At 66.7% G+C, this 53877-nt stretch carries 64 protein-coding genes and 1 tRNA gene (1 of these 65 only partly in view); 7 read left to right on the top strand and 58 right to left on the bottom strand.

What is annotated here, in order from left to right; genetic code table 11:
* The 5 genes from AUL35_RS16785 to yajC all read right to left on the bottom strand — a co-directional run.
* On the bottom strand, positions 1-627 hold the 5' end (the start) of the coding sequence (locus AUL35_RS16785) for a DUF4153 domain-containing protein (protein WP_156418045.1). The gene continues 894 nt to the left of window position 1, outside the view; the window shows 627 of its 1521 coding nt (coding positions 1-627); the start codon lies at positions 625-627; its stop codon lies off the left edge, out of view.
* A gap of 257 nt (positions 628-884) precedes the next feature.
* Positions 885-1727, bottom strand: coding sequence for a phytoene/squalene synthase family protein (locus tag AUL35_RS16780; RefSeq protein ID WP_062016795.1), 843 nt, complete (start codon positions 1725-1727; stop codon positions 885-887).
* Positions 1728-1731: 4 nt separating this feature from the next.
* Entirely contained in the window at positions 1732-2121 is a 390-nt protein-coding gene (locus AUL35_RS16775) for an Mth938-like domain-containing protein (RefSeq protein ID WP_062016794.1), read from the bottom strand.
* Between the two features lie 8 nt (positions 2122-2129).
* A complete protein-coding gene (secD, locus tag AUL35_RS16770; RefSeq protein WP_062016792.1) occupies positions 2130-4703 on the bottom strand; it encodes a protein translocase subunit SecD in 2574 nt (857 codons plus the stop codon).
* 129 nt (positions 4704-4832) lie between these two features.
* Complete coding sequence (yajC, locus tag AUL35_RS16765) at positions 4833-5174, bottom strand: preprotein translocase subunit YajC (RefSeq protein WP_062016790.1); 342 nt, start codon at positions 5172-5174, stop codon at positions 4833-4835.
* A gap of 135 nt (positions 5175-5309) precedes the next feature.
* Here yajC and AUL35_RS16760 point away from each other — a divergent pair, with 135 nt between their 5' ends.
* The gene (locus AUL35_RS16760) at positions 5310-6176 is read left to right on the top strand and encodes an ATP-binding protein (protein ID WP_192847113.1); all 867 of its coding nucleotides are present in this window, start codon (positions 5310-5312) and stop codon (positions 6174-6176) included.
* Between the two features lie 62 nt (positions 6177-6238).
* Here AUL35_RS16760 and AUL35_RS16755 read toward each other — a convergent pair whose 3' ends face one another.
* The 11 genes from AUL35_RS16755 to AUL35_RS16705 all read right to left on the bottom strand — a co-directional run bounded on the left by AUL35_RS16755 (position 6239) and on the right by AUL35_RS16705 (position 18041).
* Positions 6239-7486 carry a M23 family metallopeptidase gene (locus AUL35_RS16755; RefSeq protein WP_244493804.1) on the bottom strand — a complete coding sequence of 416 codons (1248 nt, stop codon included), beginning with the start codon at positions 7484-7486 and terminating at the stop codon, positions 6239-6241.
* A gap of 151 nt (positions 7487-7637) precedes the next feature.
* A complete protein-coding gene (locus AUL35_RS16750; protein ID WP_062016785.1) occupies positions 7638-8288 on the bottom strand; it encodes a protein-L-isoaspartate(D-aspartate) O-methyltransferase in 651 nt (216 codons plus the stop codon).
* Positions 8289-8297: 9 nt separating this feature from the next.
* Positions 8298-9053, bottom strand: a complete 756-nt coding sequence (gene surE, locus AUL35_RS16745; RefSeq protein ID WP_062016783.1) for a 5'/3'-nucleotidase SurE — start codon at positions 9051-9053, stop codon at positions 8298-8300.
* Positions 9053-10330 (bottom strand): serine--tRNA ligase, encoded by a 1278-nt coding sequence (gene serS / locus AUL35_RS16740; protein ID WP_062016781.1) that lies wholly within the window; start codon positions 10328-10330, stop codon positions 9053-9055. Before serS ends, surE begins: the two co-directional genes overlap by 1 nt.
* Positions 10331-10373: 43 nt before the next feature.
* Positions 10374-11186 carry a twin-arginine translocase subunit TatC gene (gene tatC, locus AUL35_RS16735; protein WP_062016779.1) on the bottom strand — a complete coding sequence of 271 codons (813 nt, stop codon included), beginning with the start codon at positions 11184-11186 and terminating at the stop codon, positions 10374-10376.
* Positions 11183-11647, bottom strand: a complete 465-nt coding sequence (gene tatB / locus AUL35_RS16730) for a Sec-independent protein translocase protein TatB (protein ID WP_082666387.1) — start codon at positions 11645-11647, stop codon at positions 11183-11185. The genes tatC and tatB overlap by 4 nt, the downstream gene beginning before the upstream one ends.
* 49 nt (positions 11648-11696) lie before the next feature.
* Positions 11697-11927: a twin-arginine translocase TatA/TatE family subunit gene (locus AUL35_RS16725; RefSeq protein WP_062016777.1), complete on the bottom strand. Its 231-nt coding sequence runs from the start codon at positions 11925-11927 to the stop codon at positions 11697-11699.
* 282 nt (positions 11928-12209) lie between these two features.
* On the bottom strand, positions 12210-13238 hold the full coding sequence (gene nagZ, locus AUL35_RS16720; RefSeq protein WP_062016775.1) for a beta-N-acetylhexosaminidase: 1029 nt from the start codon (positions 13236-13238) through the stop codon (positions 12210-12212).
* 89 nt (positions 13239-13327) lie between these two features.
* On the bottom strand, positions 13328-14794 hold the full coding sequence (locus AUL35_RS16715; RefSeq protein WP_156418043.1) for an SPOR domain-containing protein: 1467 nt from the start codon (positions 14792-14794) through the stop codon (positions 13328-13330).
* Positions 14795-15001: 207 nt separating this feature from the next.
* Positions 15002-16753 carry an arginine--tRNA ligase gene (gene argS, locus AUL35_RS16710; RefSeq protein ID WP_062016771.1) on the bottom strand — a complete coding sequence of 584 codons (1752 nt, stop codon included), beginning with the start codon at positions 16751-16753 and terminating at the stop codon, positions 15002-15004.
* 76 nt (positions 16754-16829) lie between these two features.
* Positions 16830-18041 carry a deoxyguanosinetriphosphate triphosphohydrolase gene (locus AUL35_RS16705; RefSeq protein ID WP_062016769.1) on the bottom strand — a complete coding sequence of 404 codons (1212 nt, stop codon included), beginning with the start codon at positions 18039-18041 and terminating at the stop codon, positions 16830-16832.
* A gap of 147 nt (positions 18042-18188) precedes the next feature.
* Here AUL35_RS16705 and AUL35_RS16700 point away from each other — a divergent pair, with 147 nt between their 5' ends.
* A complete protein-coding gene (locus AUL35_RS16700; protein ID WP_062016767.1) occupies positions 18189-18530 on the top strand; it encodes an iron-sulfur cluster assembly accessory protein in 342 nt (113 codons plus the stop codon).
* A 22-nt stretch (positions 18531-18552) separates the two neighbouring features.
* Positions 18553-19335, top strand: a complete 783-nt coding sequence (xth, locus tag AUL35_RS16695) for an exodeoxyribonuclease III (protein WP_062016765.1) — start codon at positions 18553-18555, stop codon at positions 19333-19335.
* Positions 19336-19358: 23 nt separating this feature from the next.
* Here xth and AUL35_RS16690 read toward each other — a convergent pair whose 3' ends face one another.
* From AUL35_RS16690 to AUL35_RS16660, 7 genes are all read right to left on the bottom strand, one after another.
* On the bottom strand, positions 19359-20141 hold the full coding sequence (locus AUL35_RS16690) for a tetratricopeptide repeat protein (protein ID WP_374754500.1): 783 nt from the start codon (positions 20139-20141) through the stop codon (positions 19359-19361).
* 391 nt (positions 20142-20532) lie between these two features.
* Positions 20533-21873: a long-chain fatty acid transporter gene (locus AUL35_RS16685; protein ID WP_062016763.1), complete on the bottom strand. Its 1341-nt coding sequence runs from the start codon at positions 21871-21873 to the stop codon at positions 20533-20535.
* 305 nt (positions 21874-22178) lie between these two features.
* Positions 22179-24956, bottom strand: coding sequence for a valine--tRNA ligase (locus AUL35_RS16680; RefSeq protein WP_062016761.1), 2778 nt, complete (start codon positions 24954-24956; stop codon positions 22179-22181).
* 102 nt (positions 24957-25058) lie between these two features.
* Complete coding sequence (locus AUL35_RS16675) at positions 25059-25880, bottom strand: PopZ family protein (RefSeq protein ID WP_062016759.1); 822 nt, start codon at positions 25878-25880, stop codon at positions 25059-25061.
* Between the two features lie 170 nt (positions 25881-26050).
* Complete coding sequence (locus tag AUL35_RS16670) at positions 26051-27472, bottom strand: TolC family outer membrane protein (protein ID WP_062016757.1); 1422 nt, start codon at positions 27470-27472, stop codon at positions 26051-26053.
* 228 nt (positions 27473-27700) lie between these two features.
* Positions 27701-28354 (bottom strand): protein-L-isoaspartate O-methyltransferase, encoded by a 654-nt coding sequence (locus AUL35_RS16665; protein WP_062016832.1) that lies wholly within the window; start codon positions 28352-28354, stop codon positions 27701-27703.
* Between the two features lie 158 nt (positions 28355-28512).
* Positions 28513-28597: transfer RNA gene (locus AUL35_RS16660), tRNA-Leu, on the bottom strand.
* A 152-nt stretch (positions 28598-28749) separates the two neighbouring features.
* Between AUL35_RS16660 and lipB the strand changes: the two genes are divergently transcribed.
* From lipB to AUL35_RS16640, 4 genes are all read left to right on the top strand, one after another.
* On the top strand, positions 28750-29493 hold the full coding sequence (gene lipB, locus AUL35_RS16655; RefSeq protein WP_062016755.1) for a lipoyl(octanoyl) transferase LipB: 744 nt from the start codon (positions 28750-28752) through the stop codon (positions 29491-29493).
* Entirely contained in the window at positions 29490-29954 is a 465-nt protein-coding gene (locus AUL35_RS16650; protein ID WP_062016754.1) for a YaiI/YqxD family protein, read from the top strand. Before lipB ends, AUL35_RS16650 begins: the two co-directional genes overlap by 4 nt.
* Before the next feature lie 73 nt (positions 29955-30027).
* Positions 30028-30852: a cytochrome b/b6 domain-containing protein gene (locus AUL35_RS16645; protein WP_062016752.1), complete on the top strand. Its 825-nt coding sequence runs from the start codon at positions 30028-30030 to the stop codon at positions 30850-30852.
* On the top strand, positions 30849-31628 hold the full coding sequence (locus AUL35_RS16640; RefSeq protein ID WP_062016750.1) for a molybdopterin-binding protein: 780 nt from the start codon (positions 30849-30851) through the stop codon (positions 31626-31628). The genes AUL35_RS16645 and AUL35_RS16640 overlap by 4 nt, the downstream gene beginning before the upstream one ends.
* Positions 31629-31631: 3 nt before the next feature.
* Here the strand turns inward: AUL35_RS16640 and AUL35_RS16635 are convergent, their stop codons facing one another.
* The 35 genes from AUL35_RS16635 to rpsJ all read right to left on the bottom strand — a co-directional run bounded on the left by AUL35_RS16635 (position 31632) and on the right by rpsJ (position 53710).
* The gene (locus tag AUL35_RS16635) at positions 31632-32354 is read right to left on the bottom strand and encodes an ATP12 family chaperone protein (RefSeq protein WP_062016748.1); all 723 of its coding nucleotides are present in this window, start codon (positions 32352-32354) and stop codon (positions 31632-31634) included.
* Positions 32355-32364: 10 nt separating this feature from the next.
* The gene (locus tag AUL35_RS16630) at positions 32365-33060 is read right to left on the bottom strand and encodes an HAD-IA family hydrolase (protein ID WP_062016746.1); all 696 of its coding nucleotides are present in this window, start codon (positions 33058-33060) and stop codon (positions 32365-32367) included.
* Positions 33061-33065: 5 nt separating this feature from the next.
* The gene (locus tag AUL35_RS16625) at positions 33066-34058 is read right to left on the bottom strand and encodes an RluA family pseudouridine synthase (protein WP_062016744.1); all 993 of its coding nucleotides are present in this window, start codon (positions 34056-34058) and stop codon (positions 33066-33068) included.
* 70 nt (positions 34059-34128) lie between these two features.
* Positions 34129-34506: a fluoride efflux transporter CrcB gene (crcB, locus tag AUL35_RS16620; protein WP_062016830.1), complete on the bottom strand. Its 378-nt coding sequence runs from the start codon at positions 34504-34506 to the stop codon at positions 34129-34131.
* A 33-nt stretch (positions 34507-34539) separates the two neighbouring features.
* Positions 34540-35886, bottom strand: coding sequence for a replication-associated recombination protein A (locus AUL35_RS16615; RefSeq protein ID WP_062016742.1), 1347 nt, complete (start codon positions 35884-35886; stop codon positions 34540-34542).
* 17 nt (positions 35887-35903) lie between these two features.
* Complete coding sequence (locus tag AUL35_RS16610) at positions 35904-37337, bottom strand: DegQ family serine endoprotease (RefSeq protein WP_062016740.1); 1434 nt, start codon at positions 37335-37337, stop codon at positions 35904-35906.
* A 121-nt stretch (positions 37338-37458) separates the two neighbouring features.
* Positions 37459-37626 (bottom strand): hypothetical protein, encoded by a 168-nt coding sequence (locus AUL35_RS22225; protein WP_156418042.1) that lies wholly within the window; start codon positions 37624-37626, stop codon positions 37459-37461.
* Positions 37627-37961: 335 nt separating this feature from the next.
* Entirely contained in the window at positions 37962-38975 is a 1014-nt protein-coding gene (locus AUL35_RS16605) for an NAD-dependent epimerase/dehydratase family protein (RefSeq protein WP_062016738.1), read from the bottom strand.
* 92 nt (positions 38976-39067) lie between these two features.
* Positions 39068-39493: a 50S ribosomal protein L17 gene (rplQ, locus tag AUL35_RS16600; RefSeq protein WP_062016735.1), complete on the bottom strand. Its 426-nt coding sequence runs from the start codon at positions 39491-39493 to the stop codon at positions 39068-39070.
* 148 nt (positions 39494-39641) lie between these two features.
* Complete coding sequence (locus AUL35_RS16595) at positions 39642-40661, bottom strand: DNA-directed RNA polymerase subunit alpha (RefSeq protein ID WP_062016733.1); 1020 nt, start codon at positions 40659-40661, stop codon at positions 39642-39644.
* Positions 40662-40803: 142 nt separating this feature from the next.
* Positions 40804-41193 (bottom strand): 30S ribosomal protein S11, encoded by a 390-nt coding sequence (gene rpsK, locus AUL35_RS16590; protein WP_039192607.1) that lies wholly within the window; start codon positions 41191-41193, stop codon positions 40804-40806.
* Positions 41194-41297: 104 nt separating this feature from the next.
* The gene (gene rpsM / locus AUL35_RS16585) at positions 41298-41666 is read right to left on the bottom strand and encodes a 30S ribosomal protein S13 (protein WP_062016731.1); all 369 of its coding nucleotides are present in this window, start codon (positions 41664-41666) and stop codon (positions 41298-41300) included.
* 202 nt (positions 41667-41868) lie between these two features.
* Positions 41869-42462 carry an adenylate kinase gene (locus AUL35_RS16580; RefSeq protein WP_062016729.1) on the bottom strand — a complete coding sequence of 198 codons (594 nt, stop codon included), beginning with the start codon at positions 42460-42462 and terminating at the stop codon, positions 41869-41871.
* Positions 42459-43802, bottom strand: a complete 1344-nt coding sequence (gene secY / locus AUL35_RS16575) for a preprotein translocase subunit SecY (RefSeq protein WP_062016727.1) — start codon at positions 43800-43802, stop codon at positions 42459-42461. The genes AUL35_RS16580 and secY overlap by 4 nt, the downstream gene beginning before the upstream one ends.
* Before the next feature lie 237 nt (positions 43803-44039).
* Positions 44040-44519 carry a 50S ribosomal protein L15 gene (rplO, locus tag AUL35_RS16570; RefSeq protein ID WP_062016726.1) on the bottom strand — a complete coding sequence of 160 codons (480 nt, stop codon included), beginning with the start codon at positions 44517-44519 and terminating at the stop codon, positions 44040-44042.
* A gap of 16 nt (positions 44520-44535) precedes the next feature.
* A complete protein-coding gene (rpmD, locus tag AUL35_RS16565) occupies positions 44536-44739 on the bottom strand; it encodes a 50S ribosomal protein L30 (protein ID WP_062016724.1) in 204 nt (67 codons plus the stop codon).
* A gap of 76 nt (positions 44740-44815) precedes the next feature.
* Positions 44816-45367 carry a 30S ribosomal protein S5 gene (gene rpsE, locus AUL35_RS16560; RefSeq protein ID WP_062016722.1) on the bottom strand — a complete coding sequence of 184 codons (552 nt, stop codon included), beginning with the start codon at positions 45365-45367 and terminating at the stop codon, positions 44816-44818.
* A gap of 160 nt (positions 45368-45527) precedes the next feature.
* A complete protein-coding gene (rplR, locus tag AUL35_RS16555) occupies positions 45528-45890 on the bottom strand; it encodes a 50S ribosomal protein L18 (protein WP_062016720.1) in 363 nt (120 codons plus the stop codon).
* 11 nt (positions 45891-45901) lie between these two features.
* Positions 45902-46435 carry a 50S ribosomal protein L6 gene (gene rplF, locus AUL35_RS16550; RefSeq protein WP_062016718.1) on the bottom strand — a complete coding sequence of 178 codons (534 nt, stop codon included), beginning with the start codon at positions 46433-46435 and terminating at the stop codon, positions 45902-45904.
* A 39-nt stretch (positions 46436-46474) separates the two neighbouring features.
* The gene (gene rpsH, locus AUL35_RS16545; protein WP_062016716.1) at positions 46475-46873 is read right to left on the bottom strand and encodes a 30S ribosomal protein S8; all 399 of its coding nucleotides are present in this window, start codon (positions 46871-46873) and stop codon (positions 46475-46477) included.
* A gap of 12 nt (positions 46874-46885) precedes the next feature.
* Positions 46886-47191: a 30S ribosomal protein S14 gene (rpsN, locus tag AUL35_RS16540; RefSeq protein ID WP_062016715.1), complete on the bottom strand. Its 306-nt coding sequence runs from the start codon at positions 47189-47191 to the stop codon at positions 46886-46888.
* Between the two features lie 21 nt (positions 47192-47212).
* A complete protein-coding gene (gene rplE / locus AUL35_RS16535) occupies positions 47213-47773 on the bottom strand; it encodes a 50S ribosomal protein L5 (protein ID WP_062016713.1) in 561 nt (186 codons plus the stop codon).
* A complete protein-coding gene (gene rplX, locus AUL35_RS16530) occupies positions 47766-48089 on the bottom strand; it encodes a 50S ribosomal protein L24 (RefSeq protein ID WP_062016711.1) in 324 nt (107 codons plus the stop codon). Before rplX ends, rplE begins: the two co-directional genes overlap by 8 nt.
* Positions 48090-48101: 12 nt before the next feature.
* Positions 48102-48470, bottom strand: coding sequence for a 50S ribosomal protein L14 (gene rplN / locus AUL35_RS16525; RefSeq protein WP_055885514.1), 369 nt, complete (start codon positions 48468-48470; stop codon positions 48102-48104).
* Positions 48471-48538: 68 nt separating this feature from the next.
* Positions 48539-48784 carry a 30S ribosomal protein S17 gene (gene rpsQ / locus AUL35_RS16520; protein WP_062016709.1) on the bottom strand — a complete coding sequence of 82 codons (246 nt, stop codon included), beginning with the start codon at positions 48782-48784 and terminating at the stop codon, positions 48539-48541.
* A 15-nt stretch (positions 48785-48799) separates the two neighbouring features.
* Entirely contained in the window at positions 48800-49000 is a 201-nt protein-coding gene (gene rpmC, locus AUL35_RS16515; RefSeq protein WP_062016707.1) for a 50S ribosomal protein L29, read from the bottom strand.
* Between the two features lie 12 nt (positions 49001-49012).
* Positions 49013-49426 (bottom strand): 50S ribosomal protein L16, encoded by a 414-nt coding sequence (gene rplP, locus AUL35_RS16510; protein ID WP_062016705.1) that lies wholly within the window; start codon positions 49424-49426, stop codon positions 49013-49015.
* Between the two features lie 25 nt (positions 49427-49451).
* A complete protein-coding gene (gene rpsC / locus AUL35_RS16505) occupies positions 49452-50174 on the bottom strand; it encodes a 30S ribosomal protein S3 (RefSeq protein WP_062016703.1) in 723 nt (240 codons plus the stop codon).
* Positions 50174-50560: a 50S ribosomal protein L22 gene (rplV, locus tag AUL35_RS16500; RefSeq protein WP_062016701.1), complete on the bottom strand. Its 387-nt coding sequence runs from the start codon at positions 50558-50560 to the stop codon at positions 50174-50176. The genes rpsC and rplV overlap by 1 nt, the downstream gene beginning before the upstream one ends.
* A gap of 2 nt (positions 50561-50562) precedes the next feature.
* A complete protein-coding gene (gene rpsS / locus AUL35_RS16495) occupies positions 50563-50841 on the bottom strand; it encodes a 30S ribosomal protein S19 (protein ID WP_061936381.1) in 279 nt (92 codons plus the stop codon).
* A gap of 11 nt (positions 50842-50852) precedes the next feature.
* A complete protein-coding gene (rplB, locus tag AUL35_RS16490) occupies positions 50853-51689 on the bottom strand; it encodes a 50S ribosomal protein L2 (RefSeq protein ID WP_062016699.1) in 837 nt (278 codons plus the stop codon).
* A gap of 26 nt (positions 51690-51715) precedes the next feature.
* Complete coding sequence (locus AUL35_RS16485) at positions 51716-52009, bottom strand: 50S ribosomal protein L23 (RefSeq protein ID WP_062016697.1); 294 nt, start codon at positions 52007-52009, stop codon at positions 51716-51718.
* Complete coding sequence (rplD, locus tag AUL35_RS16480; protein WP_062016695.1) at positions 52006-52626, bottom strand: 50S ribosomal protein L4; 621 nt, start codon at positions 52624-52626, stop codon at positions 52006-52008. Before rplD ends, AUL35_RS16485 begins: the two co-directional genes overlap by 4 nt.
* On the bottom strand, positions 52626-53336 hold the full coding sequence (gene rplC, locus AUL35_RS16475; RefSeq protein ID WP_062016693.1) for a 50S ribosomal protein L3: 711 nt from the start codon (positions 53334-53336) through the stop codon (positions 52626-52628). The genes rplD and rplC overlap by 1 nt, the downstream gene beginning before the upstream one ends.
* A 65-nt stretch (positions 53337-53401) precedes the next feature.
* Positions 53402-53710, bottom strand: a complete 309-nt coding sequence (gene rpsJ, locus AUL35_RS16470; protein WP_006205468.1) for a 30S ribosomal protein S10 — start codon at positions 53708-53710, stop codon at positions 53402-53404.
* Between the last annotated feature and the right edge of the window lie 167 nt (positions 53711-53877).

Raw genomic sequence — 53877 nt, 5'->3', positions numbered from 1 at the left:
GCGCCTGAACAGGCGCGCTGGCGCGGCCTCCTGCGCTGCGAAGGGGTCGATCGCGATCCGCATCAGGAGAACGGCCAGCAGATAGGCCGAGACGATCCAGCCGATCTGGCCCTTCGGGACATCTCCCGTCAAAGCGATGCGCGCGGCATAAAGGTGAATGACCGCTGCGGCCGCCAGCACGAGGGGCGCGAGCACCCAGTCCGCCAGGGGCCGCGTGGTCCGCACGAAGCGTTCCTGCGGATCGAAGGCGATTTCGGGGCCGCTGGTCGGAGGGACACGCCCGAGCGCGACGAGTGGCCCGACCAGCGAGATCGCCGCTACCCAGACTGCCGATTCGATCCGCTGGAAGCGTGGCACGTCCAGAAGGTATTCGAGCATCTGGAGGATGGCGTAGACACCGACCGAGAAGACGACCACAGCCAGGAAGGCGAGGACGATCCCGGCGGTCGTCCAGAGGACGAAGCCCCAGAAGTCGGCCGCGCTTCCCCGACCCGCCATGCCGACGACCGGTACGGCGCCGACGCAGGTCGCGATCAGGATCGGCCCGTAGAGTTCGAAGGGCTCGGCGAGCCAGAGCGCGCTTCCCGCCATCGCGGCGAGGCCTGCGGACGTGAGAATCCGAAGCACGGCGCTCGCGAGCCGCCCCTCCGTCAGAAGATGTCCGGCAAGGGAAGCGGCCGCAGCCCCGCTCAAGGCTACGAGGAGCCGCGCGGTTGATAAAGCATCACCCGTCAGGTCGAGTTGCTCAGCGACGGCGAGCGTTCCGAACAGAACGACAAGCGCTGTGGTGACCGGAAAGCGGGAGGTTGCCCGGCGGACCAGGTCGACAACGGCAGCGGCGAGCGCCCTCACTCGTCCCGCACGCACGCTGCGCGCCGTTGCGATCAACCGCGCATGCTCCGCCAGTAGAACCAGAGGCGATCGAGCGGGCCGACGGGCTGCGGCGAATCGCGGTCCAGCTTGGCGAGATGCCGGGATGTCAGAAGGGCCGGCAGGAAGGCCGGGCGGAACTGACGTGGCGCGGCACGAAGATGGGTTCGCGCCTTCTCAAGGTGATCCGCGGCCAGCGCGGCCATCGCGGCTTCCGCTCGCTTCGCCCCTTCGCCGCCCGCCAGCCAGTCGGCGGCATCCGTTCCGACCGAGGCGAGGAGATCGACCGGCACGAAAACCTGGTTGCGTCGGCGATGGATCGTGGCAAGGCGCAGGACACCGACCGCGAGCTGCGCGACCCCGGCATGTCCCGCGGCCTCCGTGATACGGTGCGCCTCGGCACGGTCGAGGACCATCGAGGCGAGGACGATCAGCGTCGAAGCCGTCTGCCCCGCATAGGCCTCGAAATCGGTCACCGACGGCATCGGGTCGTCGTAGAGATCGAAGATGCGGGCCTCGAGAAAGCGATCGAAGGCGTCGGTCGGCAGATCATGCCGCCGAATCGTCTCGACGAGGGCCGCCGCGACGGGCGAGCCCTGCCCCGGTTCTTCGGAACCAGGGTCGGCCTCGATCCGGTCACGCCACCACTGCAACCGGATCTCACCCGGCAGCGGCTGGCTGACGTGATCGCGAACGCGAGCCGTCTCGAGGTTGAACGCATAAAGGGCGTTCAGCGCGTCGCGCCGGTCCGCCGGAGCGAAGCCGACCGAGACGGCGCGTTCGGGATCGCCCTCGGCCAGAAGCCGCTCGCATTCCGCAAAGCCGTCGAGCCCTGCACTTCGTCCCGCATCGCTCATCGGGTCAATCCACCGCGATCAGAGCGGCGCCGACGGGCCGGCCCTCGGCCAGCATGATGTTGTAGGTGCGCACCGCGGCCCCGGTCGACATCGGATCGACCGAGATGCCGGCAGCGCGGAAGCGATCGGTGAGCGCGGGAGGAAGGCGCCGAATGTCCCGTCCCGTCCCGTAGAGGAAGAAGCGAATGTCGTCGCGTTCCTCGAAGACCTTCAGAAGGCGCTCCCCGCCGAACGGCGCCTCGGGCGTTGCGTCCCATCCGTAGATGCCGGACGGGAGGCACAGCAGCGAGCCCCGATGCGACATGTCGGCGAAACGGAAGCCACCCGAACCGTAGGCATCGACCGGAGCGCGACGCGGATAGTGCGCGTCGCGGATGACCTGCTCGTCGGCCATCGCCCGGCTCAGGCCTTGCCGGCGGTGGCACCACCGGACGGGCTCGGCTTGGCCGTCTCGTCGGTCGCACCGCCCTTGATGCTATCCGGCCGCAGGCGGAAGTAGATGAGGATCGGCGCGGCGATGAAGATCGACGAATAGACGCCGACCAGAACGCCGACCAGCATCGGCGCGACGAAGACGCGGATCACGTCGCCGCCGAAGCCGTAGAGGGCCACCAGCGCGAGCACAAGAGTGACGGCCGTCAGCATCGTGCGGGACAGCGTCTCGTTCAGCGACAGATCGATGATGTCGGCGATCGGCATCTTCTTGTACTTGCGCAGATTCTCGCGGATGCGGTCGAACACCACCACCGTGTCGTTCAGCGAGTAGCCGACGATCGTCAGCAGCGCGGCGATGGTCGATAGGTTGAACTCGAGCTGCGACACGACGAGGAAGCCCATCGCCATGGCGACATCGTGAGCCGTTGCGAGCAGCGCGCCGACGGCGAAGTGCCACTCGAACCGCACCCAGACGTAGACCGCTATGGCGAGCATCGCCGCGCCGACGCCGAAGATGGCGGCCCAGGCGAGTTCACCCGACACGGTCGGTCCGACGACCTCGACGCGTTGGAAGTCGTAGTCCTGCGCGAGGGCGCCGCGAACCGCATTGACGCTTGCCTGCGGGTTCGCCGCATCCTGCGGCTGAACCGCGAAGCGGATCAGGACGTCGCGGGGGGTGCCGAACTCCTGAACCTGAATGTCGCCATCCACGATCGGGGACAGGTCTTCCCGGATCTTGGCGACGTCTGCGGCATCGCCCTTGGCACGCAGCTCGAGGACCGTTCCGCCCGTGAAGTCGATGCCGAAGTTGAGGCCGCCGACAAAGACGCTGGCGATCGCCAGGACCGATAGGCTGAGCGTCGTGGCGAAGGCCCATTTGCGGATCGCCATGAAGCGGACGTTCGTGCCGTGCGGAATGAAGTTATAGCCGCGCGGCACTTCCTTCGGACGGCGGCGGCGCACCCAGAAGGCCACCATCCAGCGCGTCAACGTCAGCGCCGTGAAGATCGTCGTGAAGATGCCGAGCGCCAGCGTCACGGCGAAGCCACGCACCGGACCGGAGCCGAGGAAGAACAGAACGGCCGCCGCGATCAGCGTCGTGATGTTGGCGTCCATGATCGTGCCGAGCGCCTTGTGGAAGCCGGCGTCGATCGACTGGACGACGGATCGTCCCTGTCGCCGTTCCTCCAGGATGCGTTCGTAGATGAGGACGTTCGAATCGACCGCCATGCCCATGGTGAGCACGATGCCGGCGATGCCCGGCAGCGTCAGCGTCGAGCCCAGCACCGAGAGAACCGCCACCAGGAGAATGACGTTCACGATCAGCGCGATGTTGGCGATGACGCCGAGAAAGCCGTAGGCGATCAGCATGAAGGCGATCACGAAGACGCCACCGATGATGCCGGCGTTCTGCCCGGCCGCGACGGAGTCGGCGCCAAGGCCCGGACCGACGGTCCGCTCCTCGATGATGTCGAGCGTCGCAGGCAGGGCGCCCGCGCGCAGCAGAACCGCCAGGTCGTTCGCGGTCTGCACCGTGAAGTTGCCGGAGATCTGAGCCTGTCCGCCAAGGATCGGCTCGCGGATGTTGGGCGCCGACAGGACCTTGTCGTCGAGGACGATGGCGAAGGGGCGGTTGACGTTGTCACGCGTCACCTCGCCGAAGCGCTGGGCGCCGCGCGAGTCGAAGCGGATGTTCACCACCGGCTGGTTGGTCTGCTGGTCGAAGCCAGCCTGCGCGTCCGTCAGGTTGTCGCCCGCGATCATGACCTGCCGCTGCACGAGGATCGGCGCCGGCGGGTTGTCGGTGGTCTGAAGCAGTTCCGAGCCGGCCGGCGCGGGCTGCTGCCCGGCAGCGACGGCCTGGGCGGAGTTGTTGACGTCGACCAGGCGGAAGGTCAGGCGCGCCGTCTGATTCAAGAGGTTCTTGAGACGAGCGGGATCCTGCAGGCCGGGCACCTGAACCATGATCCGGTCGAGACCCTGCCGCTGGATCACCGGCTCGGTCGTGCCGAGTTCGTCGACGCGCCGCCGCACGACCTCGATCGACTGCGAGACGGCGGTCGACAGGCGGTAGTTCACGCCGGCATCCGTCAACGTCAGGCGGAACGTGTTGGGCTGGATTTCGGCCAGCTCGGTCTCGGTGACCGAGCCGCCGGCCAGAAGACTCGTCGAGATCGGCGAGGTCAGGCCCTGAAGCGCGGTGCGCGCGGCTTCCGCCTGCGTCGGGTCGCGCAAGGTGAACTGGATGCCGCCGTTCTGCTCGGTGACGCTGTTGAAGCCGACATTGGCGTTGCGCAGGCTGACCTGAACGTCGTCGCGCAGGCTCTGGAGGCGGTCGTTGACGAGCGACGCGCGGTCGACTTCCAGGAGGACGTAGGAGCCGCCCTGGAGATCGAGACCCAGCGTCATCGGCCTGTCCGGCATGAAGCGGGGCAGGCTGGCGCGCTGACTATCGGTCAGGACGTTGGGCAGCGCGAAGAGGATACCCGCCAGAACGGCCAGCCAGATGAGAATGGTCTTCCAGCGCGCGAAGTAGAGCATCGGTATCCTGAACGTCGAACAGGACCCCTGACGCAAGGGCGCCGGAGTCCTTTTTGGAACGCCTTTCGGCGAAGAGCGGCCCTGCCCGGCTGTCGTGCCGGACGCGGGCCAGTTGCGCGCCGCTTGCGGCTATTTCGTGTTGGCCGCCGTGGGCTCGCCCTTCACGCGCACGTCGGCGACCATGCTCTGCAGGACACGAATCTTGGTCTGCTCGGAAATCTGGACCTCGAGTTCGCCGTTGTCCATCACCTTGGTGACCTTCGCCACGATGCCGCCGCCGGTGATGATCGTATCGCCGCGCCGGATGTTCTTGAGCATCTCGTCACGTCGCTTGGCGGCGGCGCGCTGCGGTCGGATGATCAGGAAGTACATGATCGCGAACACGGCCACGAAGGGCAGGACGCTGATCAGAATGCTCTCCGGCCCTCCCGCAGCGGTGGCGGTCTGTGCGAAAGCCGGTGTGACGAACATTCCAATTTCCTCGCGAAACGACAGAAGGCGCTGAAAAAGGCCCTGTCCAAGTCGCGCGGAATATACGAACGGTCGGCCTGAATGCAACACAAGTCAGGCCGGATCGCCTCACGATCGGGCGATGCGGGTCGGCTCATGAACGCGGATATCCTCACGACACTCGAACGCATCGCGGATGCGCTGGAACGCCTGGCACCGCCCGCTGCGGCCCCGCTCGACCTTTCGGTCGCGGACTGCTTCGTCTTCGCCCCGCCGGCCGGGCTGACCCCGGTCCCGCGAGTCAACCGCGTGCCGGTGACGCTGCTGAAGGGCATCGACCGCGCGCGTGACATCCTGCTCGAGAACACACGTCGCTTCTCACAGGGACTGCCCGCCAACAACGCCCTCCTGTGGGGGGCGCGGGGCATGGGCAAGTCGTCGCTGGTCAAGGCCGCCCAGCATACGGTGAACTGCGAAGGCGACGGCACGCGGCCGCCGCTCAAGCTGATCGAGATCCATCGCGAGGACATCGATTCGCTGCCCGAACTCATGTCGGCGCTGAGGGCGGCGCCTTTTCCGATCCTTCTCTTCTGCGACGACCTCTCCTTCGACCACGACGATACGTCCTACAAGTCGCTGAAGGCCGCGCTCGACGGCGGCGTCGAGGGACGACCCGACAACGTCCTCTTCTATGCGACCTCGAACCGGCGGCATCTCCTGCCCCGCGACATGATGGAGAACGAGCGCTCCACCGCGATCAATCCGGGAGAGGCCGTGGAGGAGAAGGTCTCGCTCTCGGACCGGTTCGGCCTCTGGCTCGGTTTCCACAAATGCTCGCAGGACGAATATCTCGCGATGGTGGACGGCTATCTTGAGGCGGCCGGGATCAAGGCCGAGCCCGACAGTGTCCGTGCCGAAGCGCTGGAATGGTCGACGACGCGCGGCAGCCGCTCGGGCCGCGTCGCGTTCCAGTTCGTGCAGGATCTCGCCGGACGCCTCGGCCGGCGTATCGACATCGCCTGACGTGAAATGGGGCCCGGCATCGCTGCCGGACCCCTCCTGACCATGTCGGCTACCGGATGACGCTAGTGGAGATAGGTCATCGGGTTCACGGGCGAGGAGTCCTTGCGGACCTCGAAGTGCAGCATGGGGGTGTCCGTGTCGCCGGTCATGCCCGCCTTCGCGATCTCCTGGCCGCGCTTCACCGTCGCGCCGCGCTGCACGAGGATGTCGTCGGCGTGGCCGTAGACCGTGACGAGGCCGTTGTCGTGCTTGACGAGAACCGTCTTGCCGAACTCCTTCAGACCGTCGCCGGCATATATGACGACGCCGTTTTCGGCCGCCTTCACGGGCGTCCCGCGCGGCACGGAGATGTTGAGGCCCTCGTTGCGGCGCGATCCGACCTTGTCGCCGAAGTTCTTCACGACGCGTCCCTGGACGGGCCAGCGGAACTGGTCGATGCCGGTGGAAGCCGGGGCGAGCGAGGCGACCTCGCGCGTTTCCTCCTTCTCGACCGTGGTGGCGGGAGCTGCGGGCACCGCCGCCGCAACGCTCGACTGGGTTGCGACCGGCGCCTCGGCGGCCGGCGCAGCGGCCACTACCGGCGCCGGCTCGGCCGGCTTGTGAGCGGGCGTCTCGACCTTGGCGGTCTTGTGCGGCGTGTTGCTGGCCGGCACCGGCGCGGCGGCCGTCGCGGCGGGAGCGGCAGCGGCCCGGACGGGCGCGGCACGCGGCACCGCGATCGCCGCGGCCTGCGCCTGCAGCGTGGTCGGCGGGGCGCCCAGCGAGGCGATGCGGGTGTTCGAGGCCGGCGCCTGCGCGCTGGCTCCGCCGGGTAGACGCAGTACCTGACCGATGCGGATATTGTCGTCGCTCAGGTTGTTGGCGGCGCGAAGGTCGGCGGCGCGGACGCCGCTGCGGCGCGCGATACCGAGTACCGAGTCGCCCGAGGTCACGGTCCAGGTGCCCGCTCCGCCCGAATGCGAGGCGTTCGACATGGCTTGGGCCGCTTGGGTCTGCCCGACCTCCCGGCTGGCGATCGGCGCGCTCGAAGCCGGCGCGCCTGCCTGCGCCATCGGCGCGTAGGTCGATCCGCCGCCATTGTAGGAAGCGGCCGGCGGAGGCGGCAGCGAGGAGCGCGTCACCGGCGGCGTCGCCGCCGCGTAGGTCTGCGACGCGCCCGTCGTGCCCATGCCCATCGAAGCATTGGGCTGTGCCACCGGGACGGCCGCGACCTGCGTCGGGACGGAGGCCTGCGGGATCGCACCCGTGTAGAAACCGTCCTGCAGACGCGTCGCGTCCGCGCTGCAGCCCGCCAGAGCCGCCACTGTCACGAGAGCCGCGGACCGGACCAGCCGAAGCCTCGTGATTCTCACCTTGTCCGTACGCATCGCAGTCCCCATGCCGACGCCCCTATCCTGAGCCGCATTAGAGCGCGTTAATGTTACCCGTGGGTTAAGCGAGCCTGGCTTTGGTGGCAGGACCTTAAAGAAAGCTCGCGATGCCGCTCTCGAGGGGCTGGAGACGCGCCGGGAAGATCGCGTCCTCCTCGAAGCGCGATCCGAACTTCTGGAACCGCGTGATGCGCTGCTCGCCCTCGGGGTGGCCAACGGCGGCGATCAGGATGCCGTGCGAGGCGAGCTGGTCCAGAAGGACGCGCGGCACCGCCTCGAAAGAGCCGTGGACGACGATGCGATCGAACGGCCCCATCTCGGCGTAGCCGCTGCGGCCGTCCTCCTGCACGAAGGTCGTGTTGGTCAGCGAGGCCGCCTTGAGACGGTCGGAGGCGGCGGCGATCAGCGACTTGTAGCGCTCCAGCGTCGTGACATGCAGGCCGAGTCGCGCCAGAAGCGCGGTCACGTAGCCGCTGCCGGTGCCGATCTCGAGGATACGGCTTTCCGGCTGCACCTTGAGCGCCGCGACCAGACGGATGGCGTGGCGGGCGCTCGGCATGGTCTGTCCGCAGCCGATCGGAACCGCATGATCCGCGTAGGGATCGGCGATCTCGTCGGGTATGAATCGCCGACGCGGAATGGCCTCCACCGCCGCCATCAGCCGTCCCGCGACGCCGTCGACGGAGCGCAGCGTCATCAGAAAGGAAGCCAGACGCTCGCGATCGCCCTGTGTGTTCGGCATGAGCGGCGCCTAGCGAAGCGCGTCGCGCAGCGACTGCAGAAGCTCGTGGTGGGTCAGGTCGAGCTGAAGCGGCGTCACCGAGATCGCGCCGGCACGAAGCGCCTCCATGTCGGAGCCGTCCATGCGCTCGCCGGCCTGCCGGCCGAACTTCAGCCAGTAGTAGGGGAAGCCGCGCCCGTCCCGTCGCTCCTCGATACCGAGCGCGTAGTCGAGCTTGCCCTGGCGGGTGACCTCGATGCCCGTCACCTCGTCCGGCTCCACCGCCGGGAAGTTCACGTTGAGGAGCGAGCCACGCGGAAGGTTGGTTTCGAGGAGACGGCGAACGGTTCTCGCTCCATGGCGCTCCGCCACCATCCAGGTCGCCTTGCGGTCACGGTCGGGCCGGAAAGCCTGACTGAGGGCGATCGAGCGCAGTCCGAGCATCGTGCCCTCGATCGCTCCCGCGACGGTGCCGGAATAGGTGACGTCGTCGCAGATGTTCTGTCCCGCGTTCACGCCCGACAGCACGAGGTCCGGAGGCTCGGGCATCAGGCGCTTGACCGCCATGATGACGCAGTCGGTCGGTGTGCCCGTCACAGCGAAGCGGCGCTCGTTCTCCTGGCGCACGCGCAGCGGCGAGGAAAGCGTCAGCGAATGCGCGAGGCCGCTCTGGTCCGTCTCGGGCGCGACGGTCCAGACCTCGTCGGACAATTCGCCGGCGATGCGCTCCAGGACCCTGAGGCCGTGGGCATGGATGCCGTCGTCGTTGGTGACGAGGATGCGCATCAGCCGATCCTCTCCAGCCCGTTCATGTAGGGTCGCAGGGCCTCCGGTACGCGCACCGTGCCGTCAGCGTTCTGGTAGTTCTCGATGACCGCGATCAGGGCGCGCCCGACGGCGGTGCCCGATCCGTTCAGCGTATGGACGAAGCGGGGGGCCTGCTTTTCGCCGGCGGGACGGTAGCGCGCGTTCATCCGACGGGCCTGGAAGTCGCCGCAGACCGAGCAGGACGAGATCTCGCGGAACGTGTCCTGCCCCGGCAGCCAGACCTCGATGTCAAAGGTCTTGCGCGAGGCAAACCCCATGTCGCCGGTGCACAGGACCACCGTGCGGAAATGGAGGCCGAGACGCTCGAGCACGGTCTCGGCCGCGCGCGTCATGCGCTCATGCTCCTCCAGCGCGGTCTCGGGCGTCGTCACGGAAACCAGTTCGGCCTTATAGAACTGGTGCTGGCGCAACATGCCGCGCGTGTCGCGGCCGGCCGAACCGGCCTCGGAGCGGAACGAGGGCGTGAGGGCTGTGAAGCGCAACGGCAGCTTCGCCTCTTCCGTGATCTCCTCGCGCACGAGATTGGTGAGCGAGATCTCGGCGGTCGGTATCAGCCAGCGCCCGTCGGTCGTCTGGAACAGGTCTTCGGCGAACTTCGGCAGGTTGCCCGTGCCGAACGCGGCCTCCTCGCGCACGAGCAACGGGGGCGAGACTTCCTCGTATCCGAACTCCCGCGTGTGAATGTCGATCATGAACTGTCCGAGCGCGCGCTCGAGGCGCGCCAGCCCACCGCGCAGCACGGTGAAGCGCGAGCCGGCGATCTTGGCCGCGCGGTCGAAGTCCATGAGGCCCAGCGCCTCGCCGATCTCGAAATGCTCGCGCGGCTTGAAGTCGAAGCTCGGCTTCGTGCCGACCCGGCGCACCTCGACATTGTCGCTCTCGTCGGCGCCGACCGGCACCTCGTCGAGCGGAACGTTCGGAACGGCGGCAAGGAAGGTCGCGATCTGCTGGTCGAGGTCGCGCTCGCGAGCCTCGCCCTCCTGGATGCGGGACTTGAGGTCCGCGACCCGAGCCATCACCTCGTCGGCCTTCGCCGCGTCGCCGGATGCCTTCGCGCGACCGATCTCCTTCGAGGCGTCGTTACGCTGGCTCTGGAGGTCCTGAAGCGTCTTCAGGTGGGAACGACGCTCCTCGTCGAGTCGCAGAAGGCCCTCGGCGCGCACGGCCGAGTTGCGCTGACCCATCGCCTCGTCGAAGCGTTGAGCGTTCTCGCGTATCCATTTGAGATCGAGCATTCTTCCCCAGTCCGCATCCGGCGGCCATGGGGAGGCGGCACCTCTACTCGGCGCTCGCCTCGGTCTGCGCCAGCCGCTCGGCCCGCTTCTTCTCGATGATCCGGGCCACGATGATCGAGATCTCGTAGAGAAGGATGGCCGGGATCGCAAGACCGATCTGGGACAGCGGATCGGGGGGCGTGAGGACGGCCGCCACGATGAACGACAGGACGATCGCCCACTTGCGCTTCTCGGCCAGCGACTTCGCGGTGATGATGCCTGTGCGAACCAGCAGCGAGCAGATGACCGGCAACTGGAACACGAGGCCGAACGACACGATCAGCGTCATGATCAGCGACAGGTATTCCGACACGCGCGGCAGAAGCAGGATCGCGGCGTCGGTCCCCTCGCCCGGCTGCTGCATCGACAGGAAGAACCACATCACCATGGGGGTGAAGAAGTAGTAGACAAGCAGCGCGCCGAGGATGAACAGGAGCGGCGTCGCGATCAGGAACGGCAGGAAGGCCTCGCGCTCGTCGCGATAAAGCCCCGGCGCCACGAACTTGTAGACCTGGATCGCGATCACCGGGAACGCGAGGAAGAAGCCGCCGAACGCTGCGACCTTCACCTGCGTGAAGAAGTACTCCTGAGGCGCGGTGTAGATCAGCTCGACGCTGGCCGGGTCGAGCCCGGCCCAGGACGACGCAATCTGGTAGGGCACGATCAGAAGGTTGAAGATCTGCTTGGCGAAGAAGAAGCAGATCAGGAACATGCCGAAGAAGCCGAGGATCGACCAGATCAGTCGACGCCGAAGCTCGATCAGGTGCTCGATCAGCGGCGCCGAAGAGGCTTCGATCTCGGACTCGGACCGGCTCACGTGCTGCTCCTGCCGCCGTCCTGCGGCCCGTCGGCCGGCAGCGGGTGGCCGCTGCCGTTCATGTGGATGGGTTTGGCGGCCGGCGCGGGCTCCGCCGGCTCCGGGTCCGGCATCGGCGCGGCCGGCGCGTCGGGACGAGCCACGGTCGGCTCGGGCGCCGTCGCGGCGGCCTTCAGCGAGGACCGGATCTCGTCGCCCACGGAGCGGATCGGGTTCATCGCCTTGCGGATATCCTCGCGCGGGTCGAGCGACTTCACGTCGTTGACCGTGTTGCGCAACTCTTCCATCTCGGCCTCGCGCAGCGCGTCGTCGAACTGGCGGCGAAAGTCGCCGGCCATGCGGCGCATCTGCCCCGTCACGCGACCGAAGGTGCGCAACATGCGCGGCAGGTCCTTGGGACCCACCACGACGATCATCACGACGGCGATGACGAGGAGCTCGAGCCCACCGATATCGAACATATGCGACGCCTCCAGCCGGCTCCGACGTCCAACGGCGTCAGCGGATCGATCAGATCCGGGTCTTCTCGACGGTCACGTCGTGCGCCAGCGGATCGGACTTGCCGGTCTCGAGGGCGCGACGCTCCTGAGCGGCCGTCGTCTCGTCGTCGGCCATGCCCTTCTTGAAGTTCTTGATGCCCTTGGCGACGTCGCCCATCAGTTCCGGGATCTTGCCGCGACCGAACAGCAGCAGCACGACAGCCAGAACGATGAGCCAGTGCCAGATGCTGAAGCTACCCATCTCATGCCTCCGTTGCGTCCCGCATGCGAGTCGCGGGTCAGAAAACCTGTCGTTCGTGCCTTCAAACACGAAAACATTCGAAGGATCAACGGACAGCGACGCGTCCACGACCCGGTGCCGCAGGCTCGCGGTCACCTTTTCGTTGCGCCTTGGTGCGAACAAGCGAAGGGGTGGCCTGAACAAGCGGCGTCAGCGACGCTAGGGCGCGATCATGGCGAGTCTGCGACGGAGCGCCGTTCCCGTCGCGTGCCGCGAACCTCGGCGAGCGCGCGGGGAAGCTCGTCAGGATACGCGACCGAACAGCGCCTCGAACTCCGCCCGCCATGCGGCGGCATCGCCTCGCGATGTCGGGCCCGCCCGCACGATGTCCAACGCGCGCTCGGCGCGCTCGAGGCTGCGACCGGAAAGCTCGGGAACGGCCGCCGCGACCGACCGCATCTCCGCCATGTCCCCGTTGCAGTGAAGGGCGAGATCGCAGCCGGCTGCGATCGCCCGACCGGCGAGTTCGCCGATCTCGCCTTGAAGCGCCTTCATCGACATGTCGTCGGTCATGAGGAGCCCATCGAAGCCGAGCTCGCCCCGGATCACCTCACTGATGATCTTTGGCGAGAGCGTCGCGGGACGTTCGGGGTCGATCGCCTCGAAGAGAAGATGAGCCGTCATGCCCGCGGGCAGCGTGCGACGAGCCTGGAACGGAACGAAATCGTCGTGGCGCAAGGCCTCGACCGACGCCGTGACGCGAGGCAGCTCGAGATGACTGTCGACCTCGCTGCGACCGTGACCGGGCAGGTGTTTCATCACCGGCAGCATGCCGCCGGCCGAAAGCCCCTCGGCCGCCGCGCCGCCGAGCGCGGCGACGCTCGCGCCGTCATGCGCGTAGGATCGGTCGCCGATCACAGAATGGGCCCCCGGCTGGAGAACATCGAGGCAGGGAATGCAGTCGACGTTGATCCCGTAGCCGTCCAGGAGGTCGACGGCGAGGAGTCGTCCCTGAAGCCAGGCCGCACGCAGACCGTCCTCGCGCGAGGCGGCGTAGACGCGGCCGATCTCGGCCGAGGGCGGCATGCGCGGGCTGAGCGGCGGACGCAGGCGCTGGACGCGCCCACCCTCCTGGTCGACCAGCACCGGGACGGTCTCGCGACCCCCGATCTCCTTGAGCTCCGCCACGAGTTCGCGGACCTGCTCCGCCTCGCCGATGTTGCGGCCGAAGAGGATGAAGCCCCACGGGCGCTCGTCGCGAAAGAACGCGCGCTCGTCGGACGTCAGCGACCACCCGCTGCAACCGGCGATCCAGCTTTTCGAAGATGACATGATCGGCTTTCGGGAAAGGGCATCCGAGGGGTCGGGAAGCGGTAGCCCGGCCAGTCCCGCGCGAGTGAGTGCGGCGGCCGCGCCGACCGTCAACGCGTCACGAAGCAGCTTCCGCCGGCCGACTTCAGGGTTTCGCAAAGCTGGACAGCCTCATCGCGGGTCTCGGCCGCGACGCGGACGCGGTAAAACGTGCCCTTGCCCGGAATCTCGGCCGTGCGGATGCCGACGCCGCGAGATCCGATCTGGCCGGCGAAGCGGCGCGTCAGGCTCGACAGTGAGTCGCGTGCCGCCGCCTCGCTCGGCTGGGACGAGATCTGGACGTAGAACCCCTCACCGACGCGCGGCGCATCGGCGATACCGTTGGTCGCAGGCGTAGGCGTCGCGGAGGCGACGTCGTCGGCAGCCGGAGCCGTGGAGGCCGTGGTCATCGCGGCATCGTCGCCGAACGGCATGGATGGCGCGATGCCGGCGACCGGATCGAGCACCGCCGCATGCGCCGACGACGAGGCCGGCAGCATCGCGGACGCACCAGCAGCATCGGCCGGCGCGTCGGAGGCCACGAGAGTGCCGTCGGGACGGACCGTCAGGGTCCGAACCTTGCGCGGTTGCAGCGTCTCGTTCTCCGGGGTGCGCTCGGCAACCTGCTTCGGCGTGTCGCCGGGAAGCGGAACGTCCTCGCCCACTTCGACGCCCGGAAGCGCATCGGCGGGCGGCTCGTCCTCGGCGATGTCGAGCGGCTCCTCGATCGCCGTCACCAGTTCATGCTGGGTGGGCGCGGCGACGGGGCCGCCCGCGACGCTTCCGTAGACGGCCTTGTTCTGGTTCGGGATCGAGCGTCCGCCGGGATCGGCCGGAGCGACCTTGAAGGGTTCGGCGTCCGCCTTGATGAGAAGCGGACCGTCGTTGACGCCGCCCACGGGCATGGAGCCGGACAAGGCGAGCACACCCACCGCCCCCAGCACCACGACGGCGGCAACGCCGCCCACGGTCATGGCGATGCTGCGTCCGCGCACAACCCGGCGCGGCGGCACATAGCGATCCTCGTCCTCGTAATCCGCGTAGTAGCCCTCGTCCTCGTCCTGCACGGGCGCGGTGCGCATCGCCGCGAGCTCGCTGGCGATCAGTTCGTCGAAGTCATCGAGCGTCCGACCACCCTGCACGGCATGGTCGTCGGCCTGACGGGCGGGCGCGAAGGACTGCGTCTCGGCTGGGGCATTGACGCGCGGGCGCGCCGGACTGCTGAGGCCGCGCAAGGCCTCGTCGATCTGGATATCTACGTCCGCGGCGTCGAGGCGCATTTCGCCCGACACGCCCGGAGCGCCGACCGACGTGATGGCGGCAGCCTGCATGGGCGCGCGGCGCGGCGTGCTCGCACGCTCGTAGGTGAAGCTGTCCCAGTTGGACTGGAGTGGAACCTCGACGGGCTCGAAGCCGGAATAGACCGGCTCGCCGCCGGCCACGGTCCGTGCGCCACCGCCCTCGACCGCCCGCACGAGGTCGCCGAACGGATCCTTTCGCGGCGCGCCGCCGCCCAAAGACTCGTTTGTAGGCTTCATCGCAATCGACCCCTCGCGGGACTGAACGGCCCGCCCCTTCCGAACGCACACTATGCGGGGCGAACCTTGCGCATAGAGCAACACCGAGCCGTGATCGTGGTCTCGGTCCTGATGCGAGCCGAGCGACCGTCATCCCTCGGGTCCCCGAGCCGACGATTGGCAACCGATGTTGTTCAAAGGATGGTTGGCGCGCCGAAGACCGTCGTCTCAGCGCATCTCGTCGGGCGCCGAGACACCGGTCAGCGCGAGACCGGACGCCACCACATTCCCCACCGCCCGCACCAGCGCCAGGCGCGCGAGCGTCAGGTCATGGTCGTCCGCGCGCACGAAGCGCAGGCCCGGCTGGTCCTTGCCGCGATTGTACTGGGCGTGGAAGCTTTGGGCGAGGTCGTAGAGATAGAAGGGCACCCGGTGCGGCTCGCGCGCGGCGGCCGCCGCCTGGACGAGGCGCGGGAACTCGGCGAGCTTTCGGACCAGCGCGATCTCGCCCTCGTCGCCGAGGCGCGCCAGCGCCGACGCGTCGAGACCGGCCACCGCCGAGACGTCGATCCCCTCGCCCTCGGCCTGCCGCATGATCGAGGCCGTTCGCGCGTGGGCGTACTGGACGTAGAAGACCGGATTGTCCTTGGACTGCTCGGTCACCTTCCGGAAGTCGAAGTCGAGCGGCGCATCGCTCTTGCGGAACAGCATCATGAAGCGCACGGCGTCCCGGCCGACCTCGTCCACGACGTCGCGCAGCGTGACGAATTCGCCCGACCGCTTCGACATGCGCACGGGCTCGCCGTCGCGGAACAGCTTCACGAGTTGGCACAGGATGACGTCGACGGTCGCCTTCCCGCCGGCCACCGCCTTCGCCACCGCTTCGAGCCGCTTCACATAGCCCCCGTGATCGGCGCCCAGCACGTAGACCATCTCGTCGAAGCCGCGGGCGAACTTGTCGGCGAAGTAGGCGACGTCAGCGGCGAAGTAGGTGTAGGCGCCGTCCGACTTGATGAGCGGCCGGTCGACGTCGTCGCCGACGTCGGTCGAGCGCAGGAGCGTCTGCTCGCGATCCTCCCAGTCCTCCGGCAGCTGCCCCTTGGGCGGCGGCAGACGTCCCTCGTAGACGAAGCCGCGCTCGCGCAGGTCCGTGATCGCGGTGCGGATGCGGCTGGCCTCGCCCTCGTGAAGCGTGCGCTCGGAGAAGAAGACATCCTGCTGGATGCTCAGCGCCTTGAGGTCATCGCGGATGGTCATCATCATCGCGGCGATCGCGTAGGAGCGCACGATCGGCAGCCACTCCTCCTCGCCCATGTCGAGGAGTTCCCGCTTGTAGCGCATCGAAAGCGCCGCGCCGACCGTCTTCAGGTAATCGCCGGGATAGAGGCCGGGCGGGATCTCGCCGATCGTCTCGCCGAGCGCCTCGCGGTAGCGCAGCATGGCGGAGCGCGCGAGGACGTTCACCTGCTCGCCCGCGTCGTTGATGTAGTATTCCTTGGTCACCTCGTCGCCCGCGAAGGCCGCGAGATTGGCGATCGTGTCGCCCACCACCGCGCCCCGGCAATGGCCGACATGCAGCGGACCGGTCGGATTGGCCGAGACGTACTCGACGTTGAGGCGATGTCCCGTCGGCTCGCCGCGCCCATAGTCCGGCCCGAGCCGCAGGATGTCGTGAAGGTGCCGGATCCAGAAGTCCGGGATGAGGCGCAGATTGATGAAGCCGGGACCCGCGATCTCGACGGAGGCGACGTCGGCGTCCTGCCGGAGCGCGTCCGCGAAGCGTTCGGCCAGCTCGCGCGGCTTCTGGCCGAGCGGCTTGGCGAGGACCATCGCCGCGTTCGTCGCAAGGTCTCCGTGCGCGGCGTCGCGCGGCGGCTCGACCGCGAGGCGCGACAGGTCGGCTTCGCCGATGCCCAACTCGTCGAGCGTCGATCGCACGGTCCGCGCGATGCGCTGCTCGAAGTCGGCGAAGATGTTCATGGGTTTCGTTCCGGCTCTGTGATCGGTGTCGGCGCACCGGCCGACGACATGTCGGCGGCGCAGCGAAACCGGCGCGCTAGCCCAATTCGCGGGTAGCGTCAAACAAGCGGCGGTGCTCGCCCATGGCGTAGCTGTCGGTCATGCCGGACAGGTAGTCCGAGACGCGCCGCGCCAGTCGCTCGCCTTCGAGCGGCACCTCGGCGCTCCAGTCGCCGCGCATGAGGCGCGGCTCGGCCACGAACGCGTCGAACAGCTCCTCGACCACCGTCTCCGCACGATCCATGACGCTCATCACGCTCGGATCGCGGTAGACGCGGGCGAAGAGGAAGCGCCGCGTCTGGGCGACGGCGGCCCGCATCGTCGGAGAGAAGTCGAGAAGCGTCCGGCGCGCGCCGCGAACATCCTCGATCGAGCCGACCGCGTCATCGGCAAGACGCACCTGCGTGGCGTCGATCACGTCCTCGACCATTCGCGTGATGTGTCGGCGCATGATCTCGTGCGAGGTGCGCACGGGATCGAGATCGGGATAGCGGCCGCGCACCTCGCGCAGGATATCGCCGGCGAGATCCAGTTCGGCGAGGTCGTCGAGCTGGATCAGTCCGGCCCGCAGGCCGTCGTCGAGGTCATGTGTGTTATAGGCGATATCGTCAGAAATCGCGGCCGCTTGCGCCTCGAGGCTCGCGAACCGGTCGAGGTCGAGCGGGAACAGGCGGTCGAAGTCGAGGATCGGTTGGGGCACGGGCTCGGCGCCGTCGGCATGCAGCCCGGCCAAGGGCCCGTTGTGCTTGACCAGCCCTTCGAGCGTCTCGAAACACAGGTTCAGACCGTCGAACTCGGCGTAACGACGCTCAAGCGCCGTGACGATCCTGAGCGACTGAGCGTTGTGGTCGAAGCCGCCGAACGACGCCATGCGCCGGTTGAGCGCCCGCTCGCCGGCATGCCCGAAAGGCGTGTGGCCGAAATCGTGGACGAGCGCAACCGCCTCGGTCAGGTCCTCGTCGAGGCGCAGCGCGCGAGCAAACGCCCGGGCGATCTGCGAGACCTCGATCGTATGGGTGAGCCGCGTGCGGAAGTGGTCGCCCTCGTAGGCGACGAAGACCTGCGTCTTGTGCTTCAGCCGCCGGAACGCCGTGGAATGGACGATGCGGTCCCGGTCGCGCTGGAAGGGCGTGCGCGTGCGGCTGTCGGGCTCCGGGAACAACCGGCCGCGGCTCGCCTGCGCGGGAGCCGCGAAGGAAGCGAGACCATCACGGCCGAAGCCGATCGACGACGGGGAGAAGGCGGCCATGGGCGTGTCCGGTGACGGCGGTTCGCGAGCCGGTTCGAAACGGTCCATCGCCGAACCGTGACGTTGACCCTCGTCCCCCTCGTCCATACGTTAGGCGGCAGCCTCCAACAAGCAGAAGGCCGGCCTCGTCCCGCCGGATCCCACGCCATGAGCGAGACGCTCGCCGCCCCCGTCACCGTTTCCGACGCCGCCGCCCGCCGGATCCTCGCGATCCTTGCCAAGACTTCAGAGGACGATGCGTTGCGCATCTCCGTCGAGGGCGGGGGCTGCTCGGGCTTCTCCTACAAGTTCGATCTGACGCACGAGCATGAGAGCGACGACGTCGTGATCGAGCACGCCGGCGCGCGGGTCCTGATCGATCCCGTATCGCTCGGTTTCATGGACGGCGCGGTGATCGACTTCGTGGACGATCTGATGGGTCAGTCCTTCCAGATCCGCAATCCGAACGCCGTCGCCTCCTGCGGCTGCGGCACGTCCTTCGCGGTCTGACCCCGCCTTCCCGGAACATCGCATGCTCGTCGCCACCTGGAACATCAACGGCGTCAAGGCTCGCCTGGACGCTCTTCTCGCGTGGCTCGACGAGCGTCAGCCCGACGTGGTGGGACTGCAGGAGATCAAGAGCGTCGACGAGCAGCTTCCGCGAGCGGAACTCGAGAAGCGCGGCTGGCATGTCGAGACGCACGGCCAGAAGGGCTTCAACGGCGTGGCGCTCCTGTCGAAGGTGGCACCGCTCTCGCTCGAGCGTCGACTACCGGGCGCGCCCGGAGACGAGCAGTCGCGCTTCATCGAGGCGGTCTACGCGCTGGACGGCGGGCGGGTGCGCGTCGCCTGCCTGTATCTGCCGAACGGCAATCCGCTCGGCACCGAGAAATTCACCTACAAGCTCGACTGGATGGCGCGGCTCGAAGCACATGCCAAGACGCGCCTCGAGGAAGAACTGCCCTTCGTCCTGATGGGCGACTACAACGTCATTCCCCAGCCCGAGGACGTGCGCGAGCCGGCCGCCTGGACGAACGACGCACTTTACCAGCCGGAGAGCCGCGCGGCCTACCGACGCCTTCTCCACCTCGGCCTCACGGACGCGGTGCGAGCGGCGAGCGACGCCGGCGAAACCTACACGTTCTGGGACTATCAGGCCGGGTCCTGGCCGAAGAACAACGGCATCCGGATCGATCACGTCCTGCTGTCGCCGGAAGCGGCGGTACGCCTGCAGGGTGTCTCGATCGACCGTCACGTGCGCGGCTGGGAGAAGCCTTCGGATCACGTACCGGTGGTGGTCGACCTGCGAGCTTGAGGGGCGGCGCACACCCTCGCGGCTCAATGGGGACTCTGGGCGTCCGTCAGGGCGAGGCGCCGGTCGTCCTCGGTGGAGAGCGAGAAGGCCTCCTCCTGCAGCGGACGGATCCACTCGCGGTCCTTGATAGACGCCAGACGCAGGGCCCGCGTCAGCATGGCGAGACCGCGAGCGGGGTCCGCCCGCATCGAGATCGCCTCACCATCGAATAGAAGATAGCCGAGCAGAGCCTCGGCCTTGGCATAGCCCTTGGCCGCCGCGAGCTTCAACCAGCGTGCGGCCTGCCGGGGATTGCTCTTGCCGCCCTCGCCGGCCAGCAGCATCCGACCGAGCTCGAACTGCGCCTCGGCGTCGCCGAAATACGTCGCGGCATGGGCATAGAGTTGGCGCGCCTGCCCTGGATCGGCCGCGACAGGACTGTTCGGAATGCCCTCGCGCATGTAGGCGGCGAGCGCCACGACGGCACTTGCGACATAGGCCGCGTTCGGCGAGGAGGCCGTGTCGTCGTCCTGATCGCGGACGATCTCCTCGAACATCTGGAAGGCCTGGTAGTCGTCTTCCTTCACGCCGTCGCCGGCGGCGTACATCATGCCGAGCTTCCAGCGTGCGCCGGGATGACCGCGCTCGGCCGCCTGCTGCAGCGCCTCGATCGCCTCCGCCTTCTCGCCTCGCTTGTAGGCGGCGAAGCCCATCGAGAGCATCTCGCGGGGCGAGGGCGAGGGCGGCGTTGCCGCGAGAACGGCGGGATCGAGCGCCAGGGCTGGGGTCGCCGCGACGAACTTCAGGACGATGATTCCCGCGAGGATCCGGCTAGCGCGCATGAGCATCCATCTGCCAATCCGACGGACGCCGTGCGTGATGGAAGAGCGGGCTTCGCCCGGTCCCAGCCACCCGCAAAATCAGGTTGGTAGCGTCCATCGTCCCTCGCCCGGCTCCGGGCCTTGCGTGCCCGTACCGCTGACGGCGCGGCTCTTGCCTGCCGTTCGCCTTACCCTACGGGGTTGCCCCTGCTTTATGGCGGGACCACGGCGCGGGATACGACGTCCCCACCATATGCGATGCAACGAAGCCATACTGTTGCAGCTTTCCAACAGAGCCTTGGTTTGAAGTGAGCTTTCTGTTCGAACCGCCTGATTCACAAACGAAAAAGGCGCCCCGCGAGGGACGCCTTTGCGATGTGGATCGTGGGGAAAAGCGTTAGAAGGTCAGCTTGAGCGACGCCGATGCCGCATAGACCCAGTCGTCGCCAACCGTGCCGTTATAGATGGCGCCCCGGCTGATGCTCTGGCTCCCGTCGGTCCAGTAGCCGATCAGGCCTCCCACGCGCAGCTCCGCCCAGCTGTCCTTGAGCGAAAGGCCGCCGGACAGGGTGTAGAGATCGGTATATGTGGTCTCGGCCCCGGTGGACACGCCGCTGTCATAGCCGATGGAGACCGAACCCGAGACGCGCTCGTTGAAGGCGCGGCCGATGCCGATCGAGGCCGTATAGCCGTCGTTCCAATAGTAGGGGCTGACGCTCGACGCGCCCGCCGTGGTGGTGACCACCGCGCGGTTCGTGCTCCAGTCGGTCCAGCGGAACGAGGCGAGAAGAAGCGTGCCCTCGGCGATGCCCATCTGCGCGTTCACGTAGAGACTCTGTGGACTGGTCGCCGTGTTCTGGAACGCGGGAAGACCGGAGGCGAGCACCGTGCCTGGCGCCGGAAGCGCGCCGAGAAGCGCGGGCGGCGCGGCGATCCCGAGCGCGCCGAGTGCAGTCGGAACGGATACCTCGCGACCGTCCGCGACCCGGACGAAGGCCGATCCGGTGGACGCGACGTTGCCCGTGCCCGCAATGCCGTCATGCTGGACCTCGGAACGGTAGAGGACCTGCGCGCGCAGTGCGTATTCGGAAATCTCGAAGGCGGCACCGATGCGGTAGCCGACGCTCACGTCGTCGCTCGTGTCGACGCTGACGGAGACCGGAAGGAGCAATTGGGCATTGGCCCGGGTCAGCGCGCCCTGGAGGGCGACCGGCAGCGTCGTGGCGATGTTGCGCGTCGCGAGGCTTTCGCCCTGGAACGCGAAGTCCTCGCCGTAGATGCCGCCGAGCAGGCTGAAGCGCATGCCGTTGGTCGAGTAGCTGACGCGGCAGGTCGCGCTTACCTCGTTCGACTGGAACTCGAGGTTGCGCACCCGTGAGCCGCCGCCGATCGGAGCAGGCTGCGCGCCGCCGGGCAGGCCCGAATAGTCGCCCTCGGCCGCAAAGGACTCGGTGTAGTTGCCGACGCAGGCTCCCATGTCGCCGCCATACTTCAGCGCGACGCTGGGAATGCGATAGGTGCCGGTATAATCGCCGAAGTCGCCGGCCACGCCGTTGACGCTCGTGAACCCACGCTCCGGCGAGACGTAGGTGAAGCCGAGCCGCGTGACGAACTCGCCGTTCTCGTAGAGGGTGTCGGTATCGGCGACACCGCGCTGGAAGCCGCCCGCCAAGGCCGTTCCGCTTCCCAGTCCGACGGCCAGCGCGGTTCCCGCCAGCCAACGTCCCCAATACGCCATGTCCGTTCCCCCAATCGACGCCTTGCGGGAACTCTGGGGTTCCCGTCTGGCGCGAACCTGTCATGTCGGACCGGCGTTGGGAATATGGCGATCTGCAGCTAGAAACGTGGCGAGCCCCAAGGTGCTCTTCGACCGGACAAGGAAGGCTTCGTCCTAACGCCCTGCATCAACATGCTAAACGGGACCGATACGGCTCGCTAACCGCTGCGATGCAGGCTGTCACCAAAGCGCCACAAACTCTTCCGTTTACGGAAGAGTTCGGGATAGTTGCGCGGGGGAGACAGCGGGGCCGGAGCCCCGCTCAGTCAGCCCAGCATCGCGATCGCGGCGTCGAGCTTCTCGACCTCGGACGCGTAATCGCGGCGCTTCTCGCGCTCCTGGTCGACGACCTCTTCGGGTGCGCTGGCGACGAAACGCTCGTTGGCGAGCTTGCGGTCGATGCGCTCGACCTCGCCTCGGGCCTTGACGGCGGCCTTGGACAAGCGGGTCCTCTCGGCGGCAATGTCGATCATGCCGGCGAGCGGCAGCGCAAAGGTCTCGCCGCCGAGCACGAACTGCGCCGACTGGTCGGGCGCCACCGAGGCAGCAGACGTGGCGCTGACGCGGCCGAGTCGCGCAAGGGCCGCCCCGTGCCGCTCCAGGCGCTCCATGGTCGCCGCCGACGCGCCGACAGCCACGATCGGCGCTTCGGCCCCCGCCGGAACGTTCATCTGCGAGCGCACCGAGCGGATGGTCCCGACCATCTCGACAAGCCAGTTCAGGTCCTCGGCCGCGCTCTCGTCGCGATAGTCGAGCGTCGGCCAAGCGGTGTGGCAGAGCAGGTTCGGACGGGACGCGCCGTCGGGCGCGGTGACCGCCCACAGCTCCTCGGTCAGGAAGGGCATCATCGGATGAAGCAGCGCGTAGAGCTGGTCCAGGATGAAGCCGGTGACGCGCCGCGTCTCCTCCTTCGCCATCTCGTCCGCGCCGAGGAAGATCGGCTTCGTCAGCTCGACATACCAGTCGCACACGACGTTCCAGGCGAAGCGGTAGACGGCGCTTGCCGCATCGTTGAAGCGATAGGCGGCCAAGGCCGTGTCGATCTCACGGATCGCGACGGACAGCTCGCTCAGCGCCCAGCGGTTGACCGGCTCGCGCAGCGTCTGCGGATCGACCGCTACGCCGTGGATCGCGCCGTTCATCTCGGCGAAGCGCGTCGCGTTCCAAATCTTGGTGCCGAAGTTGCGGTAGCCCGCGATACGCTGCGGATCGAGCTTCACATCGCGTCCCTGCGCGGCGAGGATCGTCAGCGTGAAGCGCAGGGCATCGGCTCCGAACTCGTCGACGAGATCGAGCGGATCGATGACGTTGCCCTTGGACTTCGACATCTTCGCGCCGTTCTTGTCGCGAACGAGGGCGTGCATGTAGACGGTGCGGAACGGCACCTCGTCCGTAACGTAGAGGCCCATCATCATCATCCGGGCGACCCAGAAGAAGATGATGTCGAAGCCCGACACCACGACATTGGTCGGGTAGTAGGTCTCGAGTTCCGGCGTCCGGTCGGGCCAGCCCAGCGTCGAGAAGGGCCAAAGGCCGGACGAGAACCACGTGTCCAGCACGTCCTCGTCACGCGTGAGGAAGGCCGCCCGCTCCTCCGCGTTCTCGGCGAGCTCTCGTGCGCGCGCGTCGGTGATCGTGCCGTTGGTCACGTAGTGGGCAAGCGCGGCGGCGGCGGCCGCATCCTCGTCCTCGTCCACGAAGACGGTGCCGTCCGGCCCGTACCAGGCCGGGATCTGATGCCCCCACCAGAGCTGGCGCGAGATGCACCAGGGCTCGATGTTCTCCATCCAGTCGAAGTAGGTCTTCTCCCAGTTGCGCGGGACGAAGGTCGTGCGCTCCTCGCGCACCGCCGCGATGGCCGGCCGCGCGAGCGTCGCGGCATCGACATACCATTGGTCCGTCAGGAACGGCTCGAGCGGCACGCCACCACGGTCGCCGTGGGGGACCATGTGGACATGGTCGTCGATTTTGGCGAGATAGCACTCCTCCGCCATCCACTCGACGAGAAGCTTGCGGGCCGCGAAGCGGTCGAGCCCCTCGAACATGCCGATGGCGCGCTCGGCATCGTCGGCAAACAGACCCTCCGCGAAGTCAGGATTGTCGCGGATCGCGATGCGCGCGTCAGGCGACAGCACGTTAATGCGGGGCAGGTCGTGCCGCTTGCCGACCTCGAAGTCGTTGAAATCGTGGGCCGGCGTGATCTTGACCGCGCCCGATCCCGCCTCGGGGTCGGCGTAGTCGTCGGCGACGATCGGGATGACACGCCCGATCAGCGGCAGGCGGACATGCTGTCCCACGAGGTTGCGGTAGCGGTCGTCCTCGGGGTTCACGGCGACGGCCGTATCGCCAAGCACGGTCTCCGGGCGCGTGGTCGCGACCGTGATGAAGGTATTGGCGTTCTCGGGATCGTAGTTCCGCCCTTCCACGGGATAGCGGAAGTGCCAGAGCGAGCCCTTCACCTCGTGCTGCTCGACCTCGATGTCCGAGATGGCGGTCCGCAGCTTCGGGTCCCAATTGACCAGTCGGCGATCCTTGTAGATCAGGCCGTCGCGATAGAGCTGCACGAAGACGCGGCGCACCGCGCGCGACAGGCCCTCGTCCATCGTGAAGCGTTCGCGCGACCAGTCGCAGGACGCGCCCAGACGCCGGAGCTGGCGCAGGATCGCCCCGCCCGACTCGCCCTTCCACGACCAGACGCGGTCGATGAACGCCTCACGCCCCATCTCGCGGCGATGCGGCTCCTGCCGCTCGGCGAGCTGGCGCTCGACAACCATCTGCGTCGCGATGCCGGCATGGTCGAGGCCGGGCTGCCAAAGCACGTTGTCGCCCAACATGCGGCGATGCCGGACGAGCACGTCCTGCAGCGTGTTGTTCAACGCATGGCCGATATGGAGCGAGCCGGTGACGTTGGGCGGGGGGATCACGATCGAGAAGGCCGGAGCCCCCGGACGAGCGCCGGCACCGGCGCGGAAGGCGTCCGCCGCCTCCCACCGCTCCGCGATCCGCGGTTCCACGGCGGCGGCGTCGAAGGTCTTGTCGATCATGAGAGAATCCGAGTTGGCACGAGCCGCCCCGGTTAACGCGAACGGGGGCCGGAATCAATGAAACCGGCCCCCGTACTTGCACTGGATGGAAGGGCTCGCCGGCTAGCGGCGCCCGCCGCGGGACATGCGCTCGATTTCCTCGCGCACGAGGCGCTCGACCATGCGCGGCAGATTGTCGTCGAGCCATTCCTGCAGCATCGGGCGCAGCATCTCCTGCGCCATCGCCTCGATCGAGCGAAGCTCGCCGGAGCGGATCGCCTGGGCAAGATCACTGAACGAGGCCGCGACAAGGGTGCCGGTCGCCTCCGAGGTCAAAGGCAGGGTCACAGGCTCGTAGCGCTCATCGCTCAAGGGAAGCGGCCGGTCGCTGTTCGCCGGGCTGAAACTCCCACGCTCAGCGTTGCTGACCGGCTGCTCCGCGTGAGGCTCGGCGACCGGAGCCGGATGAAACTCGGGACGGCGCTCGTAGGACGGCATGTCGGACATGGGCTGTGAGCCTTCCGTTGGCGACGGGGATTGCGGCAGGGCGGCGGCGATCTCCGGTTCGGGTTCGGGTTGCGGCGGCTGTTCGGCGGCCGGCTGATCCCAGGTCGCGGCAAGCTCCTCCTCGAGATTCGCCGTCAGTCGCGCGTCGTCGTCGAGTTCGGCCGGAGCCTGGGAGGCTTCGGAAATCGACGTAGCCTCGGGCATCGAGGCCGTGATGCGGCTCGACACGTCGGAGGCCGCGGCCGCAAGAACGGGATTGGACGCACGATGGCCGGGCGGCAGATCGCGCGTGTCGAAGCGTTCCGGCAACCGGGGAAGCCCGGATGCCGCACGGGCGGGCGGCGCTTCCGCAGCTGAATCGTCCTGGCGGGACGTCGTGCCGGCGCGGTCCTCTCCGGTCTCGATGATCCGGCGGATCGACGCCAGGATCTCGTCCATGGATGGTTCCTGCGCGATGCTGGGTTTACTCATGACGTTTTCGCATCCGCCCTTTTCGGCGCCCTGCCCGCGCCGATTCCTCGTGCCATCAAGCTAGCGCCGATGACCGAGGAATTGAATGCGCCGGACTGCAGGAATCGCGTTCGTAACGGATTTTTAACGCAGGCGCGTCAGCGACCGTCCGGGGTGCGCAGGCCGTACCACTTGTCCTGGACCTGCTGGTAGTGCTCTTCCGGATCGTAGGTCGCGACGTTCAGCGACAGGCGCTGCGGCGAAAGACGACCGATGGCGGAGGCAAGCTGGTAGGCCGCGACCACGGCGTCGCGCTGGGCACCGGCGAGGAGGATCTGCGCCGTGATGACGTCGGACTGCGCGTTCAGGACGTCGAGCGTCGTGCGCTGGCCGACGTTGCGCTCCTCGACGACGCCGTTGAGCGCCAGCTGCGCTGCGGAGACCTGAGCCTTGTAGCCCTGGACGTTCGCGATCGCCGCCTGGCGCTGCGCCCAGGCGGTCGCCACCGCCGAGCGGACCTGGTCGCGGATTCCGTCGACCTCGATCCGCCGCTGGCTCACGACCTCCTTGGCCTGGCGCACCTGCGAGGAGACGAGACCGCCCTGGTAGATCGGAACCGACAGACGGGCCGTGACCGTGCCGGTGACCTCGTTCTGCGTGAGGACGTCCACGCCCGGAAGGTTCGCGGAATTCGGCGTCGTGTCGCTGAGCGCGTAGGTATTGTTCACCGACCCCTGGACCGCGACGGTCGGCAGGCGACGCCCTTCGGCCGACTTCACGAGGAAGGACGCGGCATCCACGGCGAACTGGTTCGCCAGAATCGCCGGATGCTCCTGCTGGGAAACGTCGAGAGCACGCGCGACGCTGGACGGGATGATCGCGGACGGCGGCAGGTTGCCGGCCTCGAGCTGCGTCGGCGGATCGCCGACGACATCGAGATATTGCGCCTCGCTGGAGGCGACTTGCGCGAGAGCGGTGTTGAGGAGCGCGGTGGCCAGCGCCTGCTGAGCCTGAGCCTGGGCGACGTCCGTACGGGTGCCCTCGCCGACCTGGAAGCGCGCGTCCGCCGCGCGCACCTGCTCGTTGAGGAAGTTCAGGTTCTGCTGGCGGAACGCAGCGATCTCGCGGTCGCGACGAACGTTCATGTAGACCTGAACGGTGCTCAGAAGCGTGTTCTGGACCGTGTTGGCCAGATTCTCCTGAGCCGCCCTCACCTGCGCCTGCTGGGCGTTGACGTTGTTGGGCGTCTGAAACCCGTCGAAGATCGTCTGGTTGATCTGGATGCCGCCGACGAGCGCACCGGTCCGGCTCGATTGGTTGGGGAGGTTGTCACCGAACGTGGTCCGCGAGCGACTGGCCTGCGCGTCCGCGGTCGCGGCGACGGTCGGCCGGAGCCCAGCACGCGCCTGCGTGACGTTCTCATCGGTCGCGCGCAACTGCGCGCGGGCGGAGTTCAGGTCTTGGTTGTTGGTGTAGGACTTGGCGAGCGCGCCCCGCAGGGTTTCGGCGCTCGCGCCCGATGCCGTTCCGACGAGGAGGGCGGCGGAAACAGCTGCCAGAATCCAGGAACGCTTGCGCAAATGTTCACTCCGAGTTCCCCCGTCACGAACCGTTACGAAACCGAACTCCGCAGCGGCGGCGGAACGGGACGGGCGGACGGGATATGCTTCCCCATCGACATGAACCGCACGCCAACGAAATGCTAGCGTGGAGTTACGAAGTACACCGGAATCGCGACCAAGTGTGACCCGTCTAAAACACAAGACGTTTGTAAAGCTTGCGCCGCGCCATGCGCGGCGCCCCTTGGCCTAGAATACGAAACCGCGCTCGCGCCGGAAGCCGGGAAGCGGCTTGAGGCTGCAGTTGAAGCCGAACCGGTCGGAGACGATGCCGTCTTCCTTCGTGTAGAGCTTCGCCATGGCCGAAAGGCCGGAGCCGACCACGGTCACGAGCCGGCCACGCTCTCGCAGCTGCTCGAAGAAGACATCCGGCACCTCGTCGACCGCCCCCTCCAGAACGATCACGTCGTAGGGCGCGCCCGCCGCATGGCCGGCCGTGAGAGGGCCCGTCACGACCTCGACATTGGCCGCCCCCGCCTCGCGCAAGGCCGCCCGCGCCGTCTCCGCGAGCGTCTCATCCTCCTCCAGCGCGACGACATGCAAGCCGACCTTCGCCATCACGGCCGCGCCGTAGCCGGTACCGCAGCCGACGTCGAGCACGGTGTCGCCGGGCAGGATCGAGGCCATCTGCAGAAGCTTGGCGAACGGCGACGGCTCCATGAGGTAGCGGTCCGCGACGCCGAGCGGCAGGTCCTCGTCGATATAGGCGAGCGGCTTGCGGGCGTCGGGCACGAAAAGCTCGCGCGGCACGGTCAGAAAGGCGCGCAGCAAGTCGTGCGTCGTGACGTCCGTCGTGCGGATCTGGTTGTCGACCATCTTCACGCGGGCGGCGGCGAAGTCCATGGCATGTTCCGGCATCGGTGGGTTCGGGTGCCGTTCCTTATGCGCCTGCGGGGAGGCTGGCAAGCACGGCAAATCAACCCTCGAACGGAAGCCCGCCCGGGGATTAAAAACTCTCAATCTGTATGGTGGGGAGACCGGCGAGGTTGCCGAAAGAACACTGGTGCGGTCGAGAAGACTCGAACTTCCACGGGTTGCCCCACAGCGACCTCAACGCTGCGCGTCTACCAATTCCGCCACGACCGCACGCCGTGTTCCCGCTCCGTCTGGTGCGGTGGCGGCGATGTAACAAACGCTCATGGGGGGCACAAGCCCCAAAAGCGATCTTCGACGTGAAAGGCGATGCCGGGACTGGCGCGAAGCTGGAACGCCCTGCCCTGAAAGGCTAGAACCCCTTCATGGACATGCCGAGCAGTTCCCGCCTCCAGGTCGAGCCGACCGCCCTTCCCCGCGACGACGGAGCGGCGGTGGAGTGGATCGTTCTCGACGAACCCGTGCCCTACGACGCCGCACTCGCCTTCATGGACGATCGCGCGGCGGCGATCGCGCGGGGCGAGGCGGCCGAGGCGGTCGTGCTGCTCGAACATCCGCCGATCTACACCGCCGGCACGAGCGCGCGCGCCGAAGACCTTCTCGACGTGGCCCGCTTTCCGGTCTTCCAAACCGGACGCGGCGGCGAATACACATACCATGGCCCAGGGCAGCGCGTGGCCTACGTCCTCCTGGACCTGCGCCGACGCGGGTCCGACGTGCGCCGCTTCGTCGCCGCGCTGGAGCGTTGGATCATCGATACGCTGGCCCAATACCAGGTGCGCGGCGAGCGGCGCGAGGACCGGGTCGGCGTCTGGGTTCGCCGGCCGGAGCGCCCGCCTCTCCCGGACGGTTCGCCGGCCGAGGACAAGATCGCCGCGATCGGTATCCGCGTTCGGCGCTGGGTGAGCTTCCACGGCATCAGCCTCAACGTCGATCCCGATCTCTCGCATTTCAAAGGCATCGTGCCCTGCGGCATCCAGGGGTACGGGGTGACGAGCCTCGTGGATCTGGGCGTCCCGGTCTCGATGACCGAGGTGGACATGGTGCTGCGCGCAAGCTTCGAGCGCGTCTTCGGCGCATCGGTCGCGGCGCCCGGAACGCTGGCATGAGCCAGAAGCCGCTGCGCGTTCTCGTGGATGCCGATGCCTGTCCGGTGAAGGACGAGGCGCTGGAAGTGGCCGATCGATTCGGAGCCGAGCTGGTTCTCGTGTCGAACGGCGGCATCCGGCCCTCGCGCTATCCCGGCGCGCGAATCGTCGTGGTCGGCGCGGGTGCCGATGCCGCGGACGACTGGATCGCCGAGGAGGCCGGTGCGCGAGACACGGTGGTGACGGCCGACATTCCGCTGGCGGCGCGTGCCCTCGAGCGCGGGGCGACGGTACTCAATCCCAACGGCCGGCCGTTCACGACGGAATCGATCGGCGCTGCCCTGTCGATGCGCGCTTTCAACCAGCACCTTCGGGAGACCGGTGAGAGTCGGGGACTGAACGCCGCCTTCACAGGCGCGGACCGGGCGCGCTTCCGCAACCAGCTTGACCTGGCGCTGCGACGTTTGGCGCAGATGACCTGAACCTCGCAATGGCGCCGAAACCGTCGGCCATGACACTGCGTATCTTCCGCATACCCCGGTTCGGATTCCCGCGATGAAGCTCATAGCCCCACGAAACGGTCCAGTCGTCCAACGGCAGTCGATCTGGACCCGTCTCACACACTGGATCTGGGCCGTCGCGCTCTTCTTCCTGCTGCTGTCGGGCCTGCAGATCTTCATGGCGCGCCCGGACCTCTATATCGGCGCGCAGTCCGGCTTCCAGTTCGACAACAGCATCCTTTCGATCGGTGCGGTGGTCGAGAACGGCGCGATGCGCGGCGTGACCAATCTCTTCGGCCATCGATTCGACACGACGGGGTGGCTCGGAGCGGTCTGGCAGGACGGCCAACTGGTGCCGCAGTCCTTTCCGGGCTCGATGGTGATCCCGACCTATCGCGACCTGGCCTCGGGGCGCGTCGTTCACTTCTTCTTCGCCTGGGTGCTAGGCACGACACTTCTCGTCTGGCTCGTTGCGAGCATCGCGAACCGTCATCTGCTGCGCGATCTCCTGCCGCGCGGGCGCGACCTGAAGGCCCTGCCTCGCGACGTCGCCGACCATGCACGGCTGCGGCTCCACCACGGCCGCTCCTACAACCCGCTGCAGAAACTGTCCTATTTCGGAGTGCTCTTCGTCGCGCTGCCGCTGATGATCCTGACGGGGCTCACGATGTCGCCCGGCTTCAATGCCCTCGCGCCCTGGACGCTGGATCTCTTTGGAGGTCGCCAGACCGCCCGCACCATCCACTTCGTCGTGATGCTGTCGCTGGTCGCCTTCTTCGTCGTTCATATCGTGATGGTGATCCTGGCCGGTCCCTTCAACGAGTTGCGCTCGATGATCACCGGCCGCATGCGAATCGATCCCGAGGAGACGAAGCCGTGACCCTCCGCCTCGATCGCCGCCGTTTCCTCACGGGTCTCGGGCTCGCCTCGACGCTTCCGCTCTCGGGCTGCTTCGATCCGCTCGTCGCGTCCGACTCGGCCGCCCGGAACGTCTTGGAAGAGGCGAACGACCTCACCTATCGCGCGCAGCGCCTGCTGCTGCGTTCCGACCAGCTCGCGCCCGAGTTCGCCGCAAGCGAGATCCGCCAGCCGATGCGCCCGAACGGCACGGTGAGCCCGCAGGACGCGGACTACATAGCCCTTGCGCGCGAGAACTTCGCGTCCTGGCGCCTGACGGTCGACGGGATGGTGGATCGCCCCCTCAGCCTGTCGCTCGACGATCTGCGTGCCATGCCGAGCCGAACGCAGATCACCCGGCACGACTGCGTCGAAGGCTGGAGCTGCATCGCCAAGTGGACGGGAACGCCGCTCGCGGGGCTGCTCGATCAGGCCCGTGTTAAGCCGCAGGCGCGATACGCGGTCTTCTCCTGCCTCGACACAATGGAGAACGGTTTCCTGGGTCCCGTGCGGTACTACGAGTCGATCGACCTCGTGGACGCGCGCCACCCGCAGACCATCCTCGCTTACGGGCTGAACGATGCCGCGCTTCCGGTCTCCAACGGCGCGCCGCTGCGCGTGCGCGTCGAACGGCAGCTCGGGTACAAGATGGCGAAGTTCCTCGCCGGCATCACGCTGACCGACAGCCTGCGGGACTATGGCGAGGGCAGCGGCGGATACTGGGAAGACCGCGGCTACGAATGGTTCGCGGGGATCTGATCCTCAGCGACGGCCAAGCAGAAGGGCGGCCGCGCGCATGTCGGCAAAGCGTGCGTCGCGACGCGCCCTCGCCTCGTCGTCCTCGCCCCACTGCTCGATGTTCCAATCCTCGTCCACATGGGCGAGCGACCATGCGGCGGCGGCATCAAGACGACCCGACGCAAGCGCCAGCGCGAGGATCAGCGACCCGGTCAGGGTCGTCGCCTGGTGCAGCGCCCCGAGCCGGAACGGATCCGTCTCGCGGTCGAGACGCGCGCGCAGCGCCGCGACGGTCTCAGGCGGCTGCGCGACGTACATGACGCCCTGGCCGGTGGCGAAGAGCGCGGCGACCTCCTCCTCGGCCCAGCGGACGATCGGATCCCATTGCTCGGCCTGCCGCCGGACGAGACGATCCGGTCCGTCCGCGCGGTAGGCGAGAAGGTCGGTCTCGGCGTAACGCGCAAGGTCCTGCCGAATCGGATCGGGGTTGGATACGACGCCGTCTATGACGGTGTTGGCGAGCCGCGTGATGGGCATGGTGCCGGGATCGATGACGTCGCGCTGGCTCCGCCACTCCTCGGCAACGCCCTCGGCCGCCTCGCGCGTCGGCAGCGCCAACGGTGCGCGGGCCGGCGTGCGAACGGGCCGGCCGTCGAGCCGCACCGAAAAGCCGGCCGCATCCTCGGCGATCTCGACCGCGGTGTAGAAGCGCTTCGGCAGTTCCGGGCGGGCGGGCATGTCGGGCATGGGCGGCAGGTCAGTCCAGAACGGTTTCGAGAATCACGGGAGCCGGGCTCAAGAAGGCTGCGAGGCGCTGCTCCAGATCGGACACGTCGAGGGCGACCTCGTGCGCGCCGGCCGCCGTCAGCACGGCCGGCTCGCATGCCCCCCAGGACACGCCGATCGCCCGAGCACCGGCCGCGTTCGCCATCTGCATGTCGTAGATCGCGTCGCCGACGACGACGGTTTCGGCTGGATCGATGCCGAGCTCCGAGGAGCACTCCAGCACCATGGCCGGGTGCGGCTTCGACGGGCAGTCGTCGGCCGTTCGGACCGCGAGGAAGATGCCTTCGAGTCCGTGGGCCGCGACGACGTTCGCAACGCCGCGACGGGACTTGCCCGTCACCATGCCGACGAGGGCGTCGTCCTGCGAAGCGAGCCGGCGCAGCAGGGGTTCGACACCCTCGAACAAGGTCTCGCGGAACGCCGGATCGGACCGCGCGCGGTGGAACTCCTGCCGATATATGTCGACGAGCGCCGGCAAATCGGACTGACGAACCGTCGGCGCGAGCCGGTGGATCGCAAGATCGAGCGAAAGGCCGATGATGCCCTCGATCGCCCGCCGCTCCGGAACGGCCAATCCGGCGATGGCGAAGCAGCGCTGCATGGTCTCGCAGATCAGGCCGAAGCTGTCGGCCAGCGTGCCGTCGCAGTCGAAGAGGATCGCCTTCATCGCGCTCAGTCGTTCTCCGCCGCCTCGTCGAAACCGAAGAGGTTCCACGTCTGGACCATGTGCGGCGGCAGCGGCGCGATCTGGTCGATCAGGCGTCCGCCACCGTCGGGATGGGGAATGACGATGCGGCGTGCGTGAAGGTGGAGGCGGTTCTGGACGCCGCCGGGGAAGTCCCAGTTGGCGTCGGCCTCGAAATACTTCGGATCGCCCAGGATCGGATGGCCGATATGAGCGGCATGGACGCGCAGCTGGTGGGTACGTCCGGTATGGGGCTCCATCTCGAGCCAGGCGTAGTTCTGCGCGACCTGATCGATGACGCGGTAGTGCGAGAGGGCATGGTCGGCCCCCTCGTCGCCGTGGCGAGCGACCCGCATGCGGTCGCCGTCCATGGTCTGCTCCTTCACGAGATAGGTCGAGATGCGACCCTCGTGCGGTGTCGGCACGCCCTTCACCAGCGCCCAGTAGGTCTTGCGCGTGTCGCGCTCGCGAAAGGCCCTGGTGAGCGCCACCGCCGCGCCGCGCGTTCGCGCGACCACGAGGATGCCCGTCGTGTCGCGGTCGATGCGGTGGACGAGCCGGGGCTTCTCGCCCTTCCGGTTGCGCCAGGCCTCCAGCATCATGTCGACGTGGCGCGACACGCCCGAGCCGCCCTGCACCGCCAGACCCGCCGGCTTGTTGAAGACGTAGACCTTTTCGTCCTCGTAGATCAGCATCTGGCTGAGGACGTCCGCATCGTTGCGGTCGCGCATCGTGTTGGCGGTGAGCGGGGCGACCTTCAGGCGAGCGGCGTCCGCGCCCATCGGCGGGATGCGGATCACCTGCCCCGGCGCGATGCGCGTATCCGTCTTGGCCCGGCCCCCGTCGACGCGCACTTGGCCCGAGCGCAGGAGCTTCTGGAGATGCCCGAAGCCGAGGCCGGGATAATGGAGCTTGAACCATCGATCGAGGCGCAGACCCGCCTCGTCGGGCTCGACCCTGATCTGTTCAACGGACGACATACCGGCTCCTCTTCGCGTTAAAGGCCGCAATAGCGCATCCGGAACGAAACCGAAACGGCCTCGCGCGGTCTCAAAACGCATGCCGACCGAGCGCGAGACCGGCAGACAGCGCGCAGATGCCGAGCCCGACACTGAGGAGGACGTAGCCCAGGCTCATCAAGCCATCGCCGCGCTCCCAGAGCATCGACGCGTCGAGCGAAAAGGACGAAAAGGTCGTGTAGCCGCCGAGAATGCCGGTCGCCACGAGAAGGCGCAGCTCGTTCGAGGCGCCGAAGCGGCGCGCGATGGCCTCGACGACGAGCCCCATGAGAAACGAACCCGTGATGTTGACGAAGACCGTGCCGTACGGCCAGTCGGGTCCCAGCCACCGCGTGGCCACGACAGTGGCGAGATAGCGAAGCACGGAGCCGGTCGCGCCGCCGAGAGCGACGAGCAGGACGTTCAGCAGCAAGGAACGGTCTCCTGGTTGGACGAACGCGTGTCAGTCGCCCGAGCGATCGGCACGCTCACGGCGGATCGCATCCCAATGTGCCAGCCGCCGGCCGATCTCGCGTTCCGCCCCCCGTTCGGTCGGATGGTAGAACGTCTGCCGCCCGAGGCGCTCCGGGAAATAGTCCTGACCGGAAAAGGCGCCCGGCCTGTCGTGGTCGTACTCGTATCCGCTGCCGTAGCCTTCGTCCTTCATGAGCTTGGTCGGCGCATTGAGGATGTGGGGCGGCGGCGGGAGCGAGCCGTTCTCCTTGGCGGTTCGCACCGCAGCCTTGTAGGCGACGTAGACGGCGTTCGACTTGGGCGCGCTCGCGAGATAGACGGCCGCCTGCGCGAGCGCGAGCTCGCCCTCCGGACTGCCGAGGAAGTCGTAGGCGTCCTTGGCGGCATTGCACACGACAAGAGCCTGCGGGTCGGCAAGGCCGATATCCTCGACCGCCATGCGCACTAGGCGACGGCCGAGAAAGAGCGGATCCTCGCCTGCGTCGAGCATCCGGCAGAGGTAGTAGAGCGCGGCGTCCGGATCGGAGCCGCGCACCGACTTGTGCAGCGCGGAGATGAGGTTGTAGTGGCCGTCCTGTGACTTGTCGTAGATCGGCGCACGGCGCTGCAGGACCCGCTGCAGGGCGGCCTCGTCGAGACGCTCGCCCGGCCGCGCCGCGCGCCATGCCTCCTCGGCCAGCGTCAGGACGGCTCGCCCGTCCCCGTCCGCCATGCGCAGAAGCGAGAGACGCGCCGAGTCATCCAGCGGCAACGACCGTCCTTCGATGCGCTCGGCCCGCTCCAGGAGCTTGGCAAGGCTCTCCTGCGTATGCGGATGGAGAACCAGGACCCGAGCGCGCGACAGAAGGGCCGCGTTCAGCTCGAAGCTCGGGTTCTCGGTGGTCGCGCCCACGAGCACGACCGTGCCGTCCTCCAGCACCGGCAGGAAGCTGTCCTGCTGTGCGCGATTGAAGCGGTGAATCTCATCGACGAAGAGCAGAGTGCGCCGGCCGCTCAGGCGACGCACGCGTGCGGACTCGAAGACTTTCTTGAGGTCGGCGACGCCCGAGAAGATCGCTGAAATCTGCTCGAAGGCAAAGTCGGTCTCATTGGCGAGAAGGCGCGCGAGCGTCGTCTTCCCCGTGCCCGGCGGTCCCCACAGGATCAGGGATCCCAGCGTACCGCTGGCCAGCATGCGCGTCAGAAGACCGTCGGATCCTGTCAGGTGGTCCTGCCCGACGACCTCGCTCAAGGCGCGGGGCCGCAGTCGGTCGGCGAGAGGCCGCCCGGTCAGGTCGTCGTCCGCAGCCTTGCGGCGCGGCGGTTCCGGCTCGCTGGATCCGAAGAGATCGGCCATGGGGGGTGACCTGCGCCCTACCGCACCCGCTGCGTCAGCGTCTTGCCGTTGCGCTCGACCTCGATCTCCCACCCCCTGCGGCCGTCTTCCGCCCGCTGTTCGAGATCGGCGGAGGAGCGGATGTCGCGCCCGTTCAGCGAAAGGACGATGTCCTTTGGCTGAAAACCGAGGCGAGCCGCCGGCGTGCCGGGCTCGACCTCCGTCACGACGACCCCCTCGCGCGTATCGGCCATCTCCAGTTCTTCTGCGAGGCGGGGCGAGAGATTCGCGACGCTGGCACCCGAGAAGGGCGTCTCGCCTTCGATGCGGCGCTCGTCCCGTCGGGGCGTCTCGGGCGCGGGCTCTAGCGCCAGGCGCAGCGTCTCTTCGCCGTTGCGTCCCTCGACCCGCAACTCCGCGTCCCGCCCGATGCCGGCGGTCGCAAGTCGGTAGCCAAGCGTATCGGGGTTATCGATGGGGAAGCCGTTCATCGCGAGAACGACGTCGCCTTCGCGCAAGCCCGCTTCCTCAGCGGGTCCGCCGCTACGCACCGTCTGTACCAGGGCGCCTGCCGGGCGCGGCAGGCCGAGCGCCTCGGCGATGTCGGGGGTGACCGGGGTTAAGACGGCTCCGACATAGGGACGCTCGAAGCGCGTGCCCCGTTCCGCCGCCTCGACGAAGGCGCGCACCATGTTGGAGGGAATCGCGAATCCGATCCCGTTGGAGCCGCCGGAGCGGGAAAAAATCGCGGTATTGATGCCGACAAGCTGGCCGCGCATGTCGATCAGCGCGCCGCCGGAGTTGCCGGGGTTGATGGCGGCATCCGTTTGGATGAAGTAGCCGAAGTCGTTCACACCCACATGCGTGCGCGCCAGGGCGGACACGATTCCGTTGGTGACCGTCTGGCCGATCCCGAACGGATTGCCGATCGCCAGAACCAGGTCGCCAATCTCGGCCGCATCCGAATCGGCGATGGGCACGACCGGGAACGGCTCGTCTCCCTCGATCTTCAGGACCGCGAGATCAGCGCGGGCATCCTTGAGCAGCAGCTTCGCCGCGAACTCGCGTCCATCGGCGAGCGCCACGCGAATCTCGTCGGCGTTCTCGATGACGTGATTGTTGGTGACGAGAACGCCGGACTTGTCGACGAGGACGCCGGACCCGAGCGAAGACTCCATTCTGGGACGCGACTGCCGGCGGCCGAAGAACTGCTCGAAAAACGGATCGCCCGCAAAAGGACTGCGGTTCGCCACGACCCGCGCGGCATAGACGTTAACCACGGCGGGGGCGCTCGCCTTCACGAGCGGCGCAAAGCTGAGCTTGATCTCGGACTGACTTGCCGGCACCCGATCCTGCGGCGTGATCGGCTGAGACGCCACGGGTGGCGCTGCATCCTGAGCCGTCACCGGCTCGGCGGAGCCGACCAGAAGCAGCGAAGCGGATGTCGCAAGAATCGTCGAAAGTCGTGTCATGAGGCCACCGATGCCGTGCCGATCCGCAGAAGGGGTCGGCATACCCGTGGATAGGCCATGACTTGTCACGAAAAAAGGGCCACGAGGGCCCTTTCAGATGAGACGGGATTCGACCGCAGACCTAGCGGGCCTGCATACCCATCTGGATCGCCGCCGGGGTTTCCGGCAGTTCGGCGGTCGCATAGCTCGCAGTGAGCACGCCGAACGCAAAGAATGCACCAAGAAGCGTAAGGACCGTGCGACGCATCGAGAACCCGCTCGTGTTGTTGAGAGCCCCGGTATCTTCCATAGTATTCGTTTAATCCGTGTAAACTCGCCGCGCCTGGAGCAGCGTCTTGTCCCCATTCGATAAGGGAATGGATCTAACGCACGTTGGTTGCGTCATGATTTCGATTTCGGAGACAAGAAGCGGCGCGAGCGTGCTATCGCACGCGTTCATGGGCCCGACTATCACCCAACTGCAACATTCCCCATCTTCTGAAGGACCTTGGGAACCTAACGCACACAAGGGTTTGCGGCGGTTCAAAGGCCTGCTCAATCAACATGGCGTCGAGCGGAAGCGAACACAGCCAACGACCGGAGCGTCAGCGAGCGCCGAAAGTCGCTGCCCCGGCTCTGGCAAATTCATTTCCACTTATACTGTCGGATACTCTCCACGAGATCACGTATCGCGACTTCCGGCGAACGCGGCGCGATACCGAGAACATCCCGAAGCGGTGTCGTGTCGAGACGTTTGACGCGATCGACTTCCGCCGCGAGCATGGCCAACTGCGGAGAAACACGCGCCCCCGCGTGAACGAGCCAGGATGGTAGCGGCAAGGGCGCAATGCCAAAGGCTTTCGGATTGGCCTCCCTCGCCGTCGCTGCAACGGATCGCAAGGTTCTTTCGCCGCCGCTCACGATAAACCGGCGACCGTTCGCATCTGGATGGCGCATGGCCACGATGTGGGCATGCGCCACGTCGCGTACATCCGCGATGCCGAAGGTGACATCGGGCAGAACGGGAATGCGTCGCCGCGCCATCCAGTCGATGAGCGTCGCGGACGTGCCCAGAACGCCGTCCAGCGCGGGTCCAAGAACGAGCGCCGGATTGATCGTCGACAGGGAGAGGCCGTACTCCCGCGCGACCCCCCACGCGGCTTGCTCGGCTACGGTTTTCGAGACGGCATAAGGCATGATGGCCGGGCTCTCGACCCGAGACACGTCCCCTTCACCGAAGACACGTGACGGATCATTGGGATGACCATAAAAAATTGCGGCCACCGATGACGTCACGACGACGCGTTCGCACCCGGCACGTCTCGCGGCGCTCAGCGCGCGAAGCGTTCCGTCGCGGGCCGGCGGCACGAGGTCGAACTTGCCGCTGGGCTGTCGTGCCGGGAAAGGCGAGGCCGTGTGCAGCACGTAGCGACAGTCGCGAGCCGCCTCCTCCCACCCCTCATCCCGGGAGAGATCGAGTTCGAGCGCATCGAACAGCGCCGGGTCCGCATCGTGCCGCCGCAGGACAGCCCGTACCTCCTGGGCCTTGGCAGCGCTGCGCACCGTGCCCCGGACGGGTACGCCCAGCCGAACGAGCTCCAGGACGATGTGCTTTGCAATGAAGCCGGAGGCACCTGTGACGAGAACGCGGTCGCTCATGATGTCCTCCTGGGTCGGGCTCGCCGGGCTGGCTCGAAACGAAAAAGGGGCCCGCAGGGGCCCCTTCGTCAGGTCGTGTACCGAGCCAGCGTTCAGGCGGCGTCGCTCTCGGCGCCAGCTGCCTCGGTGCGGGCGCGATCGGCTGCGCCGCGCGCATCGACGTCGCGGTCGACGAACTCGATCACCGCCAGGGGGGCGTTGTCGCCGCGTCGAAAGCCAGCCTTGAGGACGCGGGTGTAACCACCGTTGCGGCCAGCGTAGCGCGGGGCCAGCGTATCGAAGAGCTTCTTGATGACCGTCTCGTCGCGAACGCGGCTGATCGCCTCGCGGCGGGCATGCAGGTCGCCGCGCTTGCCGAGCGTGATCATCTTCTCGACGATCGGACGCAGGTCCTTGGCCTTCGGCAACGTGGTGACTATCTGCTCATGCTCGATCAGCGAGGCCACCATGTTGGCGAACATCGCCTTCCGGTGCTCATGAGTGCGGTTGAGCTTACGACCGCGATTTCCGTGACGCATGGGTCTTCTCCGTGAAAGGTCCGGCATTAGCCGGGGACGGCATCCTCGCAATCCCGCGGATGGAGCGGGCGCATGTGCCTTTGAATCTTGGATAGGCTAATCTCGATGGCCGGCGGTCAGGAACCGCCGGCCATCTCATCGAACAGGATCAGTACTGATCCTCGTAGCGCTTGGCCAGATCGTCGATGTTCTCCGGCGGCCAGGCGCTCACCTCCATGCCGAGGTGGAGACCCATGGAGGCGAGGACCTCCTTGATCTCGTTCAGCGACTTGCGCCCGAAGTTCGGGGTGCGGAGCATTTCCGCCTCGGTCTTCTGGATCAGGTCGCCGATGTAGACGATGTTGTCGTTCTTCAAGCAATTCGCCGAGCGAACAGAGAGCTCGAGTTCGTCGACCTTCTTGAGCAGCGCCGGATTGAACGCGAGCTCTGCGATGTGCTCCTCGGCGCCGCGCGTCTCGCGCTGCGGCTCCTCGAAATTCACGAAGACCGACAGCTGGTCCTGCAGGATACGCGCAGCATAGGCCACGGCGTCCTCACCGGTGATGGAGCCGTCGGTGACGATCTCCATGGTCAGCTTGTCCTTGTTGAGGTCCTGGCCCTCACGCGTGTTCTCGACACGATAGGACACCTTCTTGACCGGCGAGAACAGCGCGTCGACCGGGATCAGGCCGATCGGCGCGTCTTCCGCACGGCTCTGATCCGCCGGCACGTAGCCCTTGCCGGTGTTGACCGTGAACTCCATGCGGATTTCCGCGCCGTCGTCCAGCGTGCAGATCTCGTGCTCGGGGTTCAGGATTTCGATATCGCCGACCGTCTGAATATCGCCCGCCATGACGACGCCCGGACCGGACTTGCGCAGCACCATCCGCTTCGGGCCTTCGCCCTGCATGCCGATGGCGATTTCCTTGATGTTGAGGACGATGTCGGTCACATCCTCGCGGACGCCCGCGATCGATGAGAACTCGTGGAGAACGCCATCGATCTGCACCGCCGTCACAGCCGCGCCCTGGAGCGAGGACAGAAGAACGCGACGCAGGGCGTTGCCGAGCGTCAGGCCGAAGCCGCGCTCCAGAGGCTCGGCGACCAGCGACGCCTTGGTGCGGCTACCGCCGCTCTTGAAAACGACCTGGTTGGGCTTGGTCAGGTCCTGCCAGTTGCTCGCGATCATCGCGCTTGCCTTTCAGCTGCCTCGCCACCATCCAATCGTGGCGAAAGGTCTGAGGGAAGGATCGGCTTCCCGAACTACGGCGAAAGCCGCGCTGCCCCATCGAGGCAGCGCGGCCGAAAAAGTGCTGACCCGAAGGCCGGCGTCAGACGCGGCGCTTCTTGCGCGGACGAACGCCATTGTGCGGGATCGGGGTCACGTCGCGGATCGACGTAATGGTGAAGCCGGCCGCCTGCAAGGCGCGAAGGGCCGACTCACGTCCCGAACCCGGGCCCGACACCTCGACCTCGAGCGTGCGCATACCGTGCTCCTGGGCCTTCTTTGCCGCGTCCTCGGCCGCGATCTGCGCGGCAAAGGGCGTGGACTTGCGCGACCCCTTGAAGCCCTGCGCTCCGGCCGACGACCAAGCGATCGTATTGCCCTGAGCGTCGGTAATGGTGATCAGCGTGTTGTTGAAGGAGGAGTTCACGTGGGCAACGCCGGACGTGATGTTCTTGCGCTCGCGACGACGAACGCGCTGGGCTTCCTTGGCCATGTTCTATCCTGTTCGATCTCGACACCGCCGTAGTTCCGGCGGCTCCACCGGCACGCACAAGACGCGCGCGCCTGAAACGGATGCCGCTGATGCGGCGCCCGACCTTACTTCTTCTTGCCGGCGATAGCCTTCGCCGGGCCCTTGCGGGTGCGAGCGTTGGTATGCGTGCGCTGGCCGCGAACCGGAAGACCGCGACGATGACGCAGGCCGCGGTAGCAGCCGAGATCCATGAGACGCTTGATGTTCATCGACGTCTCGCGGCGCAGGTCGCCCTCGACGCGGTAGTCGCGGTCGATGATCTCGCGGATCTGCAGGACCTCGGCATCGGACAGGTCGTTGACGCGCCGGTCGGCTGCCAGGCGAACCTTCTCCATGATCTCCTGCGCGAAGCGCGGGCCGATGCCGTGGATGTACTGAAGCGCGATGATGACGCGCTTGTTGGTGGGAATGTTGACGCCAGCGATACGGGCCAAGTTCTGTCTCCTCTGGTCGCGGATCCGCCGCGACACAAGCTACCGAAGCGTCGCCACCGAGTGGCTCGCTTCTCGAAACGACGGATGCTCGGCTTCGGCCGCGCCTTGAGGGCTCGTCCGCCGACACATCCGCCATGACGCGATTAAGCCGCTCCTTATAGGAGTCGGGCCATGGACGTCAATCCCGCGCGACGACGGGCCGTCAGACGCGCGCGGCGACCGGAAGGATCGCCTCGATCTGGCGGGTCACCTCGTCGATCGGAGCCATGCCATCGACGACGTGCGAAAGCCCGCGCTGCCGGTAGTAGGGCACGACCGCCGCCGTGAGTTGCCGGAACTCCTGCAGACGACGCCGGAAGACCTCCGGCGTATCGTCCTTGCGCACCGGCTTGCCGGCCGCCAGCGTTTCGGCCGCCCGCTTCTCGATCCGCGATACGAGCGCGTCCTCGTCGACCTGGAACTCCAGCACCGCGTCGATCTTCAGGCCCTTGCGTGACAGAAGATCATCGAGCGCCTCGGCCTGCGGGACCGTGCGAGGAAAACCGTCGAGAATGAAGCCGCTCCTTGCGTCCGCCTCCTCGATTCGGTCCGCGACGATGCCGATTACGACATCGTCCGGCACCAGCTGCCCCGCATCCATGATGGCCTGCGCGCGACGACCGATCTCGGTTTGGCGGGCCACCGCCTCGCGCAGCATGTCGCCCGTCGAAAGCTGCGGAATGCCGTGCCGCTCGATCAGGCGTTGGGCCTGGGTCCCCTTTCCCGCCCCCGGCGGGCCCAGAAGTATCAGTCTCATCTCACTCCCCGTCTGCCGCCGCGCAGCTTGGCCTTCTTCACGAGGCCCTCGTACTGATGGGCCAGCAGGTGACCCTGAATTTGCGCCACCGTATCCATCGTGACCGAAACCACGATCAGAAGCGAGGTACCACCGAGATAGAATGGGATACCCGCCGCCGAGATCAGGATTTCCGGAAGAAGGCAGATCACGACCAGATAGATCGCGCCGACCACCGTGATGCGCGTCAGCACGTAGTCGATGTAATCGGCCGTCCGCTCGCCGGGACGGATGCCCGGGATGAAGCCGCCGTGCTTCTTGAGGTTGTCGGCCGTATCCTTCGGATTGAAGACGATCGCCGTATAGAAGAAGGCGAAGAATCCGATCATCGCCGCGTAGAGGATCATGTACAGGGGGCGTCCGTGGCCGAGCGACGCGATGATCGACGTCGCCCAACCTGGCAGGCGGCTCGTGTCCGCGAAGTTCGCGACCGTCACCGGCAGAAGCAGAAGCGACGACGCAAAGATCGGCGGAATCACGCCCGCGGTATTGAGCTTCAGCGGCAGGTGCGAGGTATCGCCCTGGAACATGCGGTTCCCAACCTGGCGCTTGGGATACTGGATGAGAAGTTTGCGCTGCGCGCGCTCGAAGAACACGACGCCGGCGATACACGCGATTACGACAACGATCACGAGCAAAATGATGCCCGTGGAAAGGGCTCCCGTGCGTCCGAGCTCGAGCAGCTGCGCGATCGCGGACGGCAGGTTCGCCGCGATGCCGGCAAAGATGATGAGCGAGATGCCGTTGCCGATGCCCCGAGCCGTGATCTGCTCGCCGAGCCACATGAGGAACATCGTGCCGCCGACCAGCGTGATGACGCTGGAAATGATGAAGAACGTGCCGGGATTGGTGACGATGTTGCTCGCCGACTGAAGTCCGGCCGCGATGCCATAGGCCTGCACAGTCGCCAGCAGAACGGTGCCGTAGCGCGTGTACTGATTGATGACCTTACGGCCCTGCTCGCCTTCCTTCTTCAGGGTTTCGAGCGAGGGGATCACGGACGTCATTAGCTGGATAATGATCGACGCCGAGATGTACGGCATGATTCCGAGCGCGAAGATCGCGAGGCGCCCGACGGCACCGCCGGAAAACATATTGAACAGCCCGAGAATGCCCGTCGACTGCTGCTGGAAGGCCTGCGCAAGCGCCTGCGGATCGATACCCGGCATCGGAATGTATGTGCCGAGGCGATAGACCAGCAGCGCACCCAGCGTGAACCAGATGCGCTTCTTGAGGTCCTCGGCCTTGGAGAAGGCTGCGAAGTTGAGGTTCGCGGCGAGTTGTTCCGCTGCCGATGCCATGGTTGAAATCTCTCCGGGTTGCCCCTTGGGCGCGTCGTCATGCGCTGTCCGGATCGGAACATCAGCGCGAGTCAGCGACACGCAACAGGGCTACTCTAGAACGTCCTGCCGGGACTAAACACAAGCAAAATCGCGATCAACCGCAACGGCATCGCGTATCAGGATGGAAGACACGAAAAGGCCGCCCGACCGTTACCGGCGAGCGGCCTACATGCTCAGGCTTGATTGGGAAGCCGATCAGGCCTCATCGGCCGCCGCAGCTGTGGGAACGGTCAGCGAACCGCCCGCCTTCTCGACCTTCTCGATCGCGGCGCGCGAGGCGCCCTCGACCGCGATCGTGAGCTTACGCGACACGTCGCCATCCGAGAGAACGCGGACGCCGTCGCGGGCGCGGCGAACGACACCGGCTGCCTTGAGAGCTGCGGAGTCGATCGTCGTCGACGCGTCGAGCTTGCCCGCAGCGATCGCCTGCTCGATGCGGGCGAGCGAGACGACGTTGTAGTCCTTCGCGAACGTGTTCACGAAGCCGCGCTTCGGCAGGCGACGATACAGCGGCATCTGGCCGCCCTCGAAGCCGTTGATGGCAACGCCGGAACGGGCCTTCTGGCCCTTCACGCCGCGACCACCGGTCTTGCCGGAGCCGGAGCCGATGCCGCGACCCAGGCGCTTGCGCGAGTGCGTCGCGCCTTCCTTGTCGGCGATCTCGTTGAGCTTCATCTTGATGTCTCCCGGCTTACTGGCCGTCGACGACGCGCACGAGGTGGCTGACCTTGCGGATCATGCCACGCACGGCCGGCGTGTCTTCCAGCGTGCGAACGCGGTGCAACTTGTTGAGGCCAAGCCCGACCAGCGTCTGGCGCTGGTCGGCCGGGCGGCGAAGCGGGCTGCCGATCTGCTCGACGGTGACGGTCTTGCCCGTGGGGTTATTGTCGGCCATGGCGCGACTCCTGATCCTCTGGTTCCTACGCGAGGCGAGCGAGCGGGAATGAAACCTCCCTGCCCGGCTGCGAGCCTCAGTCCTCGGCGCCGACCAGGTCGCGGCGGCGCGCCTGAAGGGTCGAGTACTTGATGCCGCGACGAGCCGCGACGTCCTTGGGGTGCATCTGACCCTTCAGAGCGTCGAAGGTGGCGCGCACCATGTTGTAGGGATTGGAGGAGCCGAGCGACTTGGCGACGACGTCGTGCATGCCGACCGCCTCGAAGACCGCGCGCATCGGGCCGCCTGCGATGATGCCGGTACCGGCCTCGGCCGTACGCAGGATCACCTTGCCGGCTCCGTGACGGCCATGGACGTCATGATGCAGCGTGCGGCCGTCGCGCAGCGGCACGAAGATCAGGTCGCGCTTGGCGGCTTCCGTCGCCTTGCGGATCGCCTCCGGCACTTCGCGAGCCTTGCCGTGACCGAAGCCGACGCGACCCTTCAGGTCGCCGACGACCACGAGAGCGGCGAAGCCGAAACGGCGACCACCCTTCACGACCTTCGCGACGCGGTTGATGTGAACGAGCTTGTCGACGAAGCCGTCGTCGCGCTCTTCGCGGTCATTGCGTTCGTTACGAGGCGCCATATCCTGTCCTTGTTTTTTTCCGGTGGCGTCTGGGGACTGCCGCACGTCGCATTGGACGCAGCGGCGCGCTTAAAGCACGAAAGGCGGAGCGGGTGAACCCGCTTCGCCGATGTCGCGCCGATCGACCCGTGAGTTTCCGTCCGAAGACGGACCCGCCGGATCAGAAGTTGAGGCCGCCCTCGCGTGCCGCCTCGGCCACGGCCTTGATGCGGCCGTGGTAGATGAAGGCGCCGCGATCGAAGACGACGTCGGTAACGCCGGCTTCCTTGGCGCGCTCGGCAAGAAGCTTGCCAACCGCCGAAGCCGCCTCGACGTCCGCGCCCGTCTTCAGGCTCGTGCGCAGCGAAGCATCGAGCGTCGAAGCCGCAGCGAGCGTGCGACCCTCGGCGTCGTCGATCACCTGTGCGTAGATGTTCTTCGACGAGCGGTGGACGGACAGGCGCGGGCGCCCGTTGGCGACCGCCTTGAGCGAGCGGCGAACGCGGTTCGCGCGGCGCCGGATGAGATCCTTCTGGGTAGCCATCACCGTCGCCCTTACTTCTTCTTGCCTTCCTTACGGACGATCTTCTCGCCCGCGTACTTCACACCCTTGCCCTTGTAGGGCTCGGGACCGCGATACTCGCGGATCTCGGCAGCCACCTGACCGACCTTCTGCTTGTCGATGCCGGTGATGACGATTTCCGTCGGACGCGGAACCGCGACCTGGATGCCTTCCGGCACCTGATACACGACGTCGTGGCTGAAGCCGAGCGCGAGCTGCAGGTTCTTGCCCTGCATTGCCGCGCGGTAGCCGACGCCGCTGATCTCGAGACGCTTCTCGAAACCATCCTTCACGCCGGACAGGATGTTGACGATCATCGTGCGGCTCATGCCCCACTTCGACCGCGCATCCTTGGAGTCGTCACGAGGATCGACCTTGATCGACCCCTCCTCCATCTTGACCAGGACCTCGTCGTTCACAACGAACGACAGCTCGCCCTTCGGACCCTTCGCGTTGACCGTCTGACCGTCTACCGAGGCGGTCACGCCCGCCGGCACGCTGACCGGCTTCTTACCAATACGAGACATGGGGAACCTGCTTCTGTTCGCTTGAGACCGGATGCCGCGTCAGAAGACGCGGCACAGGATCTCGCCGCCGACGTTCTGCTCGCGCGCGGCATGGTCCGCCATCACGCCCTTCGGCGTGGACAGGACCGAGATGCCAAGGCCGTTGGCGACGTGCGGGATGGTCTTGGCCGAGACGTAGACGCGACGACCTGGCTTGGAGACGCGGCTGATCTCGCGGATCACCGGAGCGCCCTCGTAGTACTTGAGCTCGATCGAGAACTCGGCAGTGCCGTTCTCGAACTTCGTCTCCGTATAGCCGCGGATGTAGCCTTCGTCCTTAAGGACATCGAGCACGCGCGCGCGCAGCTTCGAAGCCGGCGTCGCCACCGTGTTCTTGTTGCGCTGCATCGCGTTGCGGATGCGCGTCAGCATATCGCCGAGAGGATCGGACAGTGCCATGTGCGTGTCTCCTTACCAGCTCGACTTGACGATGCCGGGGATCTGCCCGGAATTGCCGAGATCGCGCAGCGCGATACGGCTCATCTTCAGCTTGCGGTAGTAGGCACGGGGGCGGCCCGTAACCTCGCAACGGTTGCGCACGCGCACCGCCGCCGAGTTGCGTGGAAGCTCAGCGAGCTGGAGCTGGGCGCGGAAGCGCTCCTCCATCGTGGCTTCCTGGTTGGTGGTGACCGCCTTCAGGGCTTCGCGCTTGGCGGCGTACTTCGCCACGAGCTTCTGCCGGCGCTTGTTCTTTTCGATGGCGCTCTTCTTGGCCATATCGGTTCCTTTCGCCTGCCGTTACTGGCGGAACGGGAAGTTCAGCGCCTTGAGCAGAGCTCGCGCCTCTTCGTCCGTCTGTGCCGTCGTACACACGATGATGTCCATGCCCCACATCTGATCAACCTTGTCGTAGTTGATCTCGGGGAACACGATGTGCTCCTTGATGCCCATCGCGAAATTGCCGCGACCATCAAAGCTCTTCGGGTTCAGGCCGCGGAAGTCGCGAACGCGCGGCAGCGCGATCTGGACCAGGCGATCGACGAACTCCCACATGCGGTCCTTGCGAAGGGTCACCTTCGCGCCGATCGGCATGTTCTCACGGACCTTGAAGCCCGCGATCGAGTTGCGCGCACGAGTGATCACAGGCTTCTGGCCAGCGATGCGCGCGAGATCCTCGGCAGCGACGGTCGGCTTCTTGGAGTCGCCAGTCGCTTCGCCGACGCCCATGTTGATGACGACCTTGTCGAGGCGCGGCACCTGCATCTCGTTGGAGTACTTGAACTCCTCGAGAAGCTTGGCACGGATCTCGTTGTTGTAGACCGTCTTGAGACGGGGCGTGTAGGTGGCGGCTTCAGCCATCGATCTGTTCTCCGGAACGCTTGGCGAAGCGCACCTTCTTGGCGTTCTCGCCCTCGCCGACGACCTTGAAGCCGACGCGGGTCGGCTTGCCGTCCTTCGGGTCGGCGACCGAAAGGTTCGAAAGGTGGATCGGAGCCTCCTTGGAGACGATCCCCGCTTCCTGGCTGGCGGTCTGGCGCTGGTGCTTCTTCACCATGTTGACGCCCTGAACCACCGCGCGATCCTCCTTCGGCATGACCTGGAGAACCTTGCCGGCGCGACCCTTGTCCTTGCCGGCGAGCACGACGACGTTGTCGCCTTTCTTGATTTTCTGCATCCGTCCGGCTCCTTACAGCACTTCCGGGGCCAGCGAAATGATCTTCATGTGGTTCCGGCCGCGCAGCTCGCGGGGCACGGGTCCGAAGATACGGGTGCCGACCGGCTCCTTCTTGTTGTCGATCAGCACGGCCGCGTTGCGGTCGAACCGAATCACCGAACCATCGGGCCGGCGGATGTCCTTGGCGGTGCGAACGACCACCGCCTTCATCACGTCGCCCTTCTTCACGCGGCCGCGCGGAATGGCCTCCTTGATCGAGACGACGATGATGTCGCCAACCGAGGCATACTTCCGCTTCGAACCGCCCAGCACCTTGATGCACATGACACGACGTGCGCCGGAATTATCCGCCACATCGAGGTTTGTTTGCATCTGAATCATGTCAGGCCGCCTTCAAATCACGAGCCGCCGGGGGGCGCGATCGTCCGCGCCACGCCCAGCTGATGGTTCTATTGAGCCGCTGCCTGGGCAGCGACGACGATCCAGGTCTTGTCCTTCGAGATCGGCTTGGTCTCCTCGATGGAGACGGTGTCGCCGACCTTGTACTGGTTGGTCTCGTCGTGCGCCTTGTACTTCTTCGACCGACGAACGGTCTTCTTGAAGAGAGGATGCGTGAAGCGACGCTCCACGAGCACGACGACCGTCTTGTCATTCTTATCGGAGACCACGGTCCCCTGCAAAACGCGTTTCGGCATAGTTGTCTCTTACCTTCAGGCCTTGGTTGCCGTCGCCTTCTGGCGGGCGACCGTCTTGATCCGGGCGATGTCGCGGCGGATCTCGCGAACACGCGAGGTGTTCTCGAGCTGGCCGGTGGCACCCTGGAAGCGAAGGTTGAACTGCTCCTTCTTGAGCTTGGTCAGCTCGGCGGTCAGCTCATCCTGCGACTTCGTGGTGAGATCGGAGGCTTTCATCTCTTCGTCTCCTTACTCGGCGATGCGCGCGATGAAGCGCGTGCGGATCGGCAGCTTGGCAGCGCCCAGACGAAGCGCCTCGCGGGCCACGTCCTCGGCCACGCCGTCGATCTCGAACATTATACGACCGGGGGCGACGCGGGCCGCCCAGTACTCGATCGCGCCCTTGCCCTTACCCATTCGGACTTCGGTGGGCTTCGCGGTGACCGGGAGATCCGGGAAGATCCGGATCCACACGCGACCCTGACGCTTCATCTGACGCGTGATCGCGCGGCGAGCCGCCTCGATCTGACGCGCGGTGACGCGCTCGGGCTCCAGGGCCTTCAGACCGAAGGTCCCGTAGCTGAGAACCGCACCGGCCTTGGTCGCTCCGTGAATGCGTCCCTTGAACGCCTTGCGGAACTTGGTGCGCTTTGGCTGCAACATCTCGTTCTACCTCAGTTCCGCCCGCTCACGCGTGCTCGCGCTCACGCTCGCGGCGACGGTTGCCACCGCCCCCCGATGCATCGCCCTCAACCGCGCGGCGCTCAGACGCCATCGGGTCATGCTCCAGGATCTCGCCCTTGAAGATCCACACCTTGACGCCGCAGACGCCGTAAGCGGTGTGGGCCTCGGCCGTACCGTAATCCACGTCCGCGCGCAACGTGTGAAGCGGCACGCGACCCTCGCGATACCATTCCATGCGCGCGATTTCCGCGCCGCCGAGACGTCCACCGCAGTTGATGCGGATACCCTCGGCGCCAAGGCGCATCGCCGACTGGACCGAGCGCTTCATGGCGCGACGGAAGGCGATGCGGCGCTCGAGCTGTTGAGCGATCGACTGAGCGACCAGCGTCGCGTCGGTCTCGGGCTTGCGAACCTCGACGATGTTGATGTGGGTCTCGGCCTTGGTCATCGAGGACAGCTTCTTGCGAAGCTTCTCGATGTCGGCGCCCTTCTTGCCGATCACGATGCCCGGACGAGCCGAATGGATCGTGATGCGGCACTTCTTGTGCGGACGCTCGATGACGATCTTGGAGACCGCCGCCTGCTTCAGCTCGGCCAGGAGGTACTTGCGGATCGCAAGGTCCTCGTGGAGCAGCTGGCCGTATTCACCCGTATTGGCGAACCAGCGCGAGTCCCACGTCCGGTTGATGCCGAGACGAAGGCCGATCGGATTGACTTTCTGACCCATTACGCGGCCTCCTCTTCAGCCTTCTCGCGCACGATGATCGTCAGGTGCGAGAAGGGCTTCTCGACCCGGCTCGCACGTCCGCGACCGCGGGCATGGAAGCGCTTCATGGTGATCGACTTGCCGACGAAGGCCTCGGCGACCACCAGGGCGTCGACGTCCAGGTCGTGGTTGTTCTCGGCGTTGGCGATCGCGCTCTCCAACGTCTTCTTCACCGTCTCGGCGATCCGCTTGCGCGAGAAGGTCAGATCGGCCAGGGCACGATCCACCTTCTTGCCACGGATGAGCTGGGCGACGAGGTTCAGTTTCTGCGGGCTGACGCGGATCGTACGGGCGACTGCTTTCGCCTCGTTGTCCTTCAGCACGCGCTCGGCCTTGGCCTTGCCCATGGTTACTTCCTCTTCGCCTTCTTGTCGGCGCCGTGGCCGTAATAGGTGCGGGTGGGCGAGAACTCGCCGAACTTATGCCCGACCATGTCCTCGTTGACCGAGACCGGGATGTGCTTGTTGCCGTTGTAGACGCCGAAGGTCAGACCGACGAACTGCGGCAGGATCGTGGAGCGGCGGCTCCAGATCTTGATGACCTCGTTGCGACCGCCCGAGCGGACCTTCTCGGCCTTCTTGAGCAGGTAGCCATCAACGAACGGACCCTTCCAGACGGAACGTGTCATGGCGGTTCTCCTTACTTCTTACGCTGATGGCGCGAGCGCGCGATGAACTTGTCGGTCGACTTGTTCTGGCGCGTGCGCTTGCCCTTGGTGGGCTTGCCCCAGGGCGTGACCGGGTGGCGGCCACCCGAAGTGCGGCCTTCACCACCACCGTGCGGGTGGTCGACCGGGTTCATCGCGACACCGCGAACATGCGGGCGACGTCCCAGCCAGACCGAACGGCCGGCCTTGCCGAGGTTGATGTTGCCGTGGTCGGGGTTCGACACGGCACCCACCGTCGCGAGGCACGAGCTCGGCACGAGACGCTGCTCGCCCGAGTTCAGGCGCAGGATCGCCATGCCGGAGTCGCGGCCGACGAGCTGCGCGTAGGCGCCGGCGGAGCGAGCGATCTGACCGCCCTTCATCGGCTTCATCTCCACATTGTGGATGATGGTGCCGACCGGCATCGTCGAAAGCGGCATTGCGTTGCCGGGCTTCACGTCGATGCCCGAAAGGCCCGACACGACCTTATCGCCAGCAGCCAGGCGCTGGGGCGCGAGGATGTAGGCAAGCTCGCCGTCCTCATAGCGGATGAGCGCGATGAAGGCGGTGCGGTTCGGATCGTACTCCAGACGCTCCACGGTACCGACCGCGTCGAACTTGCGACGCTTGAAGTCGATCACGCGATAGGTGCGCTTGTGTCCGCCGCCTTGGTAGCGAGCGGTGATGCGGCCGGTGTTGTTGCGGCCGCCCTTCTGCGTCAGGCCCTCGGTCAACTGCTTGACCGGCTTGCCCTTCCACAGACCCGAGCGGTCGACGAGCACCAGCTGGCGGGTGCTTGGGGTGACCGGATTGAAACTCTTCAGTGCCATGATCTTCTATCCTCGCGGCGCTGCGGTCAGAGGCCGGTGGAGACGTCGATGGACTGGCCCTCGGCCAGCGTCACGATCGCCTTCTTCTGGTCGCTCTGGCGCCCGAGACGCCCCTTGAAGCGCTTGAGCTTACCCTTGCGGATGAGCGTGTTGACGCCCGTCACCTTCACGCCGAAGAGTGCCTCGACCGCCGCCTTGATCTGCGGCTTGGTCGCGGTCTTCGGAACGTTGAAGACAACCTGGTTGTGCTCGGAGACCAGGGTCGACTTCTCAGTGATGACCGGGCTCGTGATGACGTCGTAATGGCGAAGGTCGCTCACTTGAACCGCTCCTCGAGGGCGTCGACCGCCGCCTTCGACAGAACGAGCGTCTGGCGACGGAGGATGTCGTAAACGTTGATGCCCTGAACCGGCAGGACGTCGATGTTCGGGATGTTACGCGCCGAACGGGCGAAGTTCTCGTTCACCTCGGCACCGCCGATGATGAGCGCGTTGGTCAGGCCGAGACCGACGAACTGCGACAGCGTCGCCTTGGTCTTGCCCTCGGCCGAGGTCAGGTCGTCGATCACGAGGATCGCACCGGACTTAGCCTTCGCCGACAGCGCGTGCCGCAGCGCCAGAGCGCGGACCTTCTTGGGAAGGTCATGGGCATGGCTGCGCGAGACCGGACCGTGGGCCTTGCCGCCGCCGCGGAACTGCGGCGCGCGCGCCGAGCCGTGACGGGCACGACCGGTACCCTTCTGCTTGTAGAGCTTGGCGCCAGTGCGCGCGATCTCGGCGCGGCCGAGCGTCTGATGCGTGCCCTGCTGACGCTTGGCCAGCTGGTAGCGTACCATGCGCTGCAGGATGTCATCGCGCGGCTCGAGGCCGAAGATGGCCTCGTTGAGCGTGACCGAACCGGCCTCGCCGCCCGTAAGCGTCTTGATGGTGATGTCCATTACTCGGCTCCCTCGGCGGCGGCGGAGGCGTTGGCCGCCTGGCGCAGGGCGGCAGGCTTCGGCGCGTTGTCGGGAAGCTTCGCCTTCACGGCGTCGCGGATGTAGATCCAGCCACCCTTCGAACCCGGGACCGCGCCGCGGATCAGGATGAGACCCTTCTCGGCGTCCGTGCGGACGACTTCGAGGTTCTGGGTCGTCACGCGGGTCTGGCCCATGTGACCGGCCATCTTCTTGTTCTTGAAGACCTTGCCGGGATCCTGGCGCTGACCGGTCGAACCGTGCGAGCGGTGCGAGACGGAGACGCCGTGCGTAGCGCGCAGACCACCGAAGTTGTGGCGCTTGATGGCGCCCGCGAAACCCTTACCGATCGTCGTGCCGGTGACGTCCACCAACTGGCCGGCCACGAAGTGCTCCGCGGTGATCTCGGCGCCGACGTCGACGAGGTTCTCCTCGGTGACGCGGAACTCGGCGACCTTGCGCTTGGGCTCGACCGAGGCCTGCGCGAACACGCCGCGCATCGGCTTGGTCGTGTTCTTCACCTTGGCAAGGCCGACGCCGAGCTGCAGCGCCGTGTAGCCGTTCTTTTCCTCGGTCCGCTGACCGACGACCTGAAGGTTCTCGATCTTGAGAACCGTGACCGGCACGTGCTCGCCCGCATCGTTGTAGATACGGGTCATGCCGACCTTCTGTGCAATGACACCTGAACGCATATGTCGTTCTTCCTTCAGAGGAACCTTAGGAGCCCCCAAGAGCCCGGTCGGTTCTTGGGCGCTCCTTAGAGCTTGATCTCGACGTCGACGCCAGCGGCGAGGTCGAGCTTCATGAGGGCGTCGACCGTCTGGGGGGTCGGGTCGACGATGTCGAGGAGGCGCTTATGGGTGCGCATCTCGAACTGTTCACGCGACTTCTTGTCGACGTGGGGCGAGCGGTTCACCGTGAACTTCTCGATGCGGGTCGGCAGCGGGATTGGCCCGCGCACGTTCGCGCCGGTCCGCTTCGCCGTGGACACGATCTCGCGCGTGGAAGCGTCGAGCACCCGGTGGTCGAACGCCTTCAGGCGGATGCGGATATTCTGGCCGTTCATTGCGTACGTCCTCTCGTCGGAGATCTACCGGATGGCCGGTGCTTTCCGAGCGCTTGAAACTTGTCTCAGCCGACTCAAAAGGGCCGCTGAGGAAGCGACCCAACCGCCCTCGGCTAGGAGGGCCGAAGCGACACGGCACCAAAAGCGCCGTGCCGTTCCGCCGAATC

This window comes from Aureimonas sp. AU4 (assembly GCF_001463765.1).
Taxonomy (GTDB): Bacteria; Pseudomonadota; Alphaproteobacteria; order Rhizobiales; family Rhizobiaceae; genus Aureimonas.
This window is presented reverse-complemented; position numbering and strand designations above follow the sequence as displayed.

What these genes read in the sequence shown, in the direction of transcription:
- AUL35_RS16780 (WP_062016795.1), bottom strand. Translation starts at nt 1,727, where the DNA reads ATGAGCGATGCGGGACGAAGTGCAGGGCTCGACGGCTTTGCGGAATGC.
- AUL35_RS16775 (WP_062016794.1), bottom strand. Translation starts at nt 2,121, where the DNA reads ATGGCCGACGAGCAGGTCATCCGCGACGCGCACTATCCGCGTCGCGCT.
- secD (WP_062016792.1), bottom strand. Translation starts at nt 4,703, where the DNA reads ATGCTCTACTTCGCGCGCTGGAAGACCATTCTCATCTGGCTGGCCGTT.
- yajC (WP_062016790.1), bottom strand. Translation starts at nt 5,174, where the DNA reads ATGTTCGTCACACCGGCTTTCGCACAGACCGCCACCGCTGCGGGAGGG.
- AUL35_RS16760 (WP_192847113.1), top strand. Translation starts at nt 5,310, where the DNA reads ATGAACGCGGATATCCTCACGACACTCGAACGCATCGCGGATGCGCTG.
- AUL35_RS16750 (WP_062016785.1), bottom strand. Translation starts at nt 8,288, where the DNA reads ATGCCGAACACACAGGGCGATCGCGAGCGTCTGGCTTCCTTTCTGATG.
- surE (WP_062016783.1), bottom strand. Translation starts at nt 9,053, where the DNA reads ATGCGCATCCTCGTCACCAACGACGACGGCATCCATGCCCACGGCCTC.
- serS (WP_062016781.1), bottom strand. Translation starts at nt 10,330, where the DNA reads ATGCTCGATCTCAAATGGATACGCGAGAACGCTCAACGCTTCGACGAG.
- tatB (WP_082666387.1), bottom strand. Translation starts at nt 11,647, where the DNA reads ATGTTCGATATCGGTGGGCTCGAGCTCCTCGTCATCGCCGTCGTGATG.
- AUL35_RS16725 (WP_062016777.1), bottom strand. Translation starts at nt 11,927, where the DNA reads ATGGGTAGCTTCAGCATCTGGCACTGGCTCATCGTTCTGGCTGTCGTG.
- nagZ (WP_062016775.1), bottom strand. Translation starts at nt 13,238, where the DNA reads ATGTCATCTTCGAAAAGCTGGATCGCCGGTTGCAGCGGGTGGTCGCTG.
- AUL35_RS16715 (WP_156418043.1), bottom strand. Translation starts at nt 14,794, where the DNA reads ATGAAGCCTACAAACGAGTCTTTGGGCGGCGGCGCGCCGCGAAAGGAT.
- argS (WP_062016771.1), bottom strand. Translation starts at nt 16,753, where the DNA reads ATGAACATCTTCGCCGACTTCGAGCAGCGCATCGCGCGGACCGTGCGA.
- AUL35_RS16705 (WP_062016769.1), bottom strand. Translation starts at nt 18,041, where the DNA reads ATGGCCGCCTTCTCCCCGTCGTCGATCGGCTTCGGCCGTGATGGTCTC.
- AUL35_RS16700 (WP_062016767.1), top strand. Translation starts at nt 18,189, where the DNA reads ATGAGCGAGACGCTCGCCGCCCCCGTCACCGTTTCCGACGCCGCCGCC.
- xth (WP_062016765.1), top strand. Translation starts at nt 18,553, where the DNA reads ATGCTCGTCGCCACCTGGAACATCAACGGCGTCAAGGCTCGCCTGGAC.
- AUL35_RS16685 (WP_062016763.1), bottom strand. Translation starts at nt 21,873, where the DNA reads ATGGCGTATTGGGGACGTTGGCTGGCGGGAACCGCGCTGGCCGTCGGA.
- AUL35_RS16680 (WP_062016761.1), bottom strand. Translation starts at nt 24,956, where the DNA reads ATGATCGACAAGACCTTCGACGCCGCCGCCGTGGAACCGCGGATCGCG.
- AUL35_RS16675 (WP_062016759.1), bottom strand. Translation starts at nt 25,880, where the DNA reads ATGGACGAGATCCTGGCGTCGATCCGCCGGATCATCGAGACCGGAGAG.
- AUL35_RS16665 (WP_062016832.1), bottom strand. Translation starts at nt 28,354, where the DNA reads ATGGACTTCGCCGCCGCCCGCGTGAAGATGGTCGACAACCAGATCCGC.
- lipB (WP_062016755.1), top strand. Translation starts at nt 28,750, where the DNA reads ATGGACATGCCGAGCAGTTCCCGCCTCCAGGTCGAGCCGACCGCCCTT.
- AUL35_RS16650 (WP_062016754.1), top strand. Translation starts at nt 29,490, where the DNA reads ATGAGCCAGAAGCCGCTGCGCGTTCTCGTGGATGCCGATGCCTGTCCG.
- AUL35_RS16645 (WP_062016752.1), top strand. Translation starts at nt 30,028, where the DNA reads ATGAAGCTCATAGCCCCACGAAACGGTCCAGTCGTCCAACGGCAGTCG.
- AUL35_RS16635 (WP_062016748.1), bottom strand. Translation starts at nt 32,354, where the DNA reads ATGCCCGACATGCCCGCCCGCCCGGAACTGCCGAAGCGCTTCTACACC.
- AUL35_RS16630 (WP_062016746.1), bottom strand. Translation starts at nt 33,060, where the DNA reads ATGAAGGCGATCCTCTTCGACTGCGACGGCACGCTGGCCGACAGCTTC.
- AUL35_RS16625 (WP_062016744.1), bottom strand. Translation starts at nt 34,058, where the DNA reads ATGTCGTCCGTTGAACAGATCAGGGTCGAGCCCGACGAGGCGGGTCTG.
- AUL35_RS16615 (WP_062016742.1), bottom strand. Translation starts at nt 35,886, where the DNA reads ATGGCCGATCTCTTCGGATCCAGCGAGCCGGAACCGCCGCGCCGCAAG.
- AUL35_RS16610 (WP_062016740.1), bottom strand. Translation starts at nt 37,337, where the DNA reads ATGACACGACTTTCGACGATTCTTGCGACATCCGCTTCGCTGCTTCTG.
- AUL35_RS22225 (WP_156418042.1), bottom strand. Translation starts at nt 37,626, where the DNA reads ATGGAAGATACCGGGGCTCTCAACAACACGAGCGGGTTCTCGATGCGT.
- AUL35_RS16605 (WP_062016738.1), bottom strand. Translation starts at nt 38,975, where the DNA reads ATGAGCGACCGCGTTCTCGTCACAGGTGCCTCCGGCTTCATTGCAAAG.
- rplQ (WP_062016735.1), bottom strand. Translation starts at nt 39,493, where the DNA reads ATGCGTCACGGAAATCGCGGTCGTAAGCTCAACCGCACTCATGAGCAC.
- AUL35_RS16595 (WP_062016733.1), bottom strand. Translation starts at nt 40,661, where the DNA reads ATGATCGCGAGCAACTGGCAGGACCTGACCAAGCCCAACCAGGTCGTT.
- rpsK (WP_039192607.1), bottom strand. Translation starts at nt 41,193, where the DNA reads ATGGCCAAGGAAGCCCAGCGCGTTCGTCGTCGCGAGCGCAAGAACATC.
- AUL35_RS16580 (WP_062016729.1), bottom strand. Translation starts at nt 42,462, where the DNA reads ATGAGACTGATACTTCTGGGCCCGCCGGGGGCGGGAAAGGGGACCCAG.
- secY (WP_062016727.1), bottom strand. Translation starts at nt 43,802, where the DNA reads ATGGCATCGGCAGCGGAACAACTCGCCGCGAACCTCAACTTCGCAGCC.
- rplO (WP_062016726.1), bottom strand. Translation starts at nt 44,519, where the DNA reads ATGAAGCTCAACGAGATCGCCGACAAGGAAGGCGCGACGCACTCGCGC.
- rpmD (WP_062016724.1), bottom strand. Translation starts at nt 44,739, where the DNA reads ATGGCCGACAATAACCCCACGGGCAAGACCGTCACCGTCGAGCAGATC.
- rpsE (WP_062016722.1), bottom strand. Translation starts at nt 45,367, where the DNA reads ATGGCGCCTCGTAACGAACGCAATGACCGCGAAGAGCGCGACGACGGC.
- rplR (WP_062016720.1), bottom strand. Translation starts at nt 45,890, where the DNA reads ATGGCTACCCAGAAGGATCTCATCCGGCGCCGCGCGAACCGCGTTCGC.
- rplF (WP_062016718.1), bottom strand. Translation starts at nt 46,435, where the DNA reads ATGTCTCGTATTGGTAAGAAGCCGGTCAGCGTGCCGGCGGGCGTGACC.
- rpsH (WP_062016716.1), bottom strand. Translation starts at nt 46,873, where the DNA reads ATGGCACTGTCCGATCCTCTCGGCGATATGCTGACGCGCATCCGCAAC.
- rpsN (WP_062016715.1), bottom strand. Translation starts at nt 47,191, where the DNA reads ATGGCCAAGAAGAGCGCCATCGAAAAGAACAAGCGCCGGCAGAAGCTC.
- rplE (WP_062016713.1), bottom strand. Translation starts at nt 47,773, where the DNA reads ATGGCTGAAGCCGCCACCTACACGCCCCGTCTCAAGACGGTCTACAAC.
- rplX (WP_062016711.1), bottom strand. Translation starts at nt 48,089, where the DNA reads ATGCAGAAAATCAAGAAAGGCGACAACGTCGTCGTGCTCGCCGGCAAG.
- rplN (WP_055885514.1), bottom strand. Translation starts at nt 48,470, where the DNA reads ATGATTCAGATGCAAACAAACCTCGATGTGGCGGATAATTCCGGCGCA.
- rpsQ (WP_062016709.1), bottom strand. Translation starts at nt 48,784, where the DNA reads ATGCCGAAACGCGTTTTGCAGGGGACCGTGGTCTCCGATAAGAATGAC.
- rpmC (WP_062016707.1), bottom strand. Translation starts at nt 49,000, where the DNA reads ATGAAAGCCTCCGATCTCACCACGAAGTCGCAGGATGAGCTGACCGCC.
- rplP (WP_062016705.1), bottom strand. Translation starts at nt 49,426, where the DNA reads ATGTTGCAGCCAAAGCGCACCAAGTTCCGCAAGGCGTTCAAGGGACGC.
- rpsC (WP_062016703.1), bottom strand. Translation starts at nt 50,174, where the DNA reads ATGGGTCAGAAAGTCAATCCGATCGGCCTTCGTCTCGGCATCAACCGG.
- rplV (WP_062016701.1), bottom strand. Translation starts at nt 50,560, where the DNA reads ATGGGCAAGGCCAAGGCCGAGCGCGTGCTGAAGGACAACGAGGCGAAA.
- rpsS (WP_061936381.1), bottom strand. Translation starts at nt 50,841, where the DNA reads ATGACACGTTCCGTCTGGAAGGGTCCGTTCGTTGATGGCTACCTGCTC.
- rplB (WP_062016699.1), bottom strand. Translation starts at nt 51,689, where the DNA reads ATGGCACTGAAGAGTTTCAATCCGGTCACCCCAAGCACCCGCCAGCTG.
- rplD (WP_062016695.1), bottom strand. Translation starts at nt 52,626, where the DNA reads ATGGACATCACCATCAAGACGCTTACGGGCGGCGAGGCCGGTTCGGTC.
- rplC (WP_062016693.1), bottom strand. Translation starts at nt 53,336, where the DNA reads ATGCGTTCAGGTGTCATTGCACAGAAGGTCGGCATGACCCGTATCTAC.
- rpsJ (WP_006205468.1), bottom strand. Translation starts at nt 53,710, where the DNA reads ATGAACGGCCAGAATATCCGCATCCGCCTGAAGGCGTTCGACCACCGG.